This is a genomic window from Collinsella sp. HCP28S3_E9, from assembly GCF_052065455.1.
Taxonomy (GTDB): domain Bacteria; phylum Actinomycetota; class Coriobacteriia; order Coriobacteriales; family Coriobacteriaceae; genus Collinsella.
This window is the reverse complement of the sequence record NZ_JBQHTZ010000006.1, coordinates 1-57,671: the sequence shown is the minus strand read 5'-3', so window position 1 is coordinate 57,671 and position 57,671 is coordinate 1. Positions and strand designations below refer to the sequence as shown.

45 protein-coding genes and 1 tRNA gene (1 of these 46 running past the window's edge) are annotated in these 57,671 nt (G+C 58.6%); 32 read left to right on the top strand and 14 right to left on the bottom strand.

Annotated features, from left to right (window positions below):
* Positions 1-585, top strand: the 3' portion of a protein-coding gene (locus tag ACTNA2_RS04255; protein ID WP_441048692.1) for a hexose kinase. The gene continues 351 nt to the left of window position 1, outside the view; 585 of the gene's 936 nt are visible here — the last part of the coding sequence; its start codon lies beyond the left edge, outside the window; the stop codon is at positions 583-585.
* 204 nt (positions 586-789) lie between these two features.
* A complete protein-coding gene (locus tag ACTNA2_RS04250) occupies positions 790-1,263 on the top strand; it encodes a YhcH/YjgK/YiaL family protein (RefSeq protein ID WP_117654927.1) in 474 nt (157 codons plus the stop codon).
* A 211-nt stretch (positions 1,264-1,474) separates the two neighbouring features.
* Here the strand turns inward: ACTNA2_RS04250 and ACTNA2_RS04245 are convergent.
* Both ACTNA2_RS04245 and ACTNA2_RS04240 read right to left on the bottom strand, forming a co-directional pair.
* A tRNA-Thr gene (locus tag ACTNA2_RS04245) sits at positions 1,475-1,550 on the bottom strand.
* 206 nt (positions 1,551-1,756) lie between these two features.
* On the bottom strand, positions 1,757-2,809 hold the full coding sequence (locus ACTNA2_RS04240) for an aldose epimerase family protein (RefSeq protein ID WP_427795498.1): 1,053 nt from the start codon (positions 2,807-2,809) through the stop codon (positions 1,757-1,759).
* Positions 2,810-3,015: 206 nt separating this feature from the next.
* On the opposite strand from ACTNA2_RS04240, the gene ACTNA2_RS04235 reads away from it, so the two are divergent.
* A complete protein-coding gene (locus ACTNA2_RS04235; protein ID WP_441048691.1) occupies positions 3,016-3,780 on the top strand; it encodes a DeoR/GlpR family DNA-binding transcription regulator in 765 nt (254 codons plus the stop codon).
* Between the two features lie 517 nt (positions 3,781-4,297).
* Here the strand turns inward: ACTNA2_RS04235 and lacG (ACTNA2_RS04230) are convergent.
* Complete coding sequence (lacG, locus tag ACTNA2_RS04230) at positions 4,298-5,719, bottom strand: 6-phospho-beta-galactosidase (RefSeq protein WP_441048690.1); 1,422 nt, start codon at positions 5,717-5,719, stop codon at positions 4,298-4,300.
* 75 nt (positions 5,720-5,794) lie between these two features.
* Positions 5,795-7,552 (bottom strand): PTS lactose transporter subunit IIBC, encoded by a 1,758-nt coding sequence (locus ACTNA2_RS04225; RefSeq protein ID WP_441048689.1) that lies wholly within the window; start codon positions 7,550-7,552, stop codon positions 5,795-5,797.
* Between the two features lie 283 nt (positions 7,553-7,835).
* On the opposite strand from ACTNA2_RS04225, the gene ACTNA2_RS04220 reads away from it, so the two are divergent.
* A complete protein-coding gene (locus ACTNA2_RS04220) occupies positions 7,836-8,837 on the top strand; it encodes a LacI family DNA-binding transcriptional regulator (protein ID WP_441048730.1) in 1,002 nt (333 codons plus the stop codon).
* Between the two features lie 358 nt (positions 8,838-9,195).
* Here the strand turns inward: ACTNA2_RS04220 and lacG (ACTNA2_RS04215) are convergent, their stop codons facing one another.
* A complete protein-coding gene (gene lacG, locus ACTNA2_RS04215; RefSeq protein WP_154514977.1) occupies positions 9,196-10,635 on the bottom strand; it encodes a 6-phospho-beta-galactosidase in 1,440 nt (479 codons plus the stop codon).
* 66 nt (positions 10,636-10,701) lie between these two features.
* Positions 10,702-12,477: a PTS lactose transporter subunit IIBC gene (locus tag ACTNA2_RS04210; RefSeq protein WP_427718986.1), complete on the bottom strand. Its 1,776-nt coding sequence runs from the start codon at positions 12,475-12,477 to the stop codon at positions 10,702-10,704.
* A gap of 357 nt (positions 12,478-12,834) precedes the next feature.
* Between ACTNA2_RS04210 and ACTNA2_RS04205 the strand changes: the two genes are divergently transcribed.
* The 7 genes from ACTNA2_RS04205 to ACTNA2_RS04175 all read left to right on the top strand — a co-directional run bounded on the left by ACTNA2_RS04205 (position 12,835) and on the right by ACTNA2_RS04175 (position 19,393).
* Positions 12,835-13,839, top strand: coding sequence for a LacI family DNA-binding transcriptional regulator (locus ACTNA2_RS04205; protein WP_441048688.1), 1,005 nt, complete (start codon positions 12,835-12,837; stop codon positions 13,837-13,839).
* 214 nt (positions 13,840-14,053) lie between these two features.
* Positions 14,054-14,392, top strand: a complete 339-nt coding sequence (locus tag ACTNA2_RS04200; RefSeq protein ID WP_006234827.1) for a PTS lactose/cellobiose transporter subunit IIA — start codon at positions 14,054-14,056, stop codon at positions 14,390-14,392.
* 411 nt (positions 14,393-14,803) lie between these two features.
* Complete coding sequence (locus ACTNA2_RS04195; protein WP_441048687.1) at positions 14,804-15,814, top strand: hypothetical protein; 1,011 nt, start codon at positions 14,804-14,806, stop codon at positions 15,812-15,814.
* Between the two features lie 310 nt (positions 15,815-16,124).
* Entirely contained in the window at positions 16,125-16,553 is a 429-nt protein-coding gene (lacA, locus tag ACTNA2_RS04190; protein ID WP_006234830.1) for a galactose-6-phosphate isomerase subunit LacA, read from the top strand.
* 63 nt (positions 16,554-16,616) lie between these two features.
* The gene (gene lacB / locus ACTNA2_RS04185; RefSeq protein ID WP_346981957.1) at positions 16,617-17,141 is read left to right on the top strand and encodes a galactose-6-phosphate isomerase subunit LacB; all 525 of its coding nucleotides are present in this window, start codon (positions 16,617-16,619) and stop codon (positions 17,139-17,141) included.
* A 378-nt stretch (positions 17,142-17,519) separates the two neighbouring features.
* Entirely contained in the window at positions 17,520-18,401 is an 882-nt protein-coding gene (locus ACTNA2_RS04180) for an aldose 1-epimerase family protein (protein ID WP_427748000.1), read from the top strand.
* A gap of 56 nt (positions 18,402-18,457) precedes the next feature.
* On the top strand, positions 18,458-19,393 hold the full coding sequence (locus ACTNA2_RS04175; protein ID WP_427793974.1) for a hexose kinase: 936 nt from the start codon (positions 18,458-18,460) through the stop codon (positions 19,391-19,393).
* A 269-nt stretch (positions 19,394-19,662) separates the two neighbouring features.
* On the opposite strand, the gene ACTNA2_RS04170 is transcribed toward ACTNA2_RS04175, so the two are convergent.
* Both ACTNA2_RS04170 and ACTNA2_RS04165 read right to left on the bottom strand, forming a co-directional pair.
* The gene (locus ACTNA2_RS04170) at positions 19,663-21,291 is read right to left on the bottom strand and encodes a UDP-glucose--hexose-1-phosphate uridylyltransferase (RefSeq protein ID WP_441048686.1); all 1,629 of its coding nucleotides are present in this window, start codon (positions 21,289-21,291) and stop codon (positions 19,663-19,665) included.
* Positions 21,282-22,487, bottom strand: coding sequence for a galactokinase (locus ACTNA2_RS04165; RefSeq protein ID WP_441048685.1), 1,206 nt, complete (start codon positions 22,485-22,487; stop codon positions 21,282-21,284). Before ACTNA2_RS04165 ends, ACTNA2_RS04170 begins: the two co-directional genes overlap by 10 nt.
* Positions 22,488-22,870: 383 nt before the next feature.
* Between ACTNA2_RS04165 and ACTNA2_RS04160 the strand changes: the two genes are divergently transcribed.
* Positions 22,871-23,857 carry a LacI family DNA-binding transcriptional regulator gene (locus ACTNA2_RS04160; RefSeq protein WP_441048729.1) on the top strand — a complete coding sequence of 329 codons (987 nt, stop codon included), beginning with the start codon at positions 22,871-22,873 and terminating at the stop codon, positions 23,855-23,857.
* Positions 23,858-23,986: 129 nt separating this feature from the next.
* Complete coding sequence (locus ACTNA2_RS04155; RefSeq protein WP_427793971.1) at positions 23,987-25,147, top strand: FprA family A-type flavoprotein; 1,161 nt, start codon at positions 23,987-23,989, stop codon at positions 25,145-25,147.
* Between the two features lie 65 nt (positions 25,148-25,212).
* On the opposite strand, the gene ACTNA2_RS04150 is transcribed toward ACTNA2_RS04155, so the two are convergent.
* Positions 25,213-26,016 (bottom strand): DeoR/GlpR family DNA-binding transcription regulator, encoded by an 804-nt coding sequence (locus ACTNA2_RS04150; RefSeq protein ID WP_441048684.1) that lies wholly within the window; start codon positions 26,014-26,016, stop codon positions 25,213-25,215.
* Positions 26,017-26,350: 334 nt separating this feature from the next.
* Between ACTNA2_RS04150 and ACTNA2_RS04145 the strand changes: the two genes are divergently transcribed.
* Positions 26,351-27,208 carry a class II fructose-bisphosphate aldolase gene (locus ACTNA2_RS04145; RefSeq protein ID WP_022095149.1) on the top strand — a complete coding sequence of 286 codons (858 nt, stop codon included), beginning with the start codon at positions 26,351-26,353 and terminating at the stop codon, positions 27,206-27,208.
* A 696-nt stretch (positions 27,209-27,904) separates the two neighbouring features.
* On the opposite strand, the gene vsr is transcribed toward ACTNA2_RS04145, so the two are convergent.
* Positions 27,905-28,894 carry a DNA mismatch endonuclease Vsr gene (vsr, locus tag ACTNA2_RS04140; RefSeq protein WP_441048683.1) on the bottom strand — a complete coding sequence of 330 codons (990 nt, stop codon included), beginning with the start codon at positions 28,892-28,894 and terminating at the stop codon, positions 27,905-27,907.
* Between the two features lie 262 nt (positions 28,895-29,156).
* On the opposite strand from vsr, the gene ACTNA2_RS04135 reads away from it, so the two are divergent.
* The 3 genes from ACTNA2_RS04135 (at position 29,157) to ACTNA2_RS04125 (ending at position 33,567) form a co-directional block, all read left to right on the top strand.
* Positions 29,157-29,942 (top strand): ABC transporter ATP-binding protein, encoded by a 786-nt coding sequence (locus ACTNA2_RS04135; protein ID WP_441048682.1) that lies wholly within the window; start codon positions 29,157-29,159, stop codon positions 29,940-29,942.
* Entirely contained in the window at positions 29,932-32,136 is a 2,205-nt protein-coding gene (locus ACTNA2_RS04130) for an FtsX-like permease family protein (RefSeq protein ID WP_441048681.1), read from the top strand. Before ACTNA2_RS04135 ends, ACTNA2_RS04130 begins: the two co-directional genes overlap by 11 nt.
* 225 nt (positions 32,137-32,361) lie before the next feature.
* Positions 32,362-33,567 (top strand): agmatine deiminase family protein, encoded by a 1,206-nt coding sequence (locus ACTNA2_RS04125; protein ID WP_441048680.1) that lies wholly within the window; start codon positions 32,362-32,364, stop codon positions 33,565-33,567.
* A gap of 462 nt (positions 33,568-34,029) precedes the next feature.
* Here ACTNA2_RS04125 and ACTNA2_RS04120 read toward each other — a convergent pair whose 3' ends face one another.
* The 4 genes from ACTNA2_RS04120 to ACTNA2_RS04105 all read right to left on the bottom strand — a co-directional run bounded on the left by ACTNA2_RS04120 (position 34,030) and on the right by ACTNA2_RS04105 (position 40,035).
* Positions 34,030-35,061: a 3-deoxy-7-phosphoheptulonate synthase gene (locus ACTNA2_RS04120; RefSeq protein WP_427794434.1), complete on the bottom strand. Its 1,032-nt coding sequence runs from the start codon at positions 35,059-35,061 to the stop codon at positions 34,030-34,032.
* Between the two features lie 305 nt (positions 35,062-35,366).
* Positions 35,367-37,223, bottom strand: a complete 1,857-nt coding sequence (locus ACTNA2_RS04115; RefSeq protein WP_441048679.1) for an ABC transporter ATP-binding protein — start codon at positions 37,221-37,223, stop codon at positions 35,367-35,369.
* The gene (locus tag ACTNA2_RS04110) at positions 37,223-39,589 is read right to left on the bottom strand and encodes an ABC transporter ATP-binding protein (protein WP_441048678.1); all 2,367 of its coding nucleotides are present in this window, start codon (positions 39,587-39,589) and stop codon (positions 37,223-37,225) included. Before ACTNA2_RS04110 ends, ACTNA2_RS04115 begins: the two co-directional genes overlap by 1 nt.
* Positions 39,586-40,035, bottom strand: a complete 450-nt coding sequence (locus ACTNA2_RS04105; protein ID WP_154514934.1) for a MarR family winged helix-turn-helix transcriptional regulator — start codon at positions 40,033-40,035, stop codon at positions 39,586-39,588. The genes ACTNA2_RS04110 and ACTNA2_RS04105 overlap by 4 nt, the downstream gene beginning before the upstream one ends.
* A 250-nt stretch (positions 40,036-40,285) precedes the next feature.
* On the opposite strand from ACTNA2_RS04105, the gene ACTNA2_RS04100 reads away from it, so the two are divergent.
* The 15 genes from ACTNA2_RS04100 to ACTNA2_RS04030 all read left to right on the top strand — a co-directional run bounded on the left by ACTNA2_RS04100 (position 40,286) and on the right by ACTNA2_RS04030 (position 57,322).
* Positions 40,286-41,035, top strand: a complete 750-nt coding sequence (locus ACTNA2_RS04100) for an SDR family NAD(P)-dependent oxidoreductase (protein ID WP_427728112.1) — start codon at positions 40,286-40,288, stop codon at positions 41,033-41,035.
* A 108-nt stretch (positions 41,036-41,143) separates the two neighbouring features.
* Positions 41,144-42,166, top strand: a complete 1,023-nt coding sequence (locus ACTNA2_RS04095; RefSeq protein ID WP_441040829.1) for a 2-keto-3-deoxygluconate permease — start codon at positions 41,144-41,146, stop codon at positions 42,164-42,166.
* Positions 42,167-42,634: 468 nt separating this feature from the next.
* A complete protein-coding gene (gene pflB / locus ACTNA2_RS04090) occupies positions 42,635-44,686 on the top strand; it encodes a formate C-acetyltransferase (protein WP_427718174.1) in 2,052 nt (683 codons plus the stop codon).
* A gap of 85 nt (positions 44,687-44,771) precedes the next feature.
* Positions 44,772-45,023, top strand: coding sequence for an autonomous glycyl radical cofactor GrcA3 (gene grcA3, locus ACTNA2_RS04085; protein ID WP_055252439.1), 252 nt, complete (start codon positions 44,772-44,774; stop codon positions 45,021-45,023).
* 300 nt (positions 45,024-45,323) lie between these two features.
* On the top strand, positions 45,324-46,334 hold the full coding sequence (locus ACTNA2_RS04080) for a LacI family DNA-binding transcriptional regulator (protein ID WP_050766109.1): 1,011 nt from the start codon (positions 45,324-45,326) through the stop codon (positions 46,332-46,334).
* 184 nt (positions 46,335-46,518) lie between these two features.
* A complete protein-coding gene (locus ACTNA2_RS04075) occupies positions 46,519-47,901 on the top strand; it encodes a family 43 glycosylhydrolase (RefSeq protein ID WP_148346449.1) in 1,383 nt (460 codons plus the stop codon).
* Between the two features lie 45 nt (positions 47,902-47,946).
* The gene (locus tag ACTNA2_RS04070) at positions 47,947-49,398 is read left to right on the top strand and encodes a PTS transporter subunit EIIC (protein ID WP_441048677.1); all 1,452 of its coding nucleotides are present in this window, start codon (positions 47,947-47,949) and stop codon (positions 49,396-49,398) included.
* A gap of 101 nt (positions 49,399-49,499) precedes the next feature.
* Positions 49,500-50,942, top strand: coding sequence for a glycoside hydrolase family 32 protein (locus ACTNA2_RS04065; RefSeq protein ID WP_441048676.1), 1,443 nt, complete (start codon positions 49,500-49,502; stop codon positions 50,940-50,942).
* 277 nt (positions 50,943-51,219) lie between these two features.
* Entirely contained in the window at positions 51,220-52,074 is an 855-nt protein-coding gene (locus ACTNA2_RS04060; RefSeq protein WP_441048675.1) for a DegV family protein, read from the top strand.
* 186 nt (positions 52,075-52,260) lie between these two features.
* Entirely contained in the window at positions 52,261-53,079 is an 819-nt protein-coding gene (gene pflA, locus ACTNA2_RS04055) for a pyruvate formate-lyase-activating protein (protein WP_427748367.1), read from the top strand.
* Between the two features lie 560 nt (positions 53,080-53,639).
* A complete protein-coding gene (locus ACTNA2_RS04050) occupies positions 53,640-54,425 on the top strand; it encodes a serine hydrolase (protein WP_441048674.1) in 786 nt (261 codons plus the stop codon).
* A gap of 79 nt (positions 54,426-54,504) precedes the next feature.
* Positions 54,505-55,242, top strand: coding sequence for a 5'-methylthioadenosine/S-adenosylhomocysteine nucleosidase (gene mtnN, locus ACTNA2_RS04045; RefSeq protein WP_441048673.1), 738 nt, complete (start codon positions 54,505-54,507; stop codon positions 55,240-55,242).
* 42 nt (positions 55,243-55,284) lie between these two features.
* Positions 55,285-55,875 (top strand): ribosome biogenesis GTP-binding protein YihA/YsxC, encoded by a 591-nt coding sequence (gene yihA / locus ACTNA2_RS04040; RefSeq protein WP_055252447.1) that lies wholly within the window; start codon positions 55,285-55,287, stop codon positions 55,873-55,875.
* 99 nt (positions 55,876-55,974) lie between these two features.
* The gene (locus ACTNA2_RS04035; RefSeq protein WP_441048672.1) at positions 55,975-56,658 is read left to right on the top strand and encodes a DUF3990 domain-containing protein; all 684 of its coding nucleotides are present in this window, start codon (positions 55,975-55,977) and stop codon (positions 56,656-56,658) included.
* Positions 56,659-56,689: 31 nt separating this feature from the next.
* Positions 56,690-57,322 carry a helix-turn-helix transcriptional regulator gene (locus ACTNA2_RS04030; protein WP_441048671.1) on the top strand — a complete coding sequence of 211 codons (633 nt, stop codon included), beginning with the start codon at positions 56,690-56,692 and terminating at the stop codon, positions 57,320-57,322.
* The last annotated feature ends 349 nt before the right edge of the window (positions 57,323-57,671 follow it).

Here is a 57,671-nt window from a genome sequence, read left to right as displayed (position 1 = left end):
GCCAAGTTTACCGAGCTTGCGAGCAAGGCCGACGTCGTCACTATTTCGGGTTCGCTGCCCCGCGGCGTCGAGGCGGACTACTATGCCAAGATTACGGGCATTGCCGAGAACGCCGGCGCCAAGGTGCTGCTCGATACCTCGGGCGCTTCGCTTGAGGCTGCCCTCAAGTCCGAGGTCAAGCCCGAGCTGGTCAAGCCTAACCTAACCGAGATCAACGGCCTTCTGGGCACGAGCTTTACCACCGACGATGTGGACGAGCTCCGGGCCGCACTTGCCTCTGATGACCGCTTCTCCGATATCCCCTGGGTCGTCGTGTCCATGGGCGCTGCCGGCTCCGTGGGCTTCCACAACGGACGTGCGTTCCGTGCCAAGACCCCCGATATTCCTGCCGTTAACGCTACGGGTTCCGGCGACTCCACTATCGCCGGTTTCGCGCATGCCATCGCTGCCGGCGCGGACGACGAGACGGTGCTGCGTACCGCCAACACCTGCGGCAAGCTCAATGCCATGGATCCCATGACCGGTCATCTGGTTATGGACCGTTGGGACGAGGTCTACAACGGCGTTGTCGTGACCGAGCTGTAAGAGCTTGGGCGTCGGCTCCGGCATCGGTTGTTTGCTTGTGGTTAGAGCCAACGACAAGTGCGGTAGCATTATGCCGGGGCGCGACGCCGATACTGTCGTGTTCATTCCCGACCTTACCCTGGTCGAGACGTATGCGGGCGGCAACAGCTTTGGCAACGCGTTTGCCGAGTAGCCGCCAAAGAAACGATCCGAGAGGGGATTTAGATGATTTACGGTGCATTGGGCGATATCGAGGAGTACCGCGGAATGCTCAAGGGCCTCGACGTGCTGATCGACTGGCTCGAGGAGAACGACCCGGCGCAGCTCGAGGTCGGCAGCCATCCGATTTTGGGCGACAAGGTCTTTGCGAACGTCATGGCTCCCACGACGCGTCCCGAGGCCGAGGCTCACTATGAGACGCATCAGCGCTATCACGACCTGCAGATCGACGTCGAGGGTCGCGAGGCCTTTAAGGTCGCTACGGGTAGCCTGACGCTGGTCCAGGAGTTTGACGAGAAGGACGACTACGATCTGGTCGATTCCGACGCCTCGATCGCCGGCGATCTTGCCGACGACAAGTTTGCGCTGTTCGTTGCCGGCGAGCCTCACATGCCCACGCTCGAGTTCCCGGGCGATGGCGCGCAGCCGGTCAAGAAGATCTGCTTTAAGCTGCTTGCCGACGCCTACTGGGAGGAGTAGCGAACTGCCCGACTGAGCTGTTCGTCTGATGGCGTGTTTCCCCTAAGGGAAGCACGCTACGACCCCGTTAATCGTGTTTTCCTAGGGGAATCACGATTAACGGGGTTTCTGTTTTTGAATAGGGGAGCTGACGCTGTGGCGATGCGTGGGTGGGCGCGCGCACTCAAAATCGAAAACAAAAAAGCCGCCCGAAGGCGGCTGTCTTGTGCAATGGAGCCAGCGACCGGGCTCGAACCGGTGACCCCCGCTTTACGAGAGCGGTGCTCTACCAACTGAGCTACGCTGGCGGCCATGTGGTGACGCAGCTGAGGCGTCAACGGCTGTCTATGATACGGGACATCGTAAATCCGCGCAAGTGTTCTGACAGCTTTTCTCACGTTAAATGCACTAATCATTCAAGCCGGGATGTGCCTGGTTGCCTACAACTGGGTAGAAAAACGCCCGTCGGCGGTGTGCCGGCGGGCGCTGCTGTGCGATATGTTGCGTTATGGGCTTAGTGCCTCATAAAGTGGTATTCGATCACATTGCTGTAGGGATGACCCGGGCCCACGATGCCCTGGGGGAACAGCGGGCGGTGCGGCGTGTCGGGGTACATCTCGGCCTCGAGGGCAAAGCCGGCGCCCCAGCCGTAGTTGGCATCGTCCTTGGCGTGCTCATCGCCTAGCCAGTTGCCGGTGTAGAGCTGCACGCCCGGGGCGGTGGTGTAGTAGTCCAGCTCACGGCCGGTCCACATCTCCTCGACGTGCAGGGCACGGCGCAGATTGCGGCCGTACTGATAGCCGCCAATGCACAGGCAGTGATCGTAGCCGCGTGCCTGCTTAATCTGCGGATGGTCGGCCTCCATGCCAGGCGCGACGGGGCGTAACTCGCGAAAATCAAACGGTGTTCCCTCGACCGGAGCAATCTCGCCAGTAGGAATGTTCTGGTCGTCGATGGGCAGGTAGTGGGCGGCGTTGGCAACAAAGAAGTGCTCGCAGTCCATGCCGGCATTATGACCGGCAAGGTTAAAGTACGTGTGGTTGGTCATGGACACGTACGTGGCACGGTCGCTCTCGCAGCCATACTCGATACGGAAGCGGCCGGTGTGCGTTACGGTAAACACGGCCGTAAAGGTGCGGTTGCCGGGCAGGCCCAACTCGCCATCCTCAAGTGAGGTGGTCATGCGCACGGCGTTGTGGGCCTCGTCGAGCTCAACATCCCACACGCGCTTGTGCAGGCCGTGTTCAAGATCGCTGTGCAGGTTATTGGCGCCCTCGTTGGCGGGCATATGCCAGTCCGTACCGTCGATGGTGATCGTGGCGCCCGCAGTGCGGTTTGCCACGGGGCCAATGGTCGCGCCAAAGCAGGCGGGGTTGTCAAAGTAATCCTCGAGCTTATCGAAGCCCAGCACCACATCGCGCACGTTGCCGGGAATGTCGGGCACATCGATACCCAGCACGGTGGCGCCATAGTCCATAATGCGAACGCAGATCTCGGGCCCGTTGAGGGTGTAACGATGAACGGGGGTACCGCACGGCGCGGTGCCGAAAAGCTCAGAAGTGATCATTTGGTTCCTAACATCGAGGTATTTCCGACAAACTGTAGCGCGAACAGGCGAGATTATCACTACATCCCACTAAAGCAGGGGGTATTTTTCTCAAAAAAGTGATGATTGGAGCTGTGCGGGCGTTCATTTTTGACGCGCACGAGTCTGATACAATTTGTTCGTTACTGTTTGAATGATATGCGCGCAAAGAACGGCGAGGATTCATCGTGATTAAGGCAGAGCGACAGGATAAGGTTCGTCAGCTGCTCGAGGAGCAGGGCACGGTCTCGGTCAAGGAGATTTCGGATGCACTGGGCGTCTCGGATATGACGATCCGCCGTGATCTTGAGGAGCTTGCGAGCCTGGGCGAGATCGAGCGCGTGCACGGCGGCGCCCGCAGTGCGCAGGGTCGTCCCCACGCTATGTTGCGCCACGAGTACTCGCACAGCGAAAAGCGCACCAAGCATGCCGAGGAAAAGCTGCAGATTGCGCGCCGCGCCGTGGAGCTTATCGAGGAAGGTTCGACCATCTTTTTGGGTACGGGCACTACGGTTGAGCAGATGGCGTCGATGCTGCCGGCGTTTCGCCTGCGCATTGTGACCAACTCGCTTTCGGTGTTTAGCCTGCTCGAGGCGCGCGAAGACTGCGACCTGTGCCTCGTGGGCGGCATGTATCGTCGCCGCACCGCCGCTTTTGTGGGACCAACGGCCGAGGATACCCTGCGTGCGTTGGGTATCGACGCGGCGTTTATCGGTGCCAACGGCATTTTGGACGGCGACGTGTCTACGTCTAACATGGAAGAGGGCCGCATCCAGCAGCTCGCCTTTAGCAAGGCAGACTCGCGCTATCTGATCGCCGATTCCAGCAAGATTGGCAAGCGCGACTTCTACACCTTCTGCCGTCTGGACAGCCTGGATGCCGTGGTGTGCGAGCCGGGTATTACCGCCGAGGATCGTGCCGCCATCGAGGAGCATACGCAGATCATCTGCTAGCTAGCGCTGCAGGATTGCTAGCTAGCGCTGTGTGAGGACTTTTGCCCCCCCCCTGTCATTGTGGGGAATCGGCGCGTCAGCGCTATGCGATATGACGCGCAAATGGGGACTTCGCTATCAAATTGTCTCAACCTGTGATATCTAGGCGGCCAAAAGCGAGTCAGATGTTACAGATCGAGATTTTTGGCTCGGCCTATTCCGTTTGTCTCGATCTGTAACAGCTAGGACCCAAAAACTCGACTAGGTGTTACAGATCGAGATTTTGTCTATCCAGCCATCACCTTTGTCCTGATCTGTAACAGTTAGACGGTTAAAAGCGAGTTAGATGTTACAGATCGAGATATTTCTGCTCGGGCGTTCTGTTTGTCTCGATTTGTAACAGCTAGGGCCGAAATATTCGGTTAGATGTTACAAATCCGAGACAAACGACCTGCTCGGGCCGCGCCAAAACAAAAGAGGCCGCATACGAACCCGTGGAGGGATTCGTATGCGGCCGACAGGGGGTATGCGGCGGAAACTAGGCCATGAGCAGGCCGGTCTCCGCGACGTTCTTGTACCAGTACGCGCTCGCCTTGGGATAGCGCTTCTGGGTCTCAAAGTCGATGTAGAACAGGCCGTAACGTTTGTTATAGCCGTTGGTCCAGGAGAACTGGTCCTGCAGCGACCACACAAAGTAGCCGTCGACGTTCACGCCGCCGTCGATCGCCTTGAGGATCCACGCGAGATGCTGGCGCATGTAGTCGATACGAGGGGCGTCGTCGATAAAGCCATCCTCGAAGTCGTCCTTATAGCCCATGCCGTTCTCGGTGATGTAGATCTTCTTGTAGTTGGGGTAATCGTTCTTAATGCGCAGCAGCAGGTCGTACAGGCCCTCGGGATAGATGATCCAGTCCCAATCGGTGGTGGGAACGCCTTCGCGCACGCACGACTCGCCCACGCCCTTGAGGAACCAGCGCGAAGATCCCTTGTCGCCGGTGCCATTATGGTTGATGTCGTTTTCGCCCTCGGCAGCACGCAGGAACTGGCACTTGTAGGTGTTGACGCCCAGGCAATCGTTGTAGGGGAGCGCGGCGGTCAGCGCGGCGATGTCCTCGTCGCGGACGTCGAGCTCGCCGCCGGCGATATGGGCCAGCTTGGTCGCAGCCTCCATGGTGTCGGCGGCATAGTGGCCGCGGAAGGTGGCGTCGAGTACCCAGCGGTTGTTGATGACGTCGGCCATGCGAGCTGCCTCGCAGTCGGCAGCGTTGTTGGGGTCGAGGGGATACTTGGGCTCCAGGTTCTGGACAATGCCGATCTCGCCCTCAAAGCCGCCCTCATGGAAGGCGACGACGGCCTTGGCGTGGGCCACCATCATGTTGTGCATGAGCTGGAAGGCCTTGTCCAGGCGGTACTTCTCGCCGTGCGGCCAGTTGCCGACGATAAAGCTGCCCTCGGCGGTCGCGGGAATCTCGTTAAAGGTAAACCAGTGCTTGACCTCGGTGAACTCGGCAAAGCAGAACTTGGCGTACTCGACAAAGGCGTCGATCGTCGTGCGCGTCAGGAAGCCTTCGCCGCCGTTCTGGTAAAAGGCCTCGGGCGTATCGAAGTGATCGAGCGTGACATAGGGGATAACGCCGGCATTGTTGCAGGTGGCAAAGAGCTCGTGATAGAAGGCAACACCCTCGGGGTTAATCTCACCGGTGCCGTTGGGGAAGATGCGGCTCCAAGCGATGGAGACGCGGATACCGTTGATGCCGAAGCGCTGGCACAAGTCGATATCGACCGGGTACTTGTTGTAGAAATCGCTTGCGGGGTCGGGGGAGAAGCGACCCTGAGCGGCCAGGAAATCGTCCCAGGGCACTTTGCCCTTGCCGTGCGTGCGGGTCTCGCCCTCAACCTGGTAAGCGGCGGTGGCGCCGCCAAACACAAAGCCGTCGGGGAACTGCATGGGGTTGGTCATGAGTCATCCTTTCTGTGGGATACGAATAGGGAGAGGTGCCCGAACTGGGGATCCGGGCACCAACAGAGGGAGGAACTAGTCGAGGTTCTCGCGGAGCCACTTGATGGCGCCAGCGGGGTCGCGAGTAAGGTCGATATATTCCTTACCGCGCGGGGCGAGCAGCTTAATGCCCAGGCGATCGGTGTCGGCCTTCATGTCGTTGTAGTAGCTACGAACCTGCGGGGCGAGCACGATAACGTCGTACTGATCCATGATGGCAGTGTGCTGGCCATAGGCGCCTGCGGAGGAAGCGATGTTCTCTCCGGTCTGTGCGGCACCTTCCTTGATGGCGTTGGCGAGCATGGCAGAGGTGCCGGCGCCGGCGCATAGGACGAGGACCTTCAGGCCGTCGACATCCTTCTTAGCGGATGCATCGGCGGCGGGCTCGGGCTGATCGGCGACAGGTTTGCTGTCGGCGGCAGCGGCGGTCGGCTCGACGGCGGGCGCAGAGGTGCTGGCGGCGATGGTGGCAGCGCCATCGGACTCGAGACCCAGCTCGGCGGCGCGCTCGGCCTCCTGGTCGCAGAGCAGCTTGTCGTACGCCTTCAAGAACGGCAGGTAGATGATGGCGTCCAGCAAGATAATGATCGCGACAAATACCAGGGCGATGAGCTGGAAGTTCGTGGTGATGAAAATGCCGATGGGGGCAGGGGTAGCCCAAGGCACCACGAAGGAGAAGCCGTTCATGCCCACGTTATCGATAAAGAACTTGGCAACGCTTACGTTGACGCAGCCGGCGGCAACAAAGGGGATGAGCATGTAGGGGTTAAGGATCATCGGCGCGCCAAAGAGCAGCGGTTCGTTGACGGCGAAGGCAACAGGAACAATCGAAGCCTTACCGACGGCTTTGAGCTGCTTGGACTTCATAAAGAGAATCAGCAGAAGCGGCACGATGAACGTGGCGCCGGTGCCTCCGAACTCACCCACGAGCGACATGTTAAATGTGAGGGAGTGGGCGGGGTGGCCGCCTGCCAGCAGAACCTGCAGGTTCTCGGCCTGGTTGGCAAGACGGATGGGGTCGATGCCCGGCTGGACGATCGAAGGACCGTGGACACCGATGAACCAGAAGAATGCGGTGGCTGCCTGAATAAGGATGAGTCCGGGGTAGGTCTCTGCTGCAGTGAAGAGCGGGGAGAGCAGTTTGATGAGCAGCTCGGAGAACGGAACGCCCATGAGGTTGCGCACGACGACATCGATGATGCCGCAGATGATGACGGCGCCGCCAAAGGGGATGATGTCGCGGAAGTTCTGAGCGATGGCGCCCGGAACCTCCTTGGGCAGCTTAATGGTCAGATCGCGCGAGACGCAGAACTTATAGACCCACACGGTAATGAACGCGGCGATATAGGCCGAGAACAGACCGCGCGTACCCATGCTGGTGCAATCGAAGACCGAAAGCTCGGAGCCGTCGAACTTGGTGGTGAACTGCGTAACAGCGAGCAGCAGCATGCTGCACTGGGCGGCTACCATGGTGGAGCCGTCGTTGAGCACCTTGCCGGCGGGCATGCGACGGTTCATGGAAGCCGTGAAGTTCTTGGCGGTGGTGCCGGCAACCATGATGCCCATAACGCCCATGGTGAAGTTGTACAGCTTGTTGCACCAGTCGATGAGCGGCTGGGGCAGCGTGATGCCAACTACGCCGGGAAGGGTGGCAATCAACAGGAAGATCGAAGAGGTGAGGACGATGGGCATGCACCCAAGGAATCCGTCCTTAATGGCCTGGAGGTAGATGTTCCTCGAGATCTTCTCAAAGAACGGCTGATGCTTTTCGAGCATCTTTACGATGGCGTCCATAAAGCTCCTTTGTTACTTGTTGCGCGATGCATGTGGATGGAACTGGTCGTCGATGGATGGTCAGGACTGCCCGGAAACCTTCCCGCTTAAGGAAGGCATTGCGAAATGACAACGTTGTCATTTCGTTAATGACAACGTAAGACATTTTTAGAAGAGCAACAAGGATTTACAGGTGAACGGTCGATATCGTCCGATAAACGGCTGATTTATCAGTCGGGCAGGTAGTGTATGCTAGAACGCAAAAACAAGCGATGAAAAACCGACTGGAGAAGTAGTGGCAACGATGGACAAGAAAAACGTTTCGATGAACGATGTGGCGATTGCCGCGGGTGTTTCTCTCAAGACGGTGTCGCGCGTGATCAACGAGCCCGATAGCGTGCGCGAGTCGACGCGCGATAGGGTCCATGCTGCCATGGAGGCGCTTGGGTTCCGGGCGAACTTTGCCGCGCGTTCACTCAAGTTGGGCCGTTACGGGTGCATCGGCGTCGTGCTGTTCCACTTGTCGGGCGGCGCCGTGGACATGATTGACGGAATCGCCGATGCCGCCGAAGAGCGAGGCTTTGCGCTCACGATGATCAAAAAGCGGGCGGGGGAGAAGATGACCCTTGCCGAAGCGGCGCGCAGGATGTCGCAGCTTCCTGTTGATGGCATGATCTTCAACCTGCGTCAGATGGTCGATGACTTTGATACCTTTGAGGCGCCGAAAGACCTCAAGACGGTGATTATCACGCCGATGGAACATCCTACCTGCTCTACCGTTAGTGACGATCAAGAGGACGGTGCGCGCATGGCGTGCGAGTACTTCTTAAATCGCGGGCACAAGAACGTGTATTTCGTTTCTGGTAAAAAAGAGTCGCTGTCGAGTCAGTGTCGTATGAAAGGTTGGCGTGCGGCACTTGAGGCGCGTGGCATTGAGCCGCCCGAGCCTCTGCAAGGTGATTGGAATGCGGATAGTGGCTATGCCGCGGGCCTTGTGCTTGCCGATAAGCCCGATTGCACGGCGGTCCTCGCTGCTAACGACTGCATGGCAAACGGCGTGATGATGGCTCTACGTGACAAAGGGCTCAGTGTGCCCGACGACGTGTCCGTGATCGGCTTCGACGATGAGCTCTACAAGACGATTCCCAACTCGATTCTGACGTCGGTGAAGTTTCGCCACCGCGAGCTGGGCATCCGTGCGCTTAACGAAGTCGTCGCAGGTCTGGAAGCCCCGAGCTCCATAAGCCGTACGCTCGTCTCGGGCGTGTTGGTCGAGCGTTCCAGCGTGAAGGACCTGCGGGCGTAGACGTGCTTGGCTCGTTCATCTCAATCTGTAACAGTTAGGACCGAAATACTCGGCTAGATGTTACAGATCGAGATTGAGAGGATTGTCCTGTGCGTTTATCTCAATCTGTAACAACCAGACGTCCAAAACCGGTTTTAGTGTTACAGATTTAGACAATTCGGCCCCGTCTCCCCGGTTTGTCTTAATTTGTAACAGCTAGGGACCAAAAACTCGGCTAGATGTTACAGATCGAGACAAGCGGCCCCCCAGCCGAACAAAAACAAAAGGCCGGGGGGCGGCGCGCCGTGTGACGTGCCACCCCCGGCTGAGAAATGGGGACAGGTTATGTGAGCGGGGCAATTCCGCTGGTCGCCAGCCGCTAGTCCAGACGACGGGTCTGCGCCACGTGCTTGTACCAGTAGGCGCTTGCCTTGGGCGTGCGCTTCTGGGTTTCAAAGTCAACGTAGAAGAAGCCATAGCGCTTGTTGTAACCATTGGTCCAGGAGAACTGATCCTGCAGACTCCACAGGAAGTAGCCGCCCACGTTGACGCCCACCTCCATGGCCTTGAGCAGCCAGCGCAAGTGCTGCTCGATGTAGTCGATGCGCGGCTGGTCGTCCACAAAACCGTCCTTGTAGGGGTCCTTGTAGCCCATGCCGTTTTCTGTAATGAAGATCTGCTTGTAGTTGGGGTAGCGCTGCTTAATGTAGACGAGCAGATCGAACAGGCCCTCGGGATAGATGATCCAGTCCCAGTCGGTGGTGGGGATGCCAGGCTTGTTCACGTGCTCGCCAATACCCTTAACGCGCCAGCGGCCGGTGCCCTTCTCGCCCGTACCGTTGTGGTGCAGGTCGTTCTCGCCGTCGTAAGCCTTCAAGAAGCGGCACTGGTAGTTGTTGACGCCCAGGTAGTCGTTGTAGAGCGCGGCCTCGCGCATAATCTCGAGGTCCTCGTCCAGGATCTCGATGGTGCCGCCCGAGACGGCAGCCAGACGGTTGGCGCACTCGAGGGTGTCGGGCGCGTAGTCGCCGCGGAAGGTGGCGTCGAGCAAGAACTGGTTCTGCAACACGTGCTCGTTGTTGGCGGCTTTGATGTCGGCGGGGTCGTTCTCGTTGAGCGGATACTTAAACTCCAACGACTGAATGACGCCGATCTTGCCCTTAAAACCGCCGTTGTGGAAGGCCAGTACGGCCTTGGCGTGGGCGAGCATCATGTTGTGCTCGCACTGGAAAGCCTCGGCCAGATGCGCCTTGACGCCGCCGGGGAAGGTGCCCTCGATGTAGGTGTTGGAGGCATCGGCCCAAATCTCGTTAAAGGTGAACCAGTAGGTCACCTGGTCGGCGTACTCCTTAAAGCAGAAGGTGGCAAAGTCCACAAAGGCATCGATGGTCTCGCGGTTGAGGAAGTCGCCCTTCTCAAAGAGGGCAAGCGGCGTGTCGAAGTGATGCAGCGTGACAAACGGCTCAACGTGGTGCTTGTGGCACTCGGCGAAGAGATCGTGGTAGAACTGCACGCCCTCGGGGTTGATCTCGCCGGTGCCGTTGGGGAAGATGCGGCTCCAGGCAATGGAGAGGCGAATGCCGTTGATGCCGAACTCCTCGCACAGCTCCAGATCGACGGGGTACTGGTTGTAGAAGTCCGAAGCGGGATCGGGGGAAAAGCGCCCCTGGGCCTCCAGGAAGTCGTCCCAGGCAACCTTGCCTTTACCGTGGGTGCGGGTCTCGCCCTCTACCTGGTAGGCAGCAGTGGCGCCGCCAAAGACAAAGTCCTCGGGAAACTGCGCAGGCGGGTTGGTGACGCTAGCAGGGTTAACGGACATGATGATCCAATCGTCTAAATCGAAGGGCCAGCCGGTCTTGGATGGTCGGCTGGCCCTGTTCGTTACTTACTTCGAGAGTTGCTCGCTTACGAAGGCGAGAGACTTATCGCCGTTCTGGGAAAGCTCAATGTACTGCTTACCGCGGCAGGCGACGCACTTGTTGCCCACGCGCTCGCAGTCCTTCTGCAGGTCGGCCAGGTAGCTTGCGGCTTGCGGGGCCAGGACGACCAGATCGAAGTCGGGGAGCATGTCCACGTGGTTGCCATAGGCCTCGGCAGCGGTTTCAAGATTGATGCCGCGCTCCTTGGCGGCCTTGGCCAGCGCGTTGGCGAGCAGGCCCGAGGTACCGCCACCCTGGCAGAGCACGAGCACGCGTTTGCCGTTGAGGTCGCTGGTGGCCGTTGCCTCGGCAGCGGGTGCTGCGGAAGCGGCGGGAGCGCCGGCTTCCACGGCCTCGGCAGCAGCGCCGGCGGCAACGCTCTTGGCGTCGGCCTTGCCCTGGAAGGCATCGTTGAGCTTGGCGGCCTTCTCGGCGTTCTTGGCGGCGAGCTCCTCCTGGGAAATCTCGGCCTCCTCGGCGCACTTCTGGGCGTCATAGGCACGGAAGAACGGATAGTACAGAACGAAGTCGACGACCAGGATAAGGGCGAGCATCACAAAGGCGAGCGGCTGGAAGCCCAGGCCCATGATGGTGCCGATGGGGCCGGGGACGGTCCAAGGCAGGGTGTACATAAAGCCGTTCATGCCCAAGAAGTCGATAAAGATCTTGAGGATCCAGATGTTGGCGATCGGGGCAAAGACAAACGGGACAAAGAAGACGGGGTTGAGCACGATAGGCGCGGCGAACAGCAGCGGCTCGTTGACGGCAAAGCACACGGGGACGATGGCGGCCTTACCGACAGCGCGCATCTCCTGGGACTTGGCCAGGAAGCAGAACATAAAGACCAGGACGAGCGTGGCGCCGGTGCCGCCCATGCAGACGACGAAGTACTGGGCACCCTGGGTCAGGACAGCGGAAGCGTGCTGGCCGGCCTGGAACGCAGCCAGGTTGTCGGTCATGTTGGAAACGAGGGCGGCGGCGATGGCGGGCTCGACGATCGAGGGGCCGTGGACGCCCACGAACCAGAACAGGCTCATGGCGCCGTAAATCACAGCAAGGCCGATGTAGCCGTCGGCAGCGGTGAACAGGGGCTGGAACACCTGGATGACGCCCTGGGCAAAGCAGAAGCCAAAGGCAGCGCGGAAGACGATGTCAAAGACCCAAAAGACGGTGATGCAGACGGAGAAGGGGATGATGTCCTTAAAGGTCTGCGAGATGTTGGGCGGAACCTGCTCGGGCATCTTGACGGTGATGTTGCGCTTGATAAAGAACTTGTAGATGATGCCGGTCACAAACGCAGCGATGAAGGCGGTCAGTAGGCCCTTGGAACCAAGGTAGGTGGTGTTGAAGCCACTGGCGGCATCCGTGGCGATGGTGTCGCTCGAAAGGAGCAAGAAGCCGATGATGGCCGCGCACATGCACGAGATAAAGTTGATCTGGTTATTCTTGGGCAGATCGCGGTTCTGGGCGTCGGCGAAATGCTTGGCCGTGGTAGCGGCGCAGGCGATGGCCAGGATGCCCATGGAGTAGTTGTAGCACTTCCACAGGGCGTTGTTGATGTCATCGGGCCAGTAGAAACCCCAGATGTTGGGGACCGAGGCTACCAGGCAGAAGATGGACGAGAAGATGATGATGGGGATGACGGAGATAAAACCGTCGCGGATCGCCTTGAGGTACTTGTTGCGGGCGATCGCGTTGAAAAAGGGCTGGCCCTTTTCGATGGTGGCGATGAGTTGCTCCATGCAAAGCTCCTAAGAGTCGGTGGGTTAGCAACGATGGTAGCTTTTGACGTTTGGTTGCCAAAATGTTGACGTTGCCATTTTGTGACACAAAATAAGATGCGAACCGATGGCCCCTGTGCCTGCGGACCGTCGATTTCTTGCGCGTAAACGTTTGAGCCGCCCGGTGGCTCTGTGTTTGCACAATGGCAACGTTAACATTTGGGCGATAAAAGCCGTTCGGGGAAGCAAAAATGTCGGTGAACGGTAGGTTTTGGGTGGTGAGCGTATGGTGGGGGAGGCGTTAGATATACTTGAAGACGTTTCATTTGACTGCGTAGGGTGCCACCAATGGCATCGTTGACATAGAAAGATCGACCTATGGCCGCTGTTAAAAAATCGGTTTCCGTTAAGGATGTGGCGCGCCTCGCGGGCGTCTCAGAACAGACGGTCTCGCGCACCGTCCACGATTCGCCCAGCGTGCGCCCCGAGACCAAGGAGCGCGTGCGTGCCGCCATGCGCGAGCTGGGGTATCGCCCCAATTTTGCCGGTCGATCGCTGCGCCGCGGCAAGTTTAAGACCGTCGGCGTCGCCATGTTCAACATTACCGGTACCGGCAACCTCGACCGTATGGAGGGCTTTGCCGCCGCCGCCGATAAGCACGGCTACGCCATTACCCTCACTAAAGTAGATGGACATCCGTATACCCTCGAGAGCGCATCGTCGCGCATGAGCGCACTGCCGGTGGATGGCATGGTTGTGATCATGAATCGCATGCCGGTGGACTTTGGCACCTTTGAGCCGCTGCCTGGTATGCAGACGGTGCTCGTTACCATGCTGGAGCACCCGCTGTGCTCGACGGTCGATAACGATCAGTTCGATTGTTCGCGCCAGGTTGTCGAGTACTTGCTGGGGCAGGGACACAAGACCGTGCACTTTATCTCGTGTCCCGAACGCTCGCTTTCGGGCATGCAGCGCGAGGAGGGCTGGCGCGAGACATTGCGCGCGCATGGTATTGAGCTGCCGCGACTCATCCGTGGCGACTGGACGGCGCGGAGTGGATATGCCGCAGGCCAGGCTCTGGCGGACGATCCGACCTGTACTGCCATCTATGCCTCCAATGACGCCATGGCCTACGGCTGCATTCGCGGACTCGAGTCGCGCGGAAGGCGTGTGCCCGAGGACGTGAGCGTGGTGGGGGTTGATGATAGTCTGGGCGACATCGTGCCCGATCGTCGCCTGACCACCGTGCGCTTTGACAACAAGCGTGTCGGCATGTGGGCAGTCGACAAGATCGCCGGCGCCGAGGGAGTTGCGTCTGGCGTGGAGCACATGCTGATCCCCGGCGTGCTCGTAGAGGGCGATACGGTGCGCGATTTGCGTTAGGGCGCGGTCCTGTTTGGGTTTCCGTTAATCATGTTTGATATTGTTCGAAATGGTTTGGAAACCGTTCGCGGGTTAAAAGTGACCGTTCATAGCTCGAAATTACGTTTTGTATTGTTCTTTATTGTTTGAATGTTAATGTTTCTGTCATACACAGCGCAGCGCGGATGCCCGGACGCGATGCTCTCCGTTGGTTCATATGTGAAAGGAACGCAATATGGCAACCAAAGAAGAAATCTCGATGGTTGGATTCGAGATTGTTGCATACGCAGGTGACGCCCAGACCGATCTGCTTGCAGCGCTCGATGCTGCTCGCGAGGGTGACTTTGAGAAGGCCGAACAGCTGCACAAGGATGCCAGCGATGCACTTATCGGCGCCCACGACACGCAGACCAAGCTGCTTTCGCAGGAGGCCGGCGGCGGCGAGATGGAGATGACCTTCATCATGGCTCACGCTCAGGACACCCTCATGACCACTATGATCTTGGAGAAGCAGACCCGCTTTACCATCGATGCCTACAAGCGCATCGCCGAGCTCGAGGCCAAGCTCGCCTAACGAGCCCTCACAACCAAGCCCCTTCCAAAAGTCCTGCCGCTACCCGCAGCAGGGCTTTTTCTGTCCTCCTCCAAGTTGCGGTGAAATAGGGGCTGACGGCCCAAAATGATCCGTTCTCCTCCGTCCCCAGGGGATCGGTTGGCAGCGTCGCCACGAAACTGGCGCATCTACTACGTTTAACCCGATACCCCCGAACACACCTGCGTTTCATGAAAAACTGCAAGCGTTCTACCTGTGGTTTTGTTTTTACGCCACGGGGCATGGTCGGAGATAGGCGGTTAAACGTAGTAGATGGGCCCATTTCATGGCGGGCAGGCCATGCAGCAGTCTGTTGCGCCTCTTGCCGTTCGGTTTTTCGCTGGGTGGGTATACTTCCATCCGCAATACAGTCCGGAATGAGGAGGTATCCAAATGCCGGACAACGGATCGATTCAAAAGAGAGACGCGAGCGAGATGGCTCATGGGCGTCCTGTCCAGATAACCGAGCAAACAACGGTGACCGAGCTGCAGCCCAGCCTGTCCGATGTCGTGTGCGCAAACAAAAAGCTGCAGATTGGCTTTATCGTTGCGCTCGTGGTACTGGCGCTGCTGTCGGGCTTTGTGGCGCGCCCGCATTTTGCCGATACCAAGACTTGGGACTCCACCATCGAGGTCATCGATCAAAAGAAGGGCAATGTATTGGCGCTCACGACCTCGTGCGTCGCCCTATCTGCGGGCATTACCGCGCTGCCGGGTGATACGGGAACGCCGGTTGCCGAGCAGCTCGCACAGCTTTCGGGTAATCTTGGTATCGTGCTTGCCGTGCTATACCTAGAGAAATATTTACTCACGATTTTGTGGTCGGTTGGCCTGGGCATCCTGATCCCGTTTGCGCTGGTGCTCTTTGCAGCGTCGCTCGGCAGTCACGGACGCTGGAGCACGAGCACGGTCATTCGTCGCGTGGCAATGCGTGTGCTGGTGGTCGCCATAATTAGCATGGTGTTGGTGCCCGCGAGCGTATGGGTGTCGCAGAAGGTTGATGAAACGTATCGAGTGAGCATCGAGGCGGCCGAGCAAAAGGCGACTGACGCTGCGAGTGCGGCAGATAGCGATAGCTCCAAAGCAAACAAGAAAAAGACCGAGTCCGCAGAGTCCAAGAACGTGCTTGAACAGCTTGCCGACGGTGCCTCGGGTCTCGTCACGACGGTGACCAGCGGCGCCAAGCAGATGACCGATGAGATTGTGCAGCAGGTGACCGATCTGATCGAAGGCGTCATTGTGATGATAGTGACCTCGTGCGTTATCCCATTGCTGGTGCTCGCGGCGTTTTTGTGGCTGGGGCACACACTGCTGGGGATTGATATTTCCGGGCCGACGAATTATTTGACGGGCCGCTTTCTGGGCACTCCGTCCAAGCATGCCAAGAAGGGCGGGCAGTCCTAGTAGCTAAAACAGCTGTATATACCGGGGAATACCGCCGAAGGGCGGCCGAGACACGTTCTCGGCCGCCCTTTTGTTTGTTGAACACATGGTCGCTACGCCCGCGCCCGGTCCAAACGGTCAGCAATCATCCGTGAACGGTATTTGTTCAAAAAAGAACAAAGATAAACAAAAAGTTGTTGCAGTTACTGTTCGAATGTGTTCAAATAAACATGAACAGTGAAGAATCGCACATTCAGATGCCCGGACCTGAACGAGATTCAACACTTCCAAACAGAAACAACGCACCTGCGTATCTCTCAAGGAGGATGTCATGAGGGTTGTAATCGCTTCCGATGCCGACGGTATGTCGATGAAGGAGTCCATCAAGGAGATGCTCATCGCCGATGGTCACGAGGTCGTCGACTATTCCGAGACCCCTGCCGCGGACTTTGTCGATTCCGCTACCGCCGTTGCCAAGGACCTGCTGGAGCACAAGGATTCCCAGGGCTTCGCATTCGATAAGTACGGTGTCGGCTCCTATATGGCCGCCGTCAAGATCAAGGGCATGGTCGTCGCTAACATTTCCGACGAGCGTTCCGCCTACATGACCCGCGAGCACAACGGCTCGCGCATGGTCACCATGGGCCCGGGCGTTGTGGGCACCGAGGTCGCCAAGAAGATCGCCCGCGAGTTCCTGCGTGCACAGTACGCCGGCGGCCGTCACCAGATCCGTGTCGACATGCTCAACAAGATGGCCTAACGAGAGCCACCGAGAACTCGAACTTCTACCTCAACTTGTGAATTCAGACGAAAGGACGTTCTGATGAAGAAGACCATCGCAATCGGTTGCGACCATATCGTTACGGACGAGAAGATCTATCTGGCCGACCGCCTGGAGCAGGCTGGCTACCAGGTGCTCGACTGCGGCACCTACAGCCACACCCGTACGCACTATCCCATCTACGGCAAGGCCGTGGGCGAGGCTGTTGCCAGCGGCAAGGCCGACTTTGGCGTGGCCCTGTGCGGCACCGGCATCGGCATCACCAACGCCGTCAACAAGGTTCCCGGCGCCCGCTGTGCCCTGGTTCGCGACATGACCTCTGCCCTGTATGCCCGTCGCGAGCTCAACGCCAACATCGTGGGCTTTGGCGGCAAGATCACCGGTGAGTTCCTGATGGCCGATATCATGCTTGCCTTCCTGGAGGAGCCCTACGAGAAGACCCCCGAGCACGATGCCCTGATCGCCAAGATCGATGCCTGCAATAAGGCCGACGCCGAGGCTCAGGCTGACCCACACTTCTTTGACGAGTTCCTGGAGAAGTGGGACCGCGGCGAATACCACGACTAGTGGGGTTACGCGGTTTTGCCAAACCGCGTAACGGGTCGACGCTGCGCGACGCCCAGGCACCCCATCTCGCCACTCAAACCGTCGCTCGCGTACATGAAGTACGCGTCGCTCCTCTTTCGCGGCGACCTGGGGCACCTGATCGCCGCTCGCTGACGTTGGGGGCACCTGTGGGGTTACCGCTGTTGTTGCGAAGCTTTCTGGTTCAGTAAGCTGCTCCGATAACACGTTTGCTTACTTGGCTTGAGTGCTTCGCTCTTGGCGGTACCCGGCATTCTGCAGCTTTTCAATTGACGGCTCGCGTTTCTGTGAGGGGGCGCGGGCCGGTTTTCTATCAGCCCTATTGACTTGGTGGGCTGTCGTAAGAAAGGGAAGACTCCTATGGAGTTTGTTCTTGATAACGGTTCTATCCGCGTGGCACTGAGCACGGCGGGCGGGTCGTTCACTTCTATTGCGGCCAACGGCCGTGAGTACCTGTGGCAGGGTGATCCGGCAGTCTGGTCGGGCCAGGCCCCCATTTGCTTCCCGATCTGCGGTGGCCTTCGTGACGGCCACGCAATGACCATGGGCGGCCGCGAGGTAAAGCTCGCCCGCCACGGCTTTGCGCGCAAGCAGGAGTGGAAGCTCGAGGAACAGAGCGACAACATGGTTGCGCTGAGCTTAAGCTCTGCCGACCATGCCGAGTTGCTCGAGCAGTACCCGTATCCGTTTAAGATCGTTGCTCGTTACACGATCGATTCGGAAAAGGTTGCCGTGTCGTACGAGGTGACCAATGAGGGCACCGAGGACATGCCGTTCTTTGTGGGCGGTCACCCCGGCTTTAAGTGCCCGCTCGACGAGGGCGAGTCCTATGACGACTACGAGCTTCGTTTTGAGCAGCGTGAGGCCACCGACCTCTGCACTGCCGTTCCCTCGACGGGCCTGATTGATGTTGAGCATCGCAGCAAGAACCCGATGGTTGGCCATGACCTGCCGCTGACCCACGAACTCTTTGACTTTGCGGAGACCATCTTTGACGTGCTCGAGAGCCGCGTGGTTACGCTGACCAAGAAGACCGAGGACAAGGGCGTGCGCCTGACGTTCCCCGATATGCCGTACCTGATTGTGTGGAGCAAGCCCGAGGGTGACTTTGTGGCCGTGGAACCGTGGGGCGGCCTGTCCACCTGCTCCGACGAGGACGATATTCTGGAGCACAAGCGCGGCTGCCTGGTGGCCAAGCCGGGGGAGACCGTCACCCGCGGCTTTGAGATCGAGATCCTTTAACGAGCTATCGTATGTTTGGGGTCGCGCGTGTCGTGCCCCGGAAACAGGAGTTCAATATGATTCTGACTGTTACCATGAACCCGTCGATTGATACGCGCTATCAGCTCGATAAGCTGGTCATCGACGATGTTAACCGTGTGACGCCCGAAAAGACCGCTGGCGGTAAGGGCCTCAACGTGAGCCGTGTGCTGCTGCAGTTGGGCGACGATGTGCTCGCGACTGGCCTGCTTGGCGGTCACATGGGTGCCTATATGGCCGAGCTTATGGATGCCGACGGCGTCAAGAACGACTTTGTACCCATTGCCGGCGAGACGCGTATTTGCCTGAATATTCTGCACGAGGGTAATCAGACCGAGCTTTTGGAGAGCGGCCCGCAGATCGCCCCGGCCGAGCTCGAGGCCTTTACGGCCAAGTTCGCCGAGCTTGCAGCGAAGGCGGACGTTGTGACGCTTTCGGGCTCGCTGCCGCGCGGCGTCGATGCCGGCTACTATGCCGAGCTCGTCAAGATCGCCGAGGAGGCGGGCGCCAAGGTGCTACTCGACACCTCGGGTGCATCGCTGGAGGCCGCGCTGGAGTCCGAAGCTAAGCCCGAGCTCGTAAAGCCCAACCTGACCGAGATTAACGGCCTGCTGGGTACGTCCTTTACGACCGATGATGTCGATGCTCTGCGCGAGGCGCTTGCCGCCGATGACCGTTTTGCCGGTATCCCCTGGGTCGTCGTTTCGATGGGCGCTGCCGGCTCGGTGGGCTTCCATGAGGGCCGCGCGTTCCGCGCCAAGACGCCCGCGATTGCGGCTGTAAACGCGACGGGTTCCGGTGACTCGACCATCGCCGGTTTTGCGCATGCCATTGCTGCTGGTGCCGACGACGTCACGGTGCTCAAGACCGCCAATACCTGCGGCAAGCTCAACGCTATGGATCCCAAGACCGGCCACCTGGTCATGGACCGCTGGGACGAGGTCTACAACAGCGTAGAGGTAACCGAACTTTAGAGTTACGGCGTACCGAACAAAACGAGAGTGGATAATCTCCCATTTTGGGCTCGCAAGCGGGCTTAGAGTGGGAGATTTTCCACTCTCATGAGAGGCAGCTAATTTGGGACGGGGCTATTTTGACTACTTCTAGATGCAAAGTAGTCAAAATAGCCCCGTCCCAAATTAGCTGCCCTTGCACCAAAAACGGCGCCCGCCGGCGATGTTGCCGGCGGGCGCCGTTGTCTTGAAGACGAAATGATCCGTTTTCCTCCGTCCCCAAGGGATCATTACAGCGAGTTGATAAAGCGCTGCTGGGCGGCGCGACCGGCTTCGTCCCACTTAAAGACGCCGGCGTTGTCGAGCACGTGGCCAAACACCATGCCGACCTCCTCGTGCAGGATATCGATGGCGCTATCCGCCGTAAGCTCGTCGGCGCGGCGGGCAAAGACGTCCTCGGCCCATGCGGCGTGGCTGCGGCAAAGGTCGTCGCCCTCGAGCGCGCCGGCAAGGTCGTAACTGACATCGGCCTTGGCTGCCAGCAAGTGCTCGCGGACAGCGCCGAGCTCGGGAACCAAGCGCGGCGGCAAAATGGCCAGGCCCATGACCTCGATCAGGCCGATGTTCTCCTTCTTAATATGGTGGTACTCGGCATGCGGGTGAAATACGCCCAGCGGATGCTCGTCGGTTGTGATGTTGCAGCGAAGTGCCAGGTAGGCCTCGTAGATCTTGCCGCCGGCATTGCCGCGAGAGTCGACGCGGCGGATGACGGGCGTCACAGTGTTATGCGCCACGCCGTCGGCTGTGTGCGCGATGACGCCCACAGACTCATCGGTCCACTCGCGCCAGGCGAGGATAATCTTCTCGGCGGCGTCGAGCAGCTGGGCGCGGTCGTGCGAGCGCAGTCTCAGCACCGAGAGCGGCCACTGCAACACGGTGCCGCTGACCTGGTCAAAGCCGGGCACGTTAAACTGCGAGACCTCGGCGGCATGCATCATGGGGAACTCGTGCGCGCCGCCCTGGAAGTGATCGTGCGACAGAATCGAGCCGCCCACGATGGGCAGGTCGGCGTTGGAGCCAATAAAGTAGTGCGGGAACAGGTCCACAAAATCGAGCAGGCAGGTCAGTCCCTTACGGTCGACGTGCATCGGGCGATGCTCGGCGCTCATGGCAATGCAGTGCTCGTTAAAGTACGCGTACGGGCTGTACTGGAAGCCCCAGCGCTCGCCGTCGAGCTGGATGGGTATGACGCGCAGGTTCTGGCGAGCGGGATGGGCGCCGCCGTCGGCAGCGGCGGAGCGTCCAGGGTAGCCCTCGTTCTCGATGCACAGTTGACAGGCGGGATACTTCTCGCCCGTGTTCTTTGCGGCGCCGGCCGCGGCAATGTCGCGCGGGTCCTTCTCGGGCTTCGACAGGTTAATGGTGATTTCCAGGTCGCCCCAGTTGGTGGGGGTGCTCCATTTGATATTGCGCGCGATGGCGGCGCGGCGCACGTAACCGGCGTCACAGCACAGACCATAGAACCAGTCGGTCGCGGCGCGGGGCTCGTTGACGCCCATGCGTCCGTTGAACTCCTCGTTTACAACCGAAGGCCTCGGCATGAGCGCGCCCATGATGCGCATGGCGATGCGGTCGCGGCCCGACGCCGTGTCCTCGGCAGCGCCGTTGGCAACGGCGTCCTCGGAAAGCGCGGCAAGCGTGCCCTCCAGGTCAAAATTGGGGAGCGTATCGGGGTGCAAGAGCGAGAGCTTCTCGTTCTGCATCGCCCAAGCCATGTCGAGCGCGGGACCCGTGGCGCCGATGCACTCGAGAATGGTGTTGTAGGCCCAGATGCGGTCATCCTGTCCGATCATGGATCGATGGATGGCATACTCAATCAGGCCCTGCGCGGCCTCGCGCACATCAGTCATTACAGCCATGCCGCGTAAGCCCCCTTGTCAGAAATTGCGTAGTGGCGGGCAGAGCCCTCGCCCAGCCAGCCGTTCATCTTGATGATGAAGGTGTCGACAAGATCGAGTGGCACGAAGGCCTGGATAGTGCCACCAAAGCCGCCGCCGTGGATGCGGACGGCGCCGCGGCCGTCGAGCACATGCTCGGCCAGCGCCAAGGCATACATGGAAGGTTGCTCGGAGCCCAGTTTGGCGACGACATTCTGCAGGTACATGGCGGAGCTGGCACCGGACTCGCGCGTCAGGAACAGGAACTGGTCGATGTCGCCGGCGCTAAGGGCTGCCCAGCGCTTATCGACCAGGCCGTTCTCGTACCAGTAGTGAAGGGCGCGCAGGCAGGCACGGTCGCCCAGCTTGGCGCGTAGCTCAGGGAGCTTGGCGTCAAAATCCACCACGTTTACCTCGCACAGGCGTGTCTTGCCAAACTCGGCGGCGACGTCCTGCATCTCGCGCGGAACGGCGGCGTAGTCGTCGGTGGCGGCCACGTGGTCGGCGCCAACCTTAACGAGCACGAGCGCATAGCCGTGATCCTCAAAGTTGAGTTCGAGCTTCTGGGTTTTAGGCTGAGCCTGGTCCTCAAAGTCCATGTAGGCGAGGCCGCCCAAGCAAACGGCGGCCTGGTCCATAAGACCGCAGGGCTTGCCGTAATAGTTGTTCTCGGTGCGCTGGCTCATCTGGGCGAGCGCGACGGGCTCGATGGCGGGTGCGCCCCAGAGCGCCTCCATGGCACGACCGTACGCCGCCTCGACAGCAGCGGAGCTCGAAAGACCGCCGCCCGAGGGAACGGAGCAGGTGAAGGCGAAGTCGAAGCCCTGGGGCTCAACGCCCAGAGCAGCGATTTCGTGGGCCATGCCGCGGACGAGGCTTGCGGACGTGCCCTTCTCGGACTCCTGAACATCTAGCGTATCGAGCGTGATCTCAAAGGTAGGATAGCCCTCGTCGGCGACGCGGATCTTGTTGGAGTCGGTTGCCACGGCGATACCGTCAACGGCGACATCGAGCGAGCCGGCGATAACATGGCCGCCCTCGTGATCGGTGTGATTGCCGCTGATCTCAGAACGCCCGGGTGCGTGCACGTAGAGCACCTGGCGGTCGCCGATGGGTCCAAACTCCTCCTCAAACAGCTTGGTGAGCATGGTGAGTGTCTTTTCGTCGGGGGTGGTCATGGGAGTCCTTTCCTTGGCGCGCACGGGTGAGTTTTGCGTCGCTATGAATACGTTAACAACTTGAAGCGGCATGAACCAAGTGTTCACGATGCCGCACGTTACGGGCTATGTTAACGTACTCATAACAGATCTCTTGTCACTTTTTGAGAATCTGGTAGTCGGTAGAATTACAGCCGTGAACGGTACCGCCGTATGGACTTATAAAGCAGAAGAGATACAGATAGAAAAAGTAGAGTACGTTAACATGCGTCCGACGATAGCGGGCCTCGGAGCGGGATATATTTCTGCCCGGGCCGGCATGCACGCTATTCAGATCTCGCAAGGGTGAAGGTGATTCTGTGGCAAGGCACTCGTCCAACGATACAGGTACGCGTCCGGTCTCCATGGCCGACGTCGCCCGCGCTGCCGGTGTTTCGCAGCAGACGGTTTCGCGCGTCGCCAACGGCTTGCCCAACGTTAACGAGCAGACGCGCCAGCGCGTGCAGGCCGCTATGCAAGAGCTCGGTTTTCGTCCGAGTTATGCCGGCCGCTCGCTGCGCGACGGCCGTTACCATTCGGTCGGTCTGTGCGTCAACGATATCACCAAGTTTGGCAACCTCTCAATGATCGATGGCATCGCCAGCGCTGCTCGAGAGCATAATTGCGCCATCACGCTGGTCGAGATGTCCAAGACCGAGGAGTTTTCGCTTGCCGAGGCCACGCGTCGTATGGCTGCGCTGCCGGTGGACGGCATCATCATCGGCATGAGCCGCATGGCGCCCGATTTTGAGACGTTTGATCCGCTGCCGGGCATTGGCACGGTTATTGTTACCATGTACGCGCACCCGCGGGTGACCACGGTCGACTCCGACCATTACGGCTGCTCGCTCTTGCTTATGGATCATCTGTTTGAGCTGGGGCACGAGCAAATTCGCTATATTGGCGGCCCGTCGTTCTCGGTCGACGAGCAATTTCGTCGCGCCGGCTGGCAGGATGCGCTCGAGCATAAGCACATTAAGCCGCAGGCGCCGCTCGAGGGCGACTGGTCTGCCAACAGCGGCTACGAGGCCGGCAGGTACCTGGCCGAGCACGATCGCACCATGACGGCGATTTATGCGGCAAACGATCAGATGGCAAATGGCGCGATTGCCGCGCTGCGTGATAGCGGCCTGCGCGTGCCCGAGGACGTAAGCGTGGTGGGCGTCGACGATTCGCTCGACGACTTTGTCGCGCATAACGAGCTCACGACCGTTCGTTTCGATTTACATCAGCGTGGACGCGAGGTGTTTGAGCACGCGGTTCCCGAGGCGGGTACGACGGGCAAAACCGTTGCTATTCGTATTCCCGGCCAGCTCATTATTCGACATAGCACGGCGATTCCACGCTCATAGTTTGCGCAGGTAAACGACGATTTATCGTATTTCAATAACAATCGGTAAGGATGCCGGCAGATAACAGTTGGAATGCTGCCAAGTGCTATGATAGACAAGTTATTTTGTCTATCTAGGAGGCTTTGTCTGATGGAGATCACCAAGGATATCCGCTACATTGGCGTCGACGACCACGACATTGACCTGTTCGAGGGCCAGTACGATGTGTCCGAGAACGGTATGGCATACAACAGCTACGTTATCTTGGGCGAAAAGATCGCTGTCGCCGATTCGGTCGACGGTGGTTTTGTCGACGAGTGGCTCGGCAACCTCGAGGCCGCGCTCGATGGCCGTACGCCCGACTACCTGGTCATCCATCATATGGAGCCTGATCACTCCGCCGGTATCGCCGCCTTTATGGAGCGCTATCCCCAGGCGCAGATTGTGGCCAGCATGGGTGCTTTCCGCATGATGGTCAACTACTTTGGCACCGACTTCCCCGAGCGCAAAATGGTTGTCAAAGAGGGCGATGTGCTCGACCTGGGCGGCCACAGCCTGACCTTTATCGGAGCCCCCAATGTTCACTGGCCCGAGGTGCTCTTCTCCTATGAGGCCACCGACAAGGTGCTCTTTAGCGCCGACGGCTTTGGCAAGTTTGGCGCCAACGACATCGAGGATCCCGAGGGCTGGGCTTGCGAGGCTCGCCGCTACTACTTTGGCATCGTCGGTAAGTTCGGCAAGTTTGTGCAGGCCGTGCTCAAAAAGGCTGCCGATCTGGATATTCAGATCATCTGCCCGCTCCACGGTCCTGTCCTTACCGAGAATCTGGGCTATTACCTCGACACCTACAACACCTGGTCGAGCTATCAGCCCGAGGACGAGGGCATCACGATTGCCTATGCGAGTGTGTATGGACATCTGAAGGCTGCCGTCGAGGAGCTCGCCGCAGCGCTCGAGGCTCGCGGCCAGAAGGTTTCCGTCTTTGACCTGGCTCGCGACGACATGGCCGAGGCCGTTGAGGATGCGTTCCGCTATGACCGCCTGGTGCTCGCCTCCATCACCTATCAGGGCGAGATCTTCCCATTCATGAGCACCTTTATCCACACGCTCGCCGAGCATGCCTACCAGAACCGCACCGTGGCGCTCGTCGAGGCCGGTTCCTGGACGCCCGCCGCTGCCAAGGTTATGACCAAGGAACTCGAGGGCATGAAGGACATCACCCTGGCGCAGAACAAGGTGACTGTCCTGGGCTCGCTCAACGACACATCGCGCGCCCAGATCGAGGCCCTCGCCGACGAGCTTTCCAAGTAGCGATATTTCGCTTTTAACGGGCAAAACCACCACAAAGGGGACAGGCCCTTTGTGGTGGTTTTTGTTTAAGCGCCGGCGATGATGAGGGCTGGACGTGCGCTGTCGGCGGCCTCGGCGATTGAGGTGGCGACGGCGGCGTCGGGGTCGCTGTCCATCACGATGATGTCGACGTCGGCAAGCTCGGCAAAACGGTACATGCCGCGTCCGTTGACCTTACTGGCGTCCATGAGGGCGACGCTTTGACGGGCGGCACCGACCATAGCCGCTTTGGTCTCGGCCATCTGCGGAAAGTCGGTCGTAAAGCCGCAGCCGGGAACAAAAGCGCCAGGACACATGACGGCAAGGTCGGCGTGGACCATTTGGAGCGCCTGCATGGTAAGTGGGCCGTACAGATAGCGATGACCTTTGCGCAGTGCCCCGCCCAGCATAACGACATCGACCGAGGGCATGCTCTCGTCAATATAATCGGCGATGGTAATGTCGGCCGTGATAACGGTGATGCCGTCGCGCTGATCGAGGAGTCGGACGAATTCGAGCGCCGTGGTACCCGAGTCGACGAGCAGCGTGTCGCCGTCATTAACGAGCCCGATGGCGCTTTGCGCGATGGCCTGCTTGGCGGCGACGTTGACATTGATGCGGCGATCTTGTGTGGAGACGGTCAGGCGTTTGTGGAGCGATACGGCACCACCATGTGTGCGACGCAGCTTGCCTGCTTCGGCGAGCGCGTCCAGGTCGGCGCGGGCGGTGACGGAGGACACGCCAAAGGTCTGGGCGATTTCTGCTACCTGCACCGAGGCGTTATGCTCGAGTATTTCCATAATGGCGGTACGGCGCTCGTCAGCAAAAGCACGGTTGGTAGCTTGGGCCATATTTGCTCCATTCTCGGCTAAATTTGCAGGAATTGTGTTGACTCTATTTTCGTTCATTTTCTTTTTGAGTAAGAAAACACCTTTCGATTACTTATCTTTTCTATAAAAGAAAGATGCTAAACGCTCAAAATTCAATATCGAACACGCCCACTCGCTTCCGATTCCTTCCGTTTACTTTTCAAAAACGACTGTATTGGCCTGCATGGACTCAATATCTCGCACGTGCAAAGCCGCTGAATTTCATACAATGAGCGCAGTAAAACGCAAGGTAAAACGCCTTGTGAACAACTACGCCCGATGTCCAGATGCGGGCGAGGGAGAGGAGCAAACGCTCATGGCACTTGTTACCACCGAAAAGATGCTCAAGGACGCTCAGGCCGGCCACTACGCCGTCGGCGCGTTCAACGTCGAGAACCTCGAGTTTGTTATGGCCGTTCTGGCCGCTGCCGAGGAGACCAAGTCCCCCGTCATCATGCAGACCACCCCGGGCACCATCAAGACCGCTGGTCTGGACTACTTCTACGGCATGGTGAAGGCCGCTGCCGAGCGCGCTTCCGTGCCCGTCGCTCTGCACCTCGATCACGGCGATGGCTATGACCGCTGCATGCAGGCTTTCCGCACGGGCTACACCTCCGTCATGATCGACGGCTCGCACGAGTCCTTTGAGGACAACATTGCCCTGACCAAGTCCGTCGCTGACGCTGGCCGCGCCATGGGCGTGCCCGTCGAGGCCGAGCTCGGCAAGGTTGGCGGCAAGGAGGACGACGGTCCCGCGGTTGAGGGCGAGAGCCCCTACACCGATCCTGCCGAGGCCAAGGAGTTCGTCGAGCGCACCGGCTGCACCTCGCTGGCCATTGGCGTTGGCACCAGCCACGGCGTGTACACGAGCGATCCGCACATCGAGCAGTCCGTGGTCAAGGCCATCCGCGACGCCGTCGACGTGCCGCTGGTTCTGCACGGCACTTCCGGTGTGCCCGATGAGCAGGTTGCCGAGGCTGTGAAGAACGGCATCTGCAAGGTTAACTACGCTACCGAGCTGCGTCAGGCCTACACCAAGGGCTTCATGGCCTACATGGCCGAGAACCCCGCCTGCTTCGATCCCAAGAAGCCGGCCAAGGAGGGCATGCGTGAGATCACCGAGCTGGTTAAGATCCGCATGACCAACCTCAACTCTGTGGGCAAAGCAGAGTAACAGCAAGGGTACTCTGATCCCACCGGGCCGTCCGGAAACGGAAAAGGGCCTATCTCTCAGAACGTCCTCGGACATGTCGGAAGCCCCGCTGCGCGCACGCGCTGCGGGGCTTCCTCCGTCCTGCGGAATGTTCTGAGAGATAGGCCCTTTTCCGTTTCCGGACGGCCCTGCTCGATCGCCCTTGTGGCGTTGGGGCGGAATAGTGGTGCGCGGGGGCGCTTTGTTGGTGGGGGTTAGTATGCCCGGGTTTGGTTGGGGAATGACTTGTTTAGGGATGCTTGGAGCTTATCAAAGGATATTCGCAAGTTGAGATTCTGATCGGTTGAGCGTTTGGCTTTTGTGGTGGGGGAGTCGAGGAGGCCGTTTCTCTGTGTCGGGGGGAAGGAGAAAAAGCCTGCATGTTTTAGGGATGGCTGCTGTGCTGCGTCATTGGAAGAATGCATGCTTATGCGGCCTCCTCGATGTTCACCAAAAGGTTGCGCACGGGGTGTGCTGCTAGGTCTCGTGCGTTGGCAGTATTATGCCGCGGCTGCTGCAAAGAAGCGCTAAAGAAAGGCTTAATCAGGTTTGATATAACAATGAAACCGCAGGTCAAAGGTATCGAATAACACTCTTGAAAGGTTTTGAGCTTAAGGGCTTTCTAAGGTTTGCGGCTCGGATGTGGCGCGGACGTGCGGAGCGTGTGACTGATCGCTGTTAGCGCTGCGGTGCGGCGGCGCGTACCTGTTCGATGACCTTTTCCATGGTGGCGTCGATGCGGTCTTTCTTGAGCTCACATTCCCAGACGGTGATGGGCGTCCAGCCCATTTGGGTAAGCGCGTCGATGGCGGCTCGGTCGCGCTCGACGTTGCGGCGAAACTTTGCCTCCCAAAACTCAACATTGCGCTTGGGCTGGCTCGGATTGCACTTAGGGCAGCGATGCCAAAAGCAGCCGTTGACGAAAATGGCGATCTTGCGCCCGGGAAAGGCGATGTCGGGCTTGCCGGGTACCTTCCATTCCAGACGGTATCCCGTAAGGCCCGCTGCCCGCAGGCGCTGGCGAACGAGCAGCTCGGGTTTGGTGTTGGCGCGCTTGTTGCCCTTCATGGACTTTTTTATAGCGGCGCGACGGCGCACCAGTTCGCGCTCGTCAGCGGAGAGGTCCGAGGTATCGATGCCGTCGAGCAGACCTGGTTTGGGACGCTTTTTGCTGCGGCGCTTAGGTGCGCGCTTGGGTTTGGTGGCGGGTTTGTCGGCCGTGTTGGGCGTGGCGTCATCGGCGGCGCCGTTGGCCTCAAGCCGATCTTCCTTCAACTCAATCAGAGCATCGATAAGCCCTTTGTCGGCGGGCATCCACTCAACGGTGGCAAGCGAGGTGCGCGGAATCCAGCGGATATCGAGCTGGCGGTCGTGCTTCTGGGGCTCATCGGATTCTTTAGCCAGCGAGCAGTAGTAGCACTCCATGGAGAGATGAAAATCGGGGTAGTCGTACTCAACGGTATAGAAATCGCGCAGGTTGGTGACTTTGACCTGCAGCTCTTCCATGAGCTCGCGGCGTACGGCGTCCTCGGGCGTCTCGCCGCGCATGAGCTTGCCACCGGGGAACTCCCAAAGTCCCCGCATGTCGCCGTAGCCGCGCTGCACGGCAAGCAGCTCATCGGATCCTTCCTTGCGAATGATCCCAGCGGCAACATGAACAGTCTTCAACAGGAGTCCTCCCTTAACATCAACACATGACAAGGCAGCTCATTTGGGTAGTCTTTTTGGGACGGGGCTTTTTTAGCTACCCTATGTCAAATGCGGCCTCATGCTTCGAAGGCTACGGATAGGGTAGCTAAAAAAGCCCCGTCCCAAAAAGACTACCCCTACCTTACGCAACGGTAAGGCAAGCGTAAGCGATATCGATGGTAGCCGACTCGGCTTCTTGCGACTATAGATGCCGTAGACTAATCGCAAGAAAGGACTCGGTATGCAAACCACGCACATGGCGACCCCGGTACTGGAAGTCGTGCATCTCGAAAAGGTATACGGAGTGCTGGGCAACGTGACCCGCGCGCTCAACGACGTCAGCTTTACCGTCAACCGCGGCGAATTCGTTGGCATCATGGGCGCTTCGGGCTCGGGTAAGTCGACGTTGCTCAACTGCGTGTCGACCATCGATAGTGCCACAAGCGGCGCGATCCGCATCAACGGCCAGGACGTGACGCGCATGAAGCAGGCTAAGCTTTCGCAGTTCCGCCGCGAGGAGCTTGGCTTTATCTTCCAGGACTCCAACCTGCTCGATACGCTCACGGCACGCGAGAACATCGCCCTGCCGCTCACCATCGCCCGCACAAACTCGGCAGAGATCTCGACCCGCGTGCAGGATGTGGCAGCGCGCCTGTCCATCAGTCAGGTGCTCGACAAGTATCCCTACCAGATGTCCGGCGGTCAGCAGCAGCGCGTTGCCGCGGCTCGCGCGCTCGTCACCGACCCCACCATGATCATGGCCGACGAGCCCACCGGCGCCCTCGATTCCAAGAGCGCTCGCCTGCTGCTCGAGAGCCTGGAGGCCCTTAACCGCCGCCTGCGCGCCACCGTGCTCATGGTCACGCACGACAGCTTTGCCGCCAGCTACACGAGCCGTGTGCTGTTTATTCGCGACGGCAAGATCTTCACCGAGCTGCGCCGCGGAGACACCGACCGCCGCGAGTTCTTCGACCGCATTATGGAGGTCGTTGCCATGATGGGCGGTGAGGGCTCCGATGCTCTGTAAACTCGCTTGGGGCAACGTCCGCCGCGCCGGCCGCGACTACCTCGTCTACCTTTTGACGCTCACCCTGGGCGTCACGGTCTTCTATGCCTTTAACACCATCTCGATGCAGGTCGACATCGCCGGAATCGATGAAGAGGGCTTGGCGCAGGTTATGGGCAGCATGCTCGGCTACCTGACGTACTTTTTGGCCGGTGTCATGGCCTTTTTGATGGTGTATGCCAATAACTTCATCATGAAACGCCGCAAGAAGGAGTTTGGCCTGTACCAGGTACTCGGCATGGGGCGTGGGCGCGTCGCCACGATCATGGCGCTCGAGACCGTGATAGTATCGGTTGTGGCCTTTGTCGCCGGCATTGTGCTGGGTGTGGGACTCTCCCAGCTCATGACGTTCTTTACGGCCTCGCTCTTTAAGACACAGATCGCCAATTTCCGCTTCTTTTTCTCGGTGCATGCGTTCAACCTGACCCTTGCCTGCATGCTCGTAATGTTTGTGCTCACGCTACTGCTGAACCTTCGCGCCGTGCGTCGTACCAAACTCATCGAGCTTATGGGTGCCGAGCGTCGCAACGAGAGCATCAAGACACGCAACCCCTGGATCGCGATTGCCATCTTTGCCGTGGGCGTGGTGCTTGTGGGCGTGGCCTATTACCGTCTGCTACGTGATGGGTTCCCGCTAACCGCGACGGACAGCAAGCTGCAAGAGGCCATGAACCAGTTTGGCATTACGACCGCTATGGTTACCGTGGGCACCTTTGCCCTGTTCTGGGGACTCTCGGGCATGCTTATCAAGCTGCTGCAGAGCCTGCGCGGCGTGTATTGGCGCGGCCTCAACATGTTTATCGTGCGCCAGCTTGCGGCCAAGGTCAACACGGTGTGCTTTTCGATGGGCGTCATCGCGATGCTCCTGTTTTTGGCCATCACCTCGGTGACGTGCGGTATGTCGATTGCCAATGTGATGAACGAAAACCTGGAGCGCTATAACCCTGTAGACGTGTCTCAGATGTATGTCTATTACACGCCCGATACGTTCGACTACTACAAGGGGTACGTCAATCCGTCTGATGAGGCCGATCGCATGGCGTTGGCCGATACAACGGTCGATTTGTACCCCGCATGGCACGGCGAGGGCAAGTCGGCGGACAGCAACGACGAGACCGGCAAGAAGGTCAATATCGCCGATGTTGCCGGTGAGCATGTGCAGATCGATTCGTATCTGAGTTACCCGCTTGGCGGCTCGGATCCTTCGGTGACTCCAAGTGAGATGTGCAAGACCATGGGCGAAAAGCTTCCCAAGGCGTTCGGGGGTAGCAATGCCGATACGATGGGTCTGTTTGTGACGCCGGCGAGCCAGTACAACAAACTGCGCCAGATGATGGGCGAGGAGCCGGTGAGCATTGGCCGCGACCAATATCTGCTCACGTGTGATATGGGCGGCGAGCTGGTCGACCTGTACACCAAGTATATGGCTGGCGGCCATGCCCTTACCTTGGGCGGGCATACGCTCAAACCCGCAACTGATAAGTCGGACGAAGATACGGCGGCCATCGCCAACTCGGCGATGGGCAGTAATCCGGGTACCGTCGTCGTTGCCGACGAACTGTTGTCCCAACTTAATCTGCAGCCGTATTCCAGTAGCCTGCTCGTTAACTACAAACAGGGGATGGATACGACCGAGGCAGACGAGAGCATTAAATACACTCTGCTCGACAATCTGCTCGTTGACGGCAAGGAGCCGGGGTTTTGGGGAGCCTTCATCACACGCTCCGAGATGTACACGCAAGCAGCGCAAATGAACGGTCTTATTAGCTACCTAGCCATCTACATCGGCTTTGTATTGGTTGTTGCATGCGCGGCGATTCTATCGATCCAGCAACTCTCCAACGTGGCCGACGGCAGCCGCAGCTATCGTGTGCTGGCACAGATCGGCTGCGACGACCGCCAGATTCGCCATTCGGTGATGGCACAACAAGCGGTGTTCTTCCTGTTCCCGTTGGCGGTGGGCTTGGCGCACTCCTTTGTGGCACTTAAGGTGATTATCGAGTTGGTGAGCATATTCGGAAATATGAGCATCGGCGGCACCGTGGGCCTCACCTGTGCAATCTTCCTGGCAGCATACGGTGGCTACTTCTTGGTGACCTACCTTATGAGTACCGGAATGGTGCGAGCAGCCATAGCCACCCGCTACAGCGAGTAACCTTCTAGTCCAGAACCACCACAAAGGGGACAGGTACCTTTGTGGTGGTTTTTACGTCTATCTCAATCTGTAACATATGGCTGGCAAAATCGCCTCTATCTGTTATAGATTGAGATTGTTTATCTCGAGCCATACGGTTTGTCTCGATCTGTAACAACAAGACGGGGATTCGGCCCCTAGATGTTACAGATCGAGACATCGGTCGTTTGATTTGGAGGAAGCCTTATGCGCACGATTACCGAGTCCGAGTCCACCCCGAGGGCCGACGGCTTCTTCATGCCCGCCGAGTTCGCCCCCCAGGACCGCGTGTGGATGGGCTGGCCCCACCGCACCGACACCTGGGCCCACGGCGCCAAGCCCGCCCAGAGGCAGTATGCCGCCATCGCCCGCGCCATCGCCGAGTTCACCCCGGTCTACATGTGCGCCAACCAGGTCGACTACGCCAACTGCAAGGCCGTCTTCGAGAACGACGAGAACGTCACCGTCGTCGAGATGACCACCGACGACGCCTGGTTCCGCGACACCGGCGCCACCTACGTCATCAACGGCAAGGGCGAGAAGCGCGCCAACCACTGGCACTTCAACGGCTACGGCGGCCTCATCGACGGCCTCTACTTCCCGTGGGACAAGGACGAGCAGATCGCCCTCAAGATGGCCGAGCTCTCCGGCTGTCGTCGTTATCGTCCCGACGACATGATCCTCGAGGGCGGTTCCATCACCGTCGACGGCGAGGGCACCGTGGTCGTGACCGACCAGTGCCTGCTTTCCCCGGGCCGCACCTGCTCCGCGGTGCTCGAGGAGGAGGAGGACCCCGAGTCCCTCTGGCCCAAGTACCGCAAGAAGTTCGAGCCCTGGAGCGAGGAGCTTCGCGGGTACATGACCGAGCACCTCAAGGACTACCTCGGCGTCGAGGAGGTCATCTGGGTCAAGGAGGGCATCGACCCCGAGGAGACCAACGGCCACATCGACGACGTCGCCACCTTCATCGCCCCGGGCGTCATGGTCTGCATCTGGACTGACGACCCCGAGTACCCGTTCTACGAGCAGTGCCACGCCGCCTACGAGACCCTCTCCAACGCCGTTGACGCCAAGGGCCGCAAGCTGAAGGTCTACAAGCTCTGCATGCCCGTGAACCCACTGTTCATGGATCGGGCTTCCTGCGACACCATCGACGCCGACGAGAACGCCGAGCCGCGCGTCGCCGACGAGCCGCTGATCGCCTCCTACATGAACTACCTGGTCACCAACCACGGCGTTATCGTCCCGCAGTACGGCGACGAGAACGACCGGCTGGCCGTTGACACGCTCCAGGAGATCTACGACGAGGTCTGGGGCGAGGGCGTCTACAAGTGCGTGGGCGTCAAGTCCGACCAGGTCGTCTACGGCGGCGGCAACATCCACTGCATCACGCAGCAGGAGCCCTCGGCGTAATTGTCTGTCTTCCCGGGGTACGGCACCTTGCCCTTCAATCGTCGGGCATGACCCTTAAGGTCTATGCCCTCCTCTTTCAGGGCAATCTGCCGCACCTCGGAAACCCAGCCAATCACGCCGACGCTTAATCGTCTGGCTTCCTGAGGCACCCCATCTCGCCGCTCAAACCGTCGCACGCGTACCAAAGTACGCTTCGCTCCTCTTTCGCGGCGACCTGGGGCACCTCGAAAACCCAGCCGATCAATCGGACCGACGCAGCTTGTTACCGCATTAGTCATTGGTGCCAACCCTGGCAACGATGCAGGTCGAAAAACGTCAGCGAAAACCCGTACACGCGAGCAAGGTGCCTTGAAGCGAGGCGGCATTGACCTTTTGGTCATGCCGTCGAAGCTGAAAGGCAGATTGCCGCTCTGGCGGGTTTGCAGCGTCGGCCGGTTACGGCGTTTGGTAAAACGCCGTAACCTACACCCGCTCTGCGATCTCGTGGATGAGGTAGTCGGTCTTTTCCCAGCCCAGGCACGGGTCGGTGATGGACTTGCCAAAGACGCCGCCGTCGACAGACTGGTTGCCGTCCTCCAGGTAGGATTCGATCATAAAGCCCTTGACCAGCTTGGAGATGGACTCGTTGCGGCGGCAGCTGTCGAGCACCTCCTTGCAGATACGGTGCTGCTCCAGCGGGCGCTTGCCCGAGTTGTCGTGGTTGCAGTCGATGACCGCCGCCGGGTTGGCGTAGCCGGCATGCTCGGTATAGCGCTCGGCCAGACGCTCCAGATGCTCGTAGTGGTAATTGGGGTAGGTACGACCGTCGAGACCAATGTAGCCACGCATGACGGCGTGCGCGAGCGGATTGCCGTCGCACTCGACCTCCCAGTTGCGGAAGATGAAGCTTTGATGTGCCTGGGCGGCGTAGATGGAGTTGAGCATGACGGTGGTGGAACCGGCGGTGGGGTTCTTCATGCCCACAGGCACCGAAATGCCGCTCGACACCAGACGATGCTCCTGGTTCTCGACCGAGCGCGCGCCCACGGCGACGTAGCTCAGCAGGTCGACGAGGTACTGGTAGTTGGACGGGTAGAGCATCTCATCGGCGGTAAAGAAACCGGTCTCCTCGATGACGCGCAGGTGCATATGGCGGATGGCCTTGACGCCCTCGAGCAGGTCGTCGGGAGCCTCGGGGTTGGGGTTGTGCAGCAGGCCCTTGTAGCCAGTGCCCTTGGTGCGCGGCTTGTTGGTATAGACGCGCGGAATGATGATGAGTTTGTCCTTGACCTCTTCGGCGACCTTGGCCAGTCGGCTCATGTACTCAAGCACCGAGTCCTCGCGGTCGGCAGAGCACGGGCCGATGATGAGCACCTTGCGCGCGTCCTCGCCGGTAAAGACCTTGGCGACCTCGGCGTCGAATGCCTGTTTTTTGGCGGTAAGATCGGCGGAAAGCGGCATTTCCTCGCGGATTTCCATGGGGATCGGCAACCTGCGCTTGAATTCCATAGCCATACGGGGCCTCCTCAATCAAATAAGACAAAGTGTGCATTGTCGAATGCTCGGCATTATCCGCTGTCGCACGCTAAAGTGCAAGCCCTCATCACCCCAAAACCTGCCAAAAAGGGACAGGTTTATTTTGGCAGGTTTTATCTGGGTAAACGTTGGCTGGCCCTGGAATGGAATGATGCCACGTGGCTTGGAAGAGGTCGTCAATTTGGTCCCAGGGGAGGCGGTTTGAGGGTCGCAGAACAAAAAACGGGAGCGCAGGTTGTCCTGCGCCCCCGTTCTCGGGTGTTATTCGTTCCCTGCGGCAGAATTTACGCCGCTTCGTCGAACTGCGAGTTGTACAGGTCGGCGTAGAAGCCGCCTTGGGCGAGCAGCTCGTCGTGCGTGCCCTTCTCGACGATGTCGCCGTCGCGAATTACCAAGATCACGTCGGCGTTGCGGATCGTGGACAGGCGGTGTGCGATAACAAAGCTGGTACGGCCCTGCATCAGCGCATCCGTGGCGCGCTGAATAAGCTCCTCGGTGCGGGTATCGACGTTGGATGTCGCCTCGTCCAAAATCAGCGCCGGGCGGTCGGCCAAAATGGCGCGGGCAATGGTCACGAGCTGGCGTTGGCCCTGCGAAAGGTTGGTGCCTTCCTCGTTGATCATAAAGTTGTAACCGCCGGCGAGCGTATGGATAAAGTGGTCGCAGCGTGCAGCGCGTGCAGCGGCCTCGACCTCGGCATCGCTTGCATCGGGGCGTCCGTAGCGGATGTTCTCGCGGATGGTGCCGTTAAACAGCCACGTATCCTGCAGCACCATGGCAAACTCGCCGCGCAGTGCCGCGCGGTCCCAATCGCGTACGTCGACGCCATCGACGCGCAGCGAGCCGCCGTCCACGTCGTAGAAGCGCTGTAGCAGCTTAATGAGCGTGGTCTTGCCGGCGCCGGTGGGACCGACGATGGCGATGGTCTGGCCGGGCTGTGCCTCGCAGCTAAAGTCGTGGATGATGGTCTTGTCGGGCGTGTAGCCAAACTTGACGTGGTCAAACTCCACATGGCCAGGGCGCTTTTCGGGAATCTGCGCGTCGGCCTTCTGCTCCTCCTCGGGCGCGGCCAGGAACTCAAAGACGCGCTCGGTGGCAGCGGCCATAGACTGCATCGTGTTACTCACGTTGCCCAGCTGCTGCACGGGTTGCGTAAAGTTGCGAACGTACTGGATAAAGCTCTGGATGTCGCCGGGCGTGGCATTGCCGGTCAGCGCGAGCTGTGCGCCCACCACGACGACGCCCACGTAGCCCATGTTGCCCACCAAGCTCATAAGCGGCATCATCAGGCCCGACAGGAACTGCGAGCGCCAGCCACTAATAAAGAGGCGGTCGTTTTGACGGTCGAACTCTTCGATTGAGGCCTCGGCGCGGTCGAACACCTGAATGACGTTCTGGCCGGCAAAGTCCTCCTCGATAATGCCGTTGACGGTGCCCAGGACCTGCTGCTGCTCGCGGAAGTACGGCTGCGAGAAATGAATCATCACGGTCAGGATAATCGCGGCGGCCGGCAGTGTGAGCACGGTGACGCCGGTAAGCGGCAGGCTGATCGACAGCATCATGACGAGCACGCCGATAATCTGCGTCACCGACGTGATGAGCTGCGTCACGCTCTGGTTGAGCGACTGACCCAGCGTATCGACGTCGTTGGTGATGCGGCTGAGCACATCGCCCTTGCTGTGTCCGTTAAAGTAGCTCATCGGCACGACAGCGATCTTGGCGGCGATCTCCTTGCGCATGCGGTAGCAAATCTTTTGCGTGACGCCGGTCATGAGCCAGCCCTGGATGAGGCTGCAAACAGAGCTTGCCAGATACAGGCAGAGCAAAAAGCCGAGCGTCTTGGCGATCCAGGCAAAGTCGACATCGCCGGTACCGTTGACCTTGGCGACCAGGCCTTCGAACAGCTTGGTCGTAACCTGGCCGAGCACCTTGGGTCCCACAATGTTAAAGACGACCGAGCACACGGCAAAGGCGACGGCGGCAAGCACGGCAACCTTGTGTTGACCGATATAGCCGAGCAACTGCCGCATGGCGCCCGTAAAGTCCTTGGCCTTCTCGCCGCGGCCCATGCCACCCATGCGGCCCATGGGACCGCGCTGGCGGGTGGGCTTGGGAATCTGAGTCTTGGTCTCGTCTGCCATTAGTGCTCGCCTCCCTCCATAACGGCTGCAATTTCTTCTTGAGTGAGCCCCAGCTCCTCGGCGGAAAGCTGCGACTGTGCGATCTCCAGGTACGCCGGGCAGCTGTGCAGCAGCTCCTCGTGCGTACCAGTGCCCACCACGTGGCCGTCGTCGAGCACGATGATCTGGTCGGCGTGCATGATGGTCGCGATGCGCTGGGCTACGACAACGAGCGCGGCGTCGGTAACGTTTTTGGCAAGCTCTTCGCGCAGGCGCGCGTCGGTCTTGTAGTCGAGGGCGCTAAACGAGTCATCGAACACCAGGACCTCGGGCTTTTTTGCCAACGCGCGGGCGATGGCCAGACGCTGGCGCTGACCGCCCGAGACATTGGAGCCGCCCTGGCTGATGGGGGAGTCGTAGCCGCCCTCGCGCTCGGCGATAAAGTCCTCGGCTTGGGCGATGCGCGCGGCCTCGTGCATGTTCTCGTCGCTTACCATGTCGCCGGCAAACTTAAGGTTGCTCTCCACGGTGCCCGAGAACAGACGCCCCTGCTGAGGGATGTAACCAATGCGGCGGCGAAGCTCGGAAAGGGTCATATCGCGCACGTCGATACCGTCGAGTGAAATGCTGCCGCCCGTGACGTCGTACAGGCGCGGAATCAGCTGTACGAGCGTGGACTTGCCCGAGCCCGTGGAACCAATGATGCCGAGCATCTGACCGGCATGCGTGGTGAAGTTCACGCCGCTAATGACGTCAGCGCGGGCATCGGGATACTGGAAACTCACGTCGCGGAAGGTGAGCTCACCGCGCGGTGCGCCGGCCGCGGGCAGTTTGGGCGAGGCGGGGTCGTTGATGCTCGTGGGGCAGGTGATGACCTCTTCCACGCGCTCGGCTGCGACCTCGGCGCGGGGCAGGATGACCGAAACCATGGTGAGGATCATAAACGCCATGACGATCTGCATGGTGTAGGAGATAAACGCCATCATGTTGCCGACCTGCATCACGCCATCGGACACGCCCTGCGCGCCAAACCAGACGATAAGCACGGTGATGCAGTTCATGACGAGCATCATGAGCGGCATCATAAAGCTCATGGCACGATTGGTGTAGAGCTGCGTGGTCATTAGGTCGAGCGAAGCCTTGTCAAAACGCTCGAGCTCATGCTCCTCGCGGTTGAACGAGCGGATGGGCATAAGGCCGTCGAGCAGCTCGCGGGCGGTAAGGTTCACGCGGTCCACAAAGCTCTGCATCTTTTTGAACTTGGGCATGGTGAGGCCCATAAGCACGCCGACGACGGCCGAGACCGCGATGATGGCCACGGCGATGGTCCACTCCAGGCCGGTGTGGTTGGCCAGGACGCGCATGACGGCGACGATGCCCATGACGGGGGCCATCAGGCACATGCGGATAAACAGGGTTGCGGCCATCTGAATCTGCTGAATGTCGTTGGTGCAGCGGGTGATGAGCGAGGCCTGGCTAAACTTGCCCACCTCGGCCGGCGAGAAGTGCATAACCTTGTTGAAGGTCTCGCGGCGCAGGTCGCGTGCGATGGAACAGGCGGTGCGCGAGGCCACGGCGCCGGTCAGGATGGTGGCGATGAGCGAGATCAGGCACAGACCAAACATCGTGGTTGCCATGCGACCCAGATAGGCGTTCTGCACGTCGGCGGGGTCGATGCCCTGCGCCTTGTACTCGTCTTGTACATAGCTCACGGCGCGTTGGGTCACGATGGAACCCGACATGGAGCCCATTTTGTCCGCCATATCGTTGGCACCCTCGACGAGCTTGCCCTGGTCGATAAGGCCGCCTTCAACGCCTAGGCGCAGGCTCTTCATGGTGATCTTACCGCCGTCGGTATCAATCTGCTTTTGCATGTTCTGCGCCGCCGCGGCCTTCTGCTGCATCTCGGCGAGCTGCTCGGGCGTCATTGCCGCCATCTGCTCGGGGGTGGGCATGGCCTGGGCGGCGTTGTTGTTATTCTCGCTGGACGAACCCATCATGTCATCCATGGAGTTGGCGTCAATGCCCTGGTTGAACGAAAGGACGACGGTCTCGGGCAGGCTCACGATGTCGGCAATCTTGCCGCCGTCGGCGCGCTCCTCCTCGGTGCCCTTGTACGTTCGAATGCCGTTATTATCCGCCTTGCTAAACACGGCCTCCACAGCTTTGGCGTCCTTATCGCTCATAAAGAGTTCGAGGTCGTCGAGCGATTTGGTGCGAATGGTGTCAGGTACGGGCGAGGCGATACCGCCTTGCTGCACGCCCACGTCGACGATGTCGCTCATATACGTAGGCAGCGCCAGATCGGCGTTGCAGCTGATTACGATAAGTACGATAGCTGCGAACAGTGCCAGGACATGCTTTTTAAAGAGCTTGAGAATCCTCACTCGGCATCTCTCCTTTCTTGATTGCGGTCGATAATTTCGTTGGCACGCCTAAGAAGGCGCACCATCTCTTGGGTATCTGTTTCGCCGAGCTGCTCGAGGAAGGCCGCGGTGCGGTCCTCGAATTCCCGATGCTTGATTTCGAGATCATGGAATCCCTTGTCGGTCACCGTGACGTGTACGCGACGACGGTCGGTCTTTGAGTGCTCGCGCTCGACCCAGCCTTTGGCTTCGAGAGCGCGCAGGATATTGGCGATGCGGGCGCTCGAGACCCAGGCACGATCGGCGAGTTCGCTTGGCGTGAGCGAACCGCCAGCGAGCATGAGGGCGCGCATGACGGCCATCTCACCACTGAGGGCTTTGTCCGCAAAGCGCGAAATGCGCTGATGCATACTGCCGAACTCGGTAAGGAGCTGACGCCCAAGTTCACGGAAATCGGTATCTTTCACCGAAAACCCCTAACACTAGAAACTATTTTTGGTAGAAGATGATACCCCCATATGCGGGCCTCATGCAGTGGGCAATATTAAGAGCGCATAAAGACTTAAAATAATTCAATTGCTGAAGCGTTTCAAAGAACTATCATGCCCGCGGTTAGGCGAGGGGTTGTCACCACCATGACGACTGGGACTCATTTATCGCCATGTGCGATGCTCCAACTTCCCGCAAGGAGACATCTGAATCAAGGGGGTTGGAGTCATGGCATTTGACTTCACGGGTAAAACCGCGATCGTTACCGGTGGCACTCAGGGCATTGGCCTCGAGATTGCCAAGGGTATCGTTGCGGGCGGCGGACACGTCGCGCTCATCGCAAGGAACGCTGCTAAGGGCGAGGCGGCTGTGGCCGAGCTTGGCGAGGGCAACAAGTTCTATCAGCTCGATGTCGCCGATGCGCCCAAGGCGCGCGAGACCGTCGAGCAGATTTTTACGGACCTGCCGCAAACCAACATCCTGATCAACTGCGCCGGTGTCATCAGCACCAAGAAGTTTGACGAGATCGACGACACCGAGTGGCGTCGCACCATCGACATCAACCTCAACGGCACCTTTACCATGATGAATGCCGTGTACCCGCACTTTAAGGCGGCACATGCCGGCACTATCGTCAACGTGAGCTCCGTTGCTGGCAAGATCGGCGGCGGCCTGCTCGGCACCGCGGCCTACGCGAGCTCCAAGGCCGGTGTCAACGGCCTTACCAAGGCGGTCGCCAAGGAGGGCGGTAAGTTCGGCATCCGCTGCAACGCTGTGTGCCCGTCGCTCACGCTTACCGACATGACGTCGATCCTTTCTGACGAGAACTCTCAGCGCATCATCAACGGTATTCCTCTGGGCCGCGCCGCCCAGGCCAGCGAGCCTGCGCAGATGGTGCTGTTCTTCGCTTCCGACCTCGCCAGCTTCGTGAACGGCGAGATCGGTGACTGCGACGGCGGCATCGTCCTGGACGGGTAATACCCCGCGGTAATCGTTTGGCGGCGACCCTGGAGAATCGGGGTTGTCGCCTTCTTTCTGACATAGGCGCGTGCGGCTACGATTCGCATGCATCCAAAGGAGATATATATGAGTGAATCGACTGCGGTGGAGGCGCCGGCTGCAAAGGAGCCGTTCTTTAAGATGTCCTCCATCCCGGGCGCCAATATTTTGGTGCCGCTTTTGCTGGGCTGCTTGCTCAACACGCTATTCCCCGACCTGTTCAAAACGCTCGGCAGCTTTACGCTTGGCATGACCCAGCAGGGTGCAAGCCCGCTCGTGGGCGCTTTTTTGCTCATCGTCGGTACGACGATTTCGTTTAAAAGTGCTCCTGCCGCCGCTGCACGCGGCGCCATCATCATCGCTGTCAAGCAGATCGTGGTCGTTGCCGTGTCGCTGCTCATCCTTTATGTATTCAACGACAACCTGTTTGGCATCTCTGCCATGGTGATGCTGGCGGCTTGCACCGGCGCCAACAACGCTATGTACGCTGGTCTGATGGGCACCATGGGCAACGAGGCCGAACGTGGCGCCGTCGCCATCACCACACTCGTTGTCGGCCCTCCGGTCACAATGATCGTGCTCGGCGCTGCTGGCCAGGCTCCGATCGGCTGGTCGCTCGTGGGCGCCATCCTGCCGATCGTCGTCGGCATTATTCTGGGTAACCTCTTCCCGAGCTTTAAGAAGATGATGGCTCCGGCACTTTCCGCCATCATCGTGCTCGTCTTCTTTGCCATGGGCTCGACCATGACCTTTGGCCAGCTCATCAACGGCGGTCTTCCCGGCATCCTGCTCGGCGTGATCTGCTCGGTGGTCTTTGCAATTCCCGTCATCGCGGTCGATAAGTTCACGGGCGGTACGGGTGTCGCAGGTGCGGCCATTTCGAGCTGCGCCGGAGCCAATGTGGCCACGCCTGCCGCCATGGCGAGTGTCAACGAGGCCATGTACGGTGGCGCCGTGCTCGCGACGGCTACGGCGCAGGTTGCAGCGTGCGCCATCGTGACGGCCATTTTGACCCCGCTGGTCACCAGCTGGTGCTACAAGCATTTTGAGGGCCAGGGTCACGGCGACAGCAAAAAGGCCGCGGCCGACAGGGTCACCGCAGCCGCCTAATGCCAAGCGGCAATCAAAGCTAAATAACTAGCCACGCCACAGGGCGGCCCCGGGGGAAATCCCGTGGCCGCCCTGCAGTTTCTGTGGGTCTCTGGGGCACTTTACCCTGCTAAAGCTGGCATAACAGCTAGAGTGAACGTCGTACAAAGGCAAGGAAAATACCAAACAAATCGGTGAACGGTAGTTGTTCACGCTCGCATTTCCTGCGGATTTGTTAAAAACGCCCTAATGGTATAAAAAAAGAAACATATAACAGCCCTGATGAAGGGGGTGGCTATGTTATCCTTCTCAGACGGGTGAAATCTTGGGTTTTGGGTTGCAGTTCCAAGGTGGACAAACGTTTTTCCCTGTGCTAACGCGCGATGGAAGGCGAATGAAGCCGGTCATTCAACCCGAACATTCAAGAATTCAATAAGCAGCGGTGTGAGAGAGCGCCGCATTATACGTAACTAGGAGCGTGGTTACACAATGCAGGAGGCATGGGAAGGCTTCAAGGAAGGCATCTGGACGGGAGAGGTTGACGTCCGAGACTTCATCCAGAAGAACTACACCCCCTACGAGGGCGACGAATCGTTCCTCGCCGGTCCGACCGAGCGTACCAAGGAGCTGTGGGGCGAGGTCCTCGACCTGCTGCTCAAGGAGCGCGAGCAGGGCGGCGTCCTCGATATGGACACCAAGACTGTCACGGGTATCGTGAGCCACCCCGCTGGCTACATCGATAACGCCCACCGCGAGAAGGAGACCATCGTCGGCCTCCAGACTGACAAGCCGCTCAAGCGCGCTCTGCACGTCAACGGTGGTATCCGCATCGCTTGCCAGGCTGCCAGCCAGCACGGCTACAAGATCGACGAGAACGTCGTCGAGCGCTACACCTTCGAGCGCAAGACCCACAACGCCGGCGTCTTCGATGTCTACACCCCCGAGATGCGTGCTTGCCGCTCGGCTCACATTATCACCGGTCTGCCCGATGGCTATGGCCGCGGCCGCATCATCGGCGACTACCGTCGTGTCGCCCTGTACGGCGTCGACTACCTGATCAAGGATAAGGAGGCCCAGAAGGCTTCCACCCCGACGGTCATGACCGCCGACAACATCCGCGATCGCGAGGAGCTGCAGGAGCAGATCCGCGCCCTCGGCGAGCTCAAGATGATGGCCGAGACCTATGGTTTCGATATTTCCAAACCTGCTACCAACACGCAGGAGGCCATCCAGTGGATGTACTTCGCCTACCTCGCTGCCGTCAAGGAGCAGAACGGCGCCGCTATGTCCATCGGCCGTACCTCTACGTTCATCGACATCTACGCTGAGCGCGACCTTGCCAACGGCACCTTCACCGAGGAGCAGATCCAGGAGTTCGTGGATCACTTCATCATGAAGCTCCGCATGGTCAAGTTTGCCCGTACCCCCGAGTACCAGGCCCTGTTTACCGGCGATCCGCAGTGGGTCACCGAGTCCATCGGCGGCATGGGTGTTGACGGCCGTACGCTCGTTACCAAGATGAGCTTCCGCTACCTGCACACGCTCGAGAACATGGGCACCAGCCCCGAGCCCAACATGACCGTTCTGTGGTCGACCCGTCTTCCCGAGAACTTCAAGAAGTTCTGCGCCAAGACTTCTGTCGCCAGCTCCTCGGTCCAGTACGAGAACGACGACCTCATGCGCGTTTACCACGGCGACGACTACGGCATCGCCTGCTGCGTGTCCTCCATGCGCATTGGCAAGGAGATGCAGTTCTTCGGCGCTCGTGCCAACCTGGCCAAGTGCCTGCTGTACGCACTCAACGGCGGTGTTGACGAGGTCTCCAAGAAGCAGGTCGGCCCCAAGTATCGCGCCGTCGAGGGCGACACGCTCGATTACGATGACGTTATGGCCAAGTACAACGACATGATGAAGTGGCTCGCTGGCGTGTACGTCAACTCGCTGAACATCATTCACTACATGCACGACAAGTATTGCTACGAGCGCATCCAGATGGCTCTGCACGACAAGCACGTGCACCGCTGGTTCGCTACGGGCATCGCTGGCCTTTCCGTCGTGGCTGACTCCCTGTCCGCCATCAAGTACGCCAAGGTTCACCCCGTCCGTGACGAGAACGGCATCATCGTCGACTTCGAGACCGAGGGCGAGTTCCCCAAGTACGGTAACGACGACGACCGCGTCGACCAGATCGCTCACGACGTTGTGCACCAGTTCATGGAGTACATCCGCATGAACGACACCTACCGCAACTCCGTGCCCACGACCTCGGTTCTGACCATTACCTCCAACGTCGTGTACGGTAAGAAGACCGGCTCCACGCCCGACGGCCGCAAGGCTGGCCAGCCGTTCGCCCCGGGTGCTAACCCCATGCACAAGCGCGATAGCCAGGGCGCCATCGCTTCGCTGTCTTCGGTTTCCAAGCTCCCGTTCCGCGATGCCCAGGACGGCATCTCCAACACCTTCTCCATCATCCCGGGCGCGCTCGGCAAGGAGGACCAGGTGTTCTTTGGTGATATCGACCTTGATCAGCTGGGCGAGTAACTATTGTTAGTGCTATACTAACAATAACGATTACTGATTAGTGCGCCGATTTCGGCTGGCGCCTATCGATTGAAGGAGACACATTATGAAGGTTTCTGAAGTTTCCGAGACTCAGGCCGACAACCTGGTCCACATGCTCGACGCTTACGCCGAGAAGGGTGGCCACCACCTGAACATCAACGTCTTCAACCGTGAGACGCTGCTCGACGCTCAGGCTCACCCCGAGAAGTACCCGCAGCTGACCATCCGTGTTTCCGGCTATGCCGTGAACTTCCACACGCTCACCAAGGAGCAGCAGGACGAGGTCATTTCGCGTACCTTCCACAACAAGTTCTAAAGGGGTTTAACTCCCGCAGGATCGCCGGGGCTGTTTGGGCTACCTCCCAAAACGTCCTCGGACATGCAAAGAGGCTCGCTGCGCACTTCGTGCGGCGAGCCTCTTCGCGTCCTGCGGAATGTTTTGGGAGGTAGCCCAAACAGCCCCGGCTGGGGTCCTGTGTAGTCACCCTTTAGGCGGAACTCTCCTAATTATTTGGATGAGTCGTTTACTTACTTGTACTGTTACCGTCTTCCCGCTCTTGTTGGGGTATGCTTTGTTCGTATGTAAACGTATGACATGTTGATGGGGGAGGGTGCTATGGCTCGCGAGGGCGCTCGTTCTAAGGATTCGGCTAAGCCTGGCATCAAGGAAGTTGCAGCGGTGGCGGGGGTTTCGCCTACTACGGTATCTCGCGTGCTTAATAATCGCGGCTATATTAGCCAAGAGACCCGCGATAAGGTCCATGCCGCGATGAAGCGCATCAACTATACGCCCAACGATATCGCCCGTGCCATGCTCAACGGTCGCCTGAATCTAATAGGTATGATCGTCCCCTATGTCAGCAGCCCGTTTCATGCCCAAGCGGTCCAAGCCGTTGAGCGTACCCTGGCCGAAAACGGTTTTAAGATGTTGCTGTGCAATAGCGCCAATCGACCTGATCTTGAGCGTTCTTATATCGATATGCTTCGGCGCAATATGGTTGATGGCGTCATCGTCAACTCGCTTAATATCGGTGCCGAGGCGTATGCCGAGATGGGCTTGAGTCTGGTTGGTATCGACTGCGACCTTGGCGAGACCTCTGTTCAGATTGCGAGCGACAGCTATGGCATCGGCGAACTTGCCACGCGTCGCCTGATCGATGACGGGTGTTCGCGCATCTTGTGCCTGCGCAACAATAGCCGCATGCGTATGCCTGCCAATAAGCGTACCGATGCCTACCACGATGTTGTGGAGCAGGCCGGTTTGCCCGCGCTTGTCCGTGAGGTCGAGTTCGTTAAGTCCGACGACGAAAAGAGTGCGGTCGTTGCGAAGATCCTCGATGAGAACCCCGATATTGACGGCATCTTTGCGGGAGACGACACGATGGCGGCCATCTGCCTCAATGTGATGAAGCGGCGCGGCTTGAGCGCTCCGGACGATATTAAGGTCGTGGGCGCGGATGGCGCCCGCCGCACTATGACGTTTATGCCTGACTTAACAACCGTTCGTCAAGATATCGATCGCATCGGAGAGCTCGCGGCGCAATCCATCATCGCTCTTGTTAACGGTGAAAAGCCCGAATCGAATACCAAGCTCCCCGTTGAACTCATTGAGGGCAAAACCGCGTAGTTCATCCCGTGCCAAAAGAATTCCTCAAACGCCTCTGATGACCGTTCGCCGGCATATGTCAACCGTTTGCCGACGACTGGAACTGCGAAAAGACGTATTAGTGTGAAAACGTTTGACATATGAAAACGATTGACATATCTTGCAGTTGTACCGAGTTAGTATCTTGTGGGAAAGGAAGTCTCGGATGCACAAGGTGTATTACCAGCCTGAGGGAATTTGGGTAGGCGACATCATGCCGTACGGCGAGGACGGCACGTTCTATCTCTATCACCAGCGTGACACGCGAAACCCCGGCCCTTTCGGAGAGCCGTTTGGTTGGGCACTCGCGACGACCAAGGATTTCGTCAACTACAAGGACTTTGGCGAGAGCCTTGAGCGTGGCGGCGACGAGGAAGTCGACCAGTATGTTTATGCCGGCACGGTGTTTAAGGTGGGCGACAAGTACCATGCGCTCTACACTGGTTGCAATCGCGATAAGGTCCGCGCACGCTTGATGAAGCAGGTTCTTCTTCACGCAACGAGTGACGACGCCGTCAAGTGGGAGAAGAACATCGCCGAGACGCTGCTTCCGCCCCAGGAAGGTTACGATGACCGCAACTGGCGCGATCCCTTTGTGCTTTGGGATGAGGAGAACGAAGAGTACATGCTCATCCTCGGCACGCGCGTGGGCGAGGACAAGCGTCTGATGACCGGGCGTCTGGTCAAGTTCACCTCCAAGGACCTGGATACCTGGGAGTTCCAGGGCGACTGGTGGAATCCGGGCCTTTACACCATGTTCGAGATGCCTGATCTCTTTAAGATGGGCGACTGGTGGTATCTGGTGTTCTCCGAGTACAGTGATGGCAACAAGACCCGTTACCGCATGTCTCGCTCCATCAACGGTCCTTGGATCACTCCTGCTGACGATTCATTCGATGGCCGCGCGTACTATGCCGCGCGTACCGCATTTGATGGCGAGCGCCGCGTTCTCTTTGGTTGGGTTCCTACGCGTGACGAGGGTGGCGATCCCAGCTCTTACCTGTGGGGTGGCACCTTTATGCCTCTCGAGATCGTTCAGCGTGCCGACGGAACGCTCGGCACCAAGCTCCCTGACAGCATGCTTGGCGCCTTTGGCGAGGCTAAGGCAGTCGAGGCCTTTGAGCTTTCCTGCGAGTCGGGCAAGGTCGAGCAGGTGCTCGCCGCGGATGCCGGTTCCACCTATATGCTCGATGCCGACATCGAGCTCGCCGGTGACGCTGCCGGCTTCTCGGTGAAGCTTGCCGAGGACGCCGAGTCCGGTCTTGCCTATGAGTTCCGCGCCAACCTGCGTGAGGGCAAGCTCGAGTTTACGGCGGCCCCCCAGTATCCGTGGTTCCAGGTCAACAACATGGGCCTCGAGCGTCCGTTGTTCTTTAAGGGCGAGGGCACTCATCATGTGCGCCTGGTCGTTGACGACGATATCGCGACCATCTTTGTCGATGATGTTGCGCTTAACGCGCGCTTCTGCAATAAGCAGGGCCAGGGTGTGGCACTGACGGTCACCGACGGTACGCTCAAGTGCGCAAATGCAACGATCGCGTCTCTGTAATGGCATCAAAACGTTTTATGATTTCGTAAGGGAATGGAGAGGAACATGGACTACAAAGTAGTGTCTCAGCAAGTCGTCGATAACGTCGGCGGTCTGGAGAACATCGAGGGCGCCACGCATTGCGTTACGCGTCTGCGTCTGGTGCTCAAGGATACGAGCAAGTACAACAAGGCCGAGCTCGAGAACATCGATGGCGTCAAGGGCGTGCTGTACAACAGCGGCCAGCTCATGATCATCTTCGGTACCGGTACCGTCAACAAGGTCTACGATGAGTTTATGGCTCTGACGGGCGTTAAGGAGATCAGCGCTTCCGAGGTCAAGGGCGCCGAGGCGGACAAGAAGGGCAAGTTCTTCTCGGTCCTCAAGGTATTCTCGGATATCTTTATCCCCATCATTCCCGCTTTCGTCGGCGCTGCTATCATTATCGGCCTTAAGTCGCTGATCGTTGCCAACGGCCTCTTTGGCATGGAGGGCAGCCTTGCCGACCACAGCGAGTTCCTCAAGAACCTCGCAAGCTTCTTTGCCATTATCGCCACCACGTTTGACTACCTGCCTGTCCTGGTTATGTACAGCGCGGTGAAGCGTTTTGGCGGTAACCCGATTCTGGGCATCCTCGTCGGTATCGTCATGGTTCACCCGAGCCTTATGAACCGCAACACGTTCGTTATGGACCCGACGGGTGCTGAGTACTGGAACTTTGGTCCGCTCTCCATTCCCATGGTTGCTTTCCAGGGCGGCGTGTTCCCTGCAATCCTGACTGCCTGGTTTATGGCCAAGGTCGAAAAGATTGCCCAGAAGTACATCCCCGAGGTCGTTTCGTTCGTCTTTGTCCCGACCGTTACCCTGATTCTTGCTAACGTCGCCCTGTTCACCGTGTTCGGCCCGTTCGGCAACCTGATCGGCGACGTCCTCGCCGGTGTAATCGATATCCTGTACAACAGGATGGGCGTCTTCGGTGCCTTTGTCTTTGCCGCATTCCTGCAGCCGCTCGTCGTTACCGGTACGCATCAGTTCATCCAGGGTATCGAGGCAAACCTCGTCGCCACGACTGGCTTCAACTACATCCAGGCCATCTGGTCGGTTTCCATCATCGCCCAGGGCGGCGGCGCCATCGGCATGTACCTCATTCACAAGAAGCATTCCAAAGAGCGCAACATCTGCATGTCGTCCTTTATCCCGACGCTGGTCGGTATCTCCGAGCCCGCAATCTTTGCTGCAAACATGCGCTACTCGATCATCCCGTTCATCTGCGCTTGCATCGGTGCAGGCTGCGGCGGTGCCTTCGTGAAGCTCTTTGAGGTGCGCGCCATCGGTCAGGGTCTGACCGGCGTGCTTGGCCTGCTCATCGTCACGCCCGAGACGCTCGTGTGGTATGTGGCTGGCAATCTCATCGCCTTTATCGTGCCGATCGTCTTGATCTTTGCCTACAACAAGGCAAAGGGCGTGCCGACCACTGATGAAGAGGGTGCTGGTGCTGGTTTCGATGTCAGCTTCTAGTTGAGCCGTTCAGCGTAATCTGAGGATAAGTCCATTTGGGGAAGGGCGTTCGACTCGTGTGAGTCGAGCGTCCTTCCCCATAGACGAGAAAGTCAACTGCGATGTTTAATCAAAAAAATAAGGTGACACGCGCGGACTATGAGCAGTGGCGTGCCGGACAGGATGAGACGGCGGGTCGCATCGCGTCCGACCCCGATAGGCTCCTGTTCCATGTGGAGCCTGAGCTTGGCTGGCTCAACGACCCCAACGGTTTGGTGCAGATCGGTGATACGTATCACATCTATCACCAATACGATCCATTCGATGCTGCGCATGGCGGTCCAGTGCTTTGGAATCATCTGACAACAAAGGATTTTGTGACGTACGAGAATCGCGGCCCTGTGCTGTTCCCCGATTCCGATTTGGATTCGAGCGGAGCGTATTCTGGTTCTGCCTTTGTACACGACGGCAAGATTCACTACTTCTATACCGGCAACGTCAAGCATTTTGACCGCGATGATTACGACTACGTGTTGACGGGCCGTGAGCAAAACCAGATTCATATGGTTGCCGAGAACCCCGACGAATTGGGCGAGAAGCGCATAGCTGTTGGGCCGGTCGATTACCCCGACGATATCGGTACGCACGTGCGTGATCCCAAAATCCTTGAACACGATGGTATCTACTACATGGTTCTGGGCGCTCGTACGAAAGACGACTGCGGCTGCGTGCTTGTCTATACCTCGAGCGATCTAGAGGACTGGAGCTATGCGACGCGCATTGAGCTGGGCGAGAAGTTTGGCTTTATGTGGGAGTGCCCTGATCTGTTTGAGCTTGATGGCGAGCTTATTCTCGTTTGCTGTCCGCAGGGCGTGCCCGCCGATGGTTGGCGTTACCGCAATCCGCACCAGTGCGTGTGGTTTCCCATCGAGGCCGATTGGGAGGCACCGAGTTTTAAGATCACCGGGCAGGGCATGCCCCCGATGGTTGATGCCGGCTTTGATTTCTACGCACCGCAGTCCTTTGAGGATGCTGCGGGTCGGTGTTTGATGATCGGATGGTCGGGTTGCCCCGATGCGACGGCAAAAAGCCCGACGGTGGCACGCGGGTGGCAGTGCGCGTTGACGGTGCCGAGAGAACTGAGCATGCGCGATGGTAAGCTCTGTCAGCAGCCGGCGCACGAGATTGAGAGGATGCGCGGCGACTGCGTTCGCGCGACAGGCGGTGAAACCGTTGAGGAGCCGGGCCGCCTGTTTGATCTTGTGGTTTCCTGTGAGGGCGCCCAGGTGATCGAGCTCGAAATCCGCAAGGGTGTCTTTGTGCGCTATGCAGACGGGATGCTTACCCTCGACATGGGTGACGAAGGCTATGGGCGCGACCAGAGGTCGATCGAGCTCAGTGAGCTTCGCGACCTGCGCGTGCTTTCGGACACTACGATGGTCGAGATTTTTGCAAATGGCGGCGAGGCGGCACTTACGAGCCGTACCTATTCGCCGGCGGTTCCGGCGATGGAGCTGCATGCCGAGGGTGCGGCATCGATGAATTTCTACCGCCTCGTGCATTAACCGTGCATGGAGTACGATTGGACTTGCTGGGCGGAATGTGTCGCAGTTACCGCGGCCAACTACCGTTTATCGCGTATAGCTACCGTTTGCGGAGTAAGTAACACTTAGTAATAAACCGTGTAAAATCTCAGTTAAGAACGGAGTTTTCCAGGGAGACGCTGTCCTTTGTTTTGTGCAAGGGACGGCGTCTCTTTGGCGCTTGGAGGCCGTTCTGTAGCAGGACGGCGGACGTGCGTCACATATTAAAAAGTCAACGTCGAGATGGGTCGTGATAAGAATGGGCAAGTACGTAATCGTGGTTGAATCTGGTTCGGATGTGACGCCAGAGCTCTGCGAACGCTACGGCATCGTGCGTGTGCCCATGCATGTCACGATTGGTGACGAGACCGTCGAGGACGGCTCGATCGATCCGCTCGAGATCTATTCGCGCTGCAACGAGTTTGGCGTGATGCCCAAGACCAGCGGCTGCGCGCCGGCAGATTTCTCTCGCGTGTACGACCGCATTCACGCCGAACAGCCCGACGCGACCATTTTGCATCTTGCGTATTCCGAGGCCACGACCTGTTCGCATCAGTCCTCGAAGATTGCGGCAGAGGGGCGCGACTACGTGTTCTCCATGGACACGCGTTTTGTCTCGGTGGGCCAGTCGCTTGTTGTCGTCGAGACCGCCAAATACATCGAGGCTCATCCCGATGCCACCGTCGACGAGATCTTCGCCTTCGCGAGCTCCGTTATGGACCGCGTGTTGCTGGGCTTTGTTCCTACCGACCTTGCCTTCCTTAAGGCGGGCGGTCGCTTGTCCAACGTCGCGTTCCTAGGCGCCCATCTGCTCAAGATTAAGCCCTGCATTGAGGTAACGGGTGGCAAGTTCGTGGCGACCAAGAAGTTCCGCGGCTCTATGCTCAAGTGCGCCCGCGCCTTTATTGACCACATGGTTGCGAAGGGCGAAATTGACTACTCGCACATTGGCCTGGCGTATTCGGTAGGCCTTTCCGAGGAGCTGCGCGACGACATGGAAGTCTATGCGCACGACCTGGGCTTTAAGGACGTTACCTGGACTCAGGTCGGCGGCGTCATCTCGAGCCATTGCGGCCCGACCGCCTTCGGCGTGGTGCTCACGCTCAAGGCGTAACGCCTGGCGTCTATCGATTTCTATTGCCTCGGCGGCGGGCGGGTTGCGACAACCTTCCCGCCGCTTTTGCATGGGGCCAAATAGGACAATCCAATTGACCGCTAAACCGTTTCGCCATCAAGCATATAGGCTAGAATGACTCTGGCATTTATGTAGCTAAAACCAATGAGAGGCAAGGTAGCGGGAATGGCTGAGATGAAGCTCGAGGGCATGGACGCTCGTCCTGAGGACTCCGCGTTTGCCCTGGGCCGCGTGCATTCGATCGAGACGATGGGAACGGTCGATGGACCCGGCATCCGCTTTGTGGTGTTTGTTCAGGGCTGCCCCATGCGCTGTGCGTATTGCCACAACCCCGATACCTGGTCGGTTAACGGCGGCACCATGGTGACCGTCGAGCACCTGATAGACGAGTTCCAGAGCAACCATGAGTTTTACCGCAGCGGTGGTATTACGGTATCCGGCGGCGAGCCGCTCCTGCAGCCTGAGTTCTTGGCCGACCTGTTCCGCGCAATGCACAACAACCCCGATGGTCGCGTACATACCTGCTTGGATAGTTGCGGCTATGCGTTCGACCCCACGCATCCCGAGAAGTTCGATGCCGTACTCAACGAGACCGATATGGTGCTGCTCGACATTAAACACGCCGATCCCGTCGAGCATAAAAAGCTGACCGGTTGCGATCCTGCGCGCATCCTGGCGTTTGGCGATGAGCTGGCGCGTCGCAGGATCAAGGTCGTTATCCGTCACGTGGTAGTACCGGGCATTACCGACACGGCAGAGGAGTGCGAGGCACTCGGTCGTCTGATTGCCCCGTGGCATAACGTGGTGGGCCTGGAAATGCTGCCGTATCACACGATGGGCGTCGTCAAGTATGAGCAGCTGGGGATTCCCTATAAGCTCGAGGGCGTTCCGCAGATGGATACTGCGCGCATGCCCGAGCTGCGCAACGCCGTCATGACGGGCATGAAAAAACGCCGCGCGGAACTCAAAAACGCCATCGGCTAGGGGTAGCTCATTTGGGGCCGGTAGGGTGGAGAAGTAGCTAAAAGAGCCCCGTCCTAAAAAGACTGCTCTCTGGGTTGCGGTGAGATGCGCAACAGAATCGTGCCATTTGGATAAATACGCTTGTGGTTTCTTTAAAGACACCTTAAACGCTTCTGAATATCTTTGGAAAGAAATGCCTGCTCGGTATTATGCTGCTCGTATATGAACGGGAGCAATCAGGAGACCACGTGCGAAACAACGCATCGCGGGACGAGCATGTGCCGCAGCATAGCAGCAGATATGAGACGAAGGGCACGTCTTCGCGTGGCCTTGCCGACGCTCGCATCCGCGTGACGAAGATTGCCGCCATTGGGATGCTAACGTTGGCGGTTATTATCCTCGGAATTACCGCTAAAACCTACGCGTCGGAGCGAATGGCACACTCAGATGCGTCAACGGTACAGACGCAAAACAAAAAGGTCTCTAAATCTAAAGCCACCGCAAGTCAAACCCTGTCGACAGCGAGCCTCAAGACGAGGCTTTCGAAGGCGGACTTTAACGATATTCCCTCAGGCGATACCGTGCAGACCTTCTCACTGGTTGATGACCAGATCCCCGCCCTGGAGGATGAGAGCCTCGCCGCGCTCCAAGATACCCTTGATCAGGCCCAGGAATTGGGCGACGTGGGTGTGGTGTTTTACGATCTGTCGAGCGGCAAGGGCGTGACGTATAACGCGGACGCCGAGGTGTACGGTGCGAGCAGCTACAAGGCGCTCTATGTACTCTACGTCTGCGAGTTACTGGTCGAGACAGGGCAAGTATCGCTCGATGATACTCTGGGCACCTATGGCGGCTACAGTATGGGCTGGCTGACGGTTCGCGACCTGATCGAGACCTCGGTCGTCAACTCGGATAACGACTCGTTTATCGCGTTGCGTGCAACGTTTGATCAAGATGGCTACGAGGATTGGATTGCCGCACTCGGCGTCGAAGACGAGGTCGCGCTCGATCCAATGAGCGATTTCCCAACCTACTGCCCGCGCACCTCGGCCAAGTTGTGGCGCGAGATGAGCGAGTATTTGAGCCGCGAGAGCGAGACGTCGCAATGGCTGTCGGGCCTTCTGGCCTCTACGACCCGGTCCTTTATCCGTGACGGCATTGCGGACGACCATGCCATGGTGCGTAACAAGGCCGGTTGGATCAGCGAGGCAGGTTGCAATGCGACGTGCGATGCTGGCCTCATCGATGTCGATGGCGACACCTACATTATGAGCATCATGTCATCGATGCCGTGGAGTGACCGTTCGAGTGAGGTCGTGGCCGCCATCGCCAAGGCGCTCTACGATACCCGCGCTACGCTGGCCTAACGGCTTCGTATTGCGCGGTTGAGTCAAAATGCTGGTACCATACCGTGGATAAACAGTTTTCACAGGTTTGGGGGATGGTATGCCTACCATCGCAATCATCGGTGCACTCGAAAAAGAGGTTGCGCAGATTAAAGAAGAACTGAACGGTGCCCATGTGTCGCAAGAGGCAGGCTTGAGCGTTGTAAGCGGCGAGCTCAACGGTCTGTCAGTGGTCGCCACGACCGCTGGCATGGGAACCGTAAACGCCGCTGGTGCAACACAGCATCTCATCAGCAAATATGCTCCGCAGGCCGTTGTGTTTTCGGGCATTGCGGGTGGCTTAAACTCCAAACTCCATATCAATGACGTGGTTATTGGCAAGTGCCTGCGCTATCTGGATACCGACACGGCGCTCATCGCCGAGTCGGCGCCGGAGCTTGAGGAGTTTGCCTCGACACCGGCTCTGGTTGACATCGCCACCACCGTGCTTGCCGAACATGGGTTTATCGATGCTTACGCTTCTGATTCCGCTGCGGAGAAGGACCCTAAACAGTTCCTGGTTGGCACTATCGCTACAGGCGACCGCTTTGTAACGGGCGACGCCATGCGCACCGCCGCCATCGAGGCGACGCATGCCGATTGCGTTGAGATGGAAGGTGCTGCGATTGCCCATATTGCAGCCAAGAACGGTGTCGATTGTCTGGTGCTGCGTGCTATCAGCGATAATTGTGACGAGGCATATGACGCGTTTTGCGAGCGAGAGTTCGATTTGGACGAGTACGCCCGCACCGCGAGCGGCATTACACTCGATATCGTCCGCTGCATCGCCGCTGCGTAATCGTGCACCCCTATTGTAAGAACCTACGACCAAGGAGTATCCATGGCCGATTCCATTAACTACCAGCTTGCCAAGTTCGTCGCCAGCTACGGCAAGGTTTCGCAGATCCCCGAGTCCACCTGTCCCGAGGTGAGCTTTGTGGGCCGCTCCAATGTGGGCAAGTCGTCCATCATGAACAAGCTCTTTGGCCGCAAGAACCTGGTCAAGGTTTCGAGCACGCCGGGCAAGACGAGCAATATCAATTTCTTTGAGGCCGACGACGTGCACTTTGTGGACCTGCCGGGCTACGGTTTCGCCCGTCGTTCCAAGGCCGAGCGCGACCGCTGGGCCGAGCTCATCGGCGACTTCTTCGACTCCGAGCGCAGCTTTAACCTGGTTGTGTCGCTGGTGGACATTCGCCATGACCCCAGCAAGCTCGACCATGACATGATCGACTACCTGCAGGGCAACGAGTTCAACTTTATCGTCTGCCTCACCAAGGCCGACAAACTCAGCCGCACCCAGCAGGCACGCCAAGCGGCAGCCATCAAAAAGCAACTCAACGTCCCGGCCGAAAACGTAATCATCACAAGCTCCCAGACCGGCACCGGCATCGACGAGCTCAAGCGCCGCATTGCCGAGGCCTGCCTCTAGTAGGGGCTCTTGGCAGACAATAGTTTTCATCTATCTATATCACCCTAGTGATAGTTGTTGGTACACTATCACTGGGGTGATATTTTTTTGGAGGTCGATATGGAGCTTTGGCACGGGTCGGAGGTTGTTGTCGAACGTCCGTCGTTGGATAAATGCAGACAATTCAATGACTATGGGCGCGGGTTTTATTGCACGCCACATGAGGAAATGGCGATGGAATGGGCATGCCGGACCGAGTCTGATGGCGTTGCCAATCGATATGAGCTTGATTTAGATGGCCTTTCGGTCTTGGATTTGGAGTCTGGGGAGTTTTCAATCCTCAATTGGCTTGCAATTCTGGCGAATAACAGAGAGTTCAATGTTTCGACGCCATTGGCGCGTGAAGGGCTTCGCTATCTACTTGATAACTGCTTAATTGATACATCTCCTTATGACGTTATTCGAGGCTATCGTGCTGACGACTCCTATTTTTCGTTTGCAAGACAGTTTGTCAGCGGCATGATATCGCTCAGACAGCTGCAACGTATCATGTGCTTGGGTGATTTGGGTATCCAATATGCCCTTATGAGCGAGCGCGCATTTTCGATGATTAGATTCTGCGATTGGAAGCGGGCTTCGGGGTCTGAGTTTTATCCCAAGCGTTTTGAGCGAGAGCAGAATGCTCGACGCAAATACTTGGATACGGTCAATGGCTTCGATTCCGAAGGTATGGACATTAGGGATTTAATGGCAGGGAGGGTTGATTTAAATGATCCAAGAGTTAACAGATCGTGGGCCGAGTAGGACATATCCCGTCTACTACCTCGAGGACGCAATGAACAACCTCGGCGACTGCTTCGACTATGCCGTCAATGACTATGGAGCAGAAGGATCTGAAGTTGCTGAATTCTTTTGCCTGAGCGGGGTTGCTCGCGAGTTTGAACGCGGCAACGCATGGGTAGTGTCGGGAAAATCGGGTGTTGAGCTGTTCGCGCTTATCGCTGAAAGGTCGGGCTATCAAAACAGGCCTATACCGGACTGCACCTATCGATTTGAGAAGACGCCGGAATATTGGGCGGGCTGGATGCTGGCATACCTGCAGTGGCGCCTAGGAGAGTCTTTCGAAGATTTGCTGCATGTCGTTCCATTTGATGTGCTGCGCAGTCTGTATTACCCCTGGCACGAAGCATCGGAGGAACGTGTGGCTCGCCTCGTCTGCGATATGGCGAAAAAAGCGTCCAGGCAAACCAAACTTGCGTTAGCAAGAAAGAAGCTTAGGAAAACCCAACAAGACCTAGCATACGAATCGGGTGTGTCACTCCGCTCAATCCAAATGTACGAGCAGCGCCAGAGAAACATCAATGAAGCTTCGGTAACAAGCGTAAGAGCCATAGCAAAAGCCCTCCACTGCAACATCGAAGATCTCCTAGAACCAGTCTTCGAATACAAGGAACCCAGTGCGGCGTAAACCAAGCACACAGTCGAAGCCTGTTGCTGGTAAGTGCTACAGCCTAGCAAGAGCCCCTATCAATAAAGGGCCATAATTTCAGCCCGGCGCCCTTTCAAAGCGTGGGTCCCTATAGACATCGCTAGCCACGTTGCCATAGGGCCACCCGGGGGCATCCCCTTAAAAACATTCCGCAGCACGAGGCCCGCTTATCCGCAGCTCCGAAGGAGCGCAATATTAAATCAGCGAATGCGATTATCCTGTCGAGGTCGCGTAGGTCTCCTTGGGGCGGGCCCCGACAAAAAAACCCCCAGAGGAATCGGCGCGGCGCGGGCGCGCCGCGCGGGGGGCGCTGCGGTATTTGTGGCCG

Bases quoted from the DNA above. Each gene is read 5' to 3' on its own strand.
- lacG (WP_154514977.1), bottom strand. From the start codon at position 10,635: ATGTCCGTTAACCCTGCTAGCGTCACCAACCCGCCTGCGCAGTTTCCC.
- ACTNA2_RS04060 (WP_441048675.1), top strand. From the start codon at position 51,220: ATGGGCAAGTACGTAATCGTGGTTGAATCTGGTTCGGATGTGACGCCA.
- mtnN (WP_441048673.1), top strand. From the start codon at position 54,505: ATGCCTACCATCGCAATCATCGGTGCACTCGAAAAAGAGGTTGCGCAG.
- ACTNA2_RS04145 (WP_022095149.1), top strand. From the start codon at position 26,351: ATGGCACTTGTTACCACCGAAAAGATGCTCAAGGACGCTCAGGCCGGC.
- ACTNA2_RS04170 (WP_441048686.1), bottom strand. From the start codon at position 21,291: ATGGCTGTAATGACTGATGTGCGCGAGGCCGCGCAGGGCCTGATTGAG.
- ACTNA2_RS04250 (WP_117654927.1), top strand. From the start codon at position 790: ATGATTTACGGTGCATTGGGCGATATCGAGGAGTACCGCGGAATGCTC.
- ACTNA2_RS04030 (WP_441048671.1), top strand. From the start codon at position 56,690: ATGAACAACCTCGGCGACTGCTTCGACTATGCCGTCAATGACTATGGA.
- lacB (WP_346981957.1), top strand. From the start codon at position 16,617: ATGAAGAAGACCATCGCAATCGGTTGCGACCATATCGTTACGGACGAG.
- ACTNA2_RS04095 (WP_441040829.1), top strand. From the start codon at position 41,144: ATGAGTGAATCGACTGCGGTGGAGGCGCCGGCTGCAAAGGAGCCGTTC.
- ACTNA2_RS04035 (WP_441048672.1), top strand. From the start codon at position 55,975: ATGGAGCTTTGGCACGGGTCGGAGGTTGTTGTCGAACGTCCGTCGTTG.
- ACTNA2_RS04180 (WP_427748000.1), top strand. From the start codon at position 17,520: ATGGAGTTTGTTCTTGATAACGGTTCTATCCGCGTGGCACTGAGCACG.
- ACTNA2_RS04220 (WP_441048730.1), top strand. From the start codon at position 7,836: ATGGACAAGAAAAACGTTTCGATGAACGATGTGGCGATTGCCGCGGGT.
- ACTNA2_RS04205 (WP_441048688.1), top strand. From the start codon at position 12,835: ATGGCCGCTGTTAAAAAATCGGTTTCCGTTAAGGATGTGGCGCGCCTC.
- ACTNA2_RS04195 (WP_441048687.1), top strand. From the start codon at position 14,804: ATGCCGGACAACGGATCGATTCAAAAGAGAGACGCGAGCGAGATGGCT.
- ACTNA2_RS04225 (WP_441048689.1), bottom strand. From the start codon at position 7,552: ATGGACGCCATCGTAAAGATGCTCGAAAAGCATCAGCCGTTCTTTGAG.
- ACTNA2_RS04135 (WP_441048682.1), top strand. From the start codon at position 29,157: ATGCAAACCACGCACATGGCGACCCCGGTACTGGAAGTCGTGCATCTC.
- pflA (WP_427748367.1), top strand. From the start codon at position 52,261: ATGGCTGAGATGAAGCTCGAGGGCATGGACGCTCGTCCTGAGGACTCC.
- ACTNA2_RS04240 (WP_427795498.1), bottom strand. From the start codon at position 2,809: ATGATCACTTCTGAGCTTTTCGGCACCGCGCCGTGCGGTACCCCCGTT.
- ACTNA2_RS04120 (WP_427794434.1), bottom strand. From the start codon at position 35,061: ATGGCTATGGAATTCAAGCGCAGGTTGCCGATCCCCATGGAAATCCGC.
- lacG (WP_441048690.1), bottom strand. From the start codon at position 5,719: ATGACCAACCCCATGCAGTTCCCCGACGGCTTTGTGTTTGGCGGCGCC.
- ACTNA2_RS04065 (WP_441048676.1), top strand. From the start codon at position 49,500: ATGTTTAATCAAAAAAATAAGGTGACACGCGCGGACTATGAGCAGTGG.
- ACTNA2_RS04125 (WP_441048680.1), top strand. From the start codon at position 32,362: ATGCGCACGATTACCGAGTCCGAGTCCACCCCGAGGGCCGACGGCTTC.
- grcA3 (WP_055252439.1), top strand. From the start codon at position 44,772: ATGAAGGTTTCTGAAGTTTCCGAGACTCAGGCCGACAACCTGGTCCAC.
- lacA (WP_006234830.1), top strand. From the start codon at position 16,125: ATGAGGGTTGTAATCGCTTCCGATGCCGACGGTATGTCGATGAAGGAG.
- ACTNA2_RS04075 (WP_148346449.1), top strand. From the start codon at position 46,519: ATGCACAAGGTGTATTACCAGCCTGAGGGAATTTGGGTAGGCGACATC.
- ACTNA2_RS04115 (WP_441048679.1), bottom strand. From the start codon at position 37,223: ATGGCAGACGAGACCAAGACTCAGATTCCCAAGCCCACCCGCCAGCGC.
- ACTNA2_RS04160 (WP_441048729.1), top strand. From the start codon at position 22,871: ATGGCCGACGTCGCCCGCGCTGCCGGTGTTTCGCAGCAGACGGTTTCG.
- ACTNA2_RS04130 (WP_441048681.1), top strand. From the start codon at position 29,932: ATGCTCTGTAAACTCGCTTGGGGCAACGTCCGCCGCGCCGGCCGCGAC.
- ACTNA2_RS04150 (WP_441048684.1), bottom strand. From the start codon at position 26,016: ATGGCCCAAGCTACCAACCGTGCTTTTGCTGACGAGCGCCGTACCGCC.
- ACTNA2_RS04200 (WP_006234827.1), top strand. From the start codon at position 14,054: ATGGCAACCAAAGAAGAAATCTCGATGGTTGGATTCGAGATTGTTGCA.
- ACTNA2_RS04070 (WP_441048677.1), top strand. From the start codon at position 47,947: ATGGACTACAAAGTAGTGTCTCAGCAAGTCGTCGATAACGTCGGCGGT.
- ACTNA2_RS04210 (WP_427718986.1), bottom strand. From the start codon at position 12,477: ATGGAGCAACTCATCGCCACCATCGAAAAGGGCCAGCCCTTTTTCAAC.
- ACTNA2_RS04080 (WP_050766109.1), top strand. From the start codon at position 45,324: ATGGCTCGCGAGGGCGCTCGTTCTAAGGATTCGGCTAAGCCTGGCATC.
- ACTNA2_RS04175 (WP_427793974.1), top strand. From the start codon at position 18,458: ATGATTCTGACTGTTACCATGAACCCGTCGATTGATACGCGCTATCAG.
- pflB (WP_427718174.1), top strand. From the start codon at position 42,635: ATGCAGGAGGCATGGGAAGGCTTCAAGGAAGGCATCTGGACGGGAGAG.
- ACTNA2_RS04165 (WP_441048685.1), bottom strand. From the start codon at position 22,487: ATGACCACCCCCGACGAAAAGACACTCACCATGCTCACCAAGCTGTTT.
- yihA (WP_055252447.1), top strand. From the start codon at position 55,285: ATGGCCGATTCCATTAACTACCAGCTTGCCAAGTTCGTCGCCAGCTAC.
- ACTNA2_RS04155 (WP_427793971.1), top strand. From the start codon at position 23,987: ATGGAGATCACCAAGGATATCCGCTACATTGGCGTCGACGACCACGAC.
- ACTNA2_RS04100 (WP_427728112.1), top strand. From the start codon at position 40,286: ATGGCATTTGACTTCACGGGTAAAACCGCGATCGTTACCGGTGGCACT.